The sequence below is a fragment of the Thioflexithrix psekupsensis genome, from assembly GCF_002149925.1.
Lineage (GTDB): Bacteria > Pseudomonadota > Gammaproteobacteria > Beggiatoales > Beggiatoaceae > Thioflexithrix > Thioflexithrix psekupsensis.
The window spans coordinates 1-57,671 of sequence record NZ_MSLT01000018.1 but is presented as its reverse complement, the minus strand read 5'-3'; the positions used below and the strand labels follow the sequence as shown (position 1 = coordinate 57,671).

At 42.9% G+C, this 57,671-nt stretch carries 45 protein-coding genes, 1 pseudogene and 1 CRISPR repeat array (1 of these 47 running past the window's edge); of the genes and pseudogenes, 19 read left to right on the top strand and 27 right to left on the bottom strand.

Going from position 1 to position 57,671, the window contains the following annotated elements:
• On the top strand, positions 1-2,704 hold the 3' portion of the coding sequence (locus TPSD3_RS10650) for an efflux RND transporter permease subunit (protein ID WP_086488530.1). It extends 1,358 nt beyond the left edge of the window; 2,704 of the gene's 4,062 nt are visible here — the last part of the coding sequence; its start codon lies off the left edge, out of view; it ends in the stop codon at positions 2,702-2,704.
• 65 nt (positions 2,705-2,769) lie between these two features.
• Here the strand turns inward: TPSD3_RS10650 and TPSD3_RS10645 are convergent, their stop codons facing one another.
• The 14 genes and pseudogenes from TPSD3_RS10645 to TPSD3_RS10580 all read right to left on the bottom strand — a co-directional run bounded on the left by TPSD3_RS10645 (position 2,770) and on the right by TPSD3_RS10580 (position 16,071).
• Complete coding sequence (locus tag TPSD3_RS10645) at positions 2,770-3,540, bottom strand: glutaminyl-peptide cyclotransferase (protein WP_176329840.1); 771 nt, start codon at positions 3,538-3,540, stop codon at positions 2,770-2,772.
• Positions 3,541-3,559: 19 nt separating this feature from the next.
• A complete protein-coding gene (rsfS, locus tag TPSD3_RS10640; RefSeq protein ID WP_086488528.1) occupies positions 3,560-3,910 on the bottom strand; it encodes a ribosome silencing factor in 351 nt (116 codons plus the stop codon).
• A 117-nt stretch (positions 3,911-4,027) separates the two neighbouring features.
• Positions 4,028-4,582, bottom strand: coding sequence for a protein-tyrosine phosphatase family protein (locus TPSD3_RS10635; RefSeq protein WP_086488527.1), 555 nt, complete (start codon positions 4,580-4,582; stop codon positions 4,028-4,030).
• Between the two features lie 10 nt (positions 4,583-4,592).
• The gene (locus TPSD3_RS10630) at positions 4,593-5,150 is read right to left on the bottom strand and encodes a hypothetical protein (RefSeq protein WP_086488526.1); all 558 of its coding nucleotides are present in this window, start codon (positions 5,148-5,150) and stop codon (positions 4,593-4,595) included.
• A 327-nt stretch (positions 5,151-5,477) separates the two neighbouring features.
• A pseudogene (locus tag TPSD3_RS18360) lies at positions 5,478-5,576 on the bottom strand (IS1 family transposase); the annotation flags it as partial.
• Positions 5,577-5,627: 51 nt separating this feature from the next.
• A CRISPR array of direct repeats spans positions 5,628-6,227; the repeat unit is 28 nt; unit sequence CTTTCTACCCCAAACGGGAAATTGAAAC.
• Positions 6,228-6,452: 225 nt separating this feature from the next.
• Entirely contained in the window at positions 6,453-6,731 is a 279-nt protein-coding gene (gene cas2, locus TPSD3_RS10620; protein ID WP_086488525.1) for a CRISPR-associated endonuclease Cas2, read from the bottom strand.
• A gap of 5 nt (positions 6,732-6,736) precedes the next feature.
• Entirely contained in the window at positions 6,737-7,717 is a 981-nt protein-coding gene (gene cas1b / locus TPSD3_RS10615; protein ID WP_086488524.1) for a type I-B CRISPR-associated endonuclease Cas1b, read from the bottom strand.
• 15 nt (positions 7,718-7,732) lie between these two features.
• A complete protein-coding gene (locus tag TPSD3_RS10610; RefSeq protein WP_086488523.1) occupies positions 7,733-8,293 on the bottom strand; it encodes a Dna2/Cas4 domain-containing protein in 561 nt (186 codons plus the stop codon).
• 17 nt (positions 8,294-8,310) lie between these two features.
• Entirely contained in the window at positions 8,311-10,221 is a 1,911-nt protein-coding gene (locus tag TPSD3_RS10605; protein WP_086488522.1) for a DEAD/DEAH box helicase, read from the bottom strand.
• 66 nt (positions 10,222-10,287) lie between these two features.
• The gene (locus TPSD3_RS10600; protein WP_086488521.1) at positions 10,288-10,950 is read right to left on the bottom strand and encodes a hypothetical protein; all 663 of its coding nucleotides are present in this window, start codon (positions 10,948-10,950) and stop codon (positions 10,288-10,290) included.
• A 9-nt stretch (positions 10,951-10,959) separates the two neighbouring features.
• Positions 10,960-12,000: a hypothetical protein gene (locus TPSD3_RS10595; protein WP_086488520.1), complete on the bottom strand. Its 1,041-nt coding sequence runs from the start codon at positions 11,998-12,000 to the stop codon at positions 10,960-10,962.
• Positions 12,001-12,039: 39 nt separating this feature from the next.
• Positions 12,040-14,859 carry a hypothetical protein gene (locus TPSD3_RS10590; protein WP_086488519.1) on the bottom strand — a complete coding sequence of 940 codons (2,820 nt, stop codon included), beginning with the start codon at positions 14,857-14,859 and terminating at the stop codon, positions 12,040-12,042.
• Complete coding sequence (locus TPSD3_RS10585; RefSeq protein ID WP_086488518.1) at positions 14,856-15,578, bottom strand: CRISPR-associated endoribonuclease Cas6; 723 nt, start codon at positions 15,576-15,578, stop codon at positions 14,856-14,858. Before TPSD3_RS10585 ends, TPSD3_RS10590 begins: the two co-directional genes overlap by 4 nt.
• Positions 15,579-15,741: 163 nt before the next feature.
• Entirely contained in the window at positions 15,742-16,071 is a 330-nt protein-coding gene (locus tag TPSD3_RS10580) for a hypothetical protein (RefSeq protein ID WP_086488517.1), read from the bottom strand.
• 626 nt (positions 16,072-16,697) lie between these two features.
• Here TPSD3_RS10580 and TPSD3_RS17280 point away from each other — a divergent pair.
• The 6 genes from TPSD3_RS17280 (at position 16,698) to TPSD3_RS10555 (ending at position 23,476) form a co-directional block, all read left to right on the top strand.
• A complete protein-coding gene (locus TPSD3_RS17280) occupies positions 16,698-16,910 on the top strand; it encodes a class I SAM-dependent methyltransferase (RefSeq protein WP_140048537.1) in 213 nt (70 codons plus the stop codon).
• 173 nt (positions 16,911-17,083) lie between these two features.
• A complete protein-coding gene (gene dnaJ / locus TPSD3_RS10575; RefSeq protein WP_086488516.1) occupies positions 17,084-18,214 on the top strand; it encodes a molecular chaperone DnaJ in 1,131 nt (376 codons plus the stop codon).
• Positions 18,215-18,366: 152 nt separating this feature from the next.
• Positions 18,367-20,667, top strand: a complete 2,301-nt coding sequence (gene dsbD, locus TPSD3_RS10570; protein ID WP_086488515.1) for a protein-disulfide reductase DsbD — start codon at positions 18,367-18,369, stop codon at positions 20,665-20,667.
• Complete coding sequence (locus tag TPSD3_RS10565) at positions 20,664-21,236, top strand: TlpA family protein disulfide reductase (protein ID WP_086488514.1); 573 nt, start codon at positions 20,664-20,666, stop codon at positions 21,234-21,236. Before dsbD ends, TPSD3_RS10565 begins: the two co-directional genes overlap by 4 nt.
• A 449-nt stretch (positions 21,237-21,685) precedes the next feature.
• On the top strand, positions 21,686-22,564 hold the full coding sequence (locus TPSD3_RS10560; RefSeq protein ID WP_086488513.1) for a queuosine precursor transporter: 879 nt from the start codon (positions 21,686-21,688) through the stop codon (positions 22,562-22,564).
• A gap of 153 nt (positions 22,565-22,717) precedes the next feature.
• Positions 22,718-23,476 carry a queuosine precursor transporter gene (locus TPSD3_RS10555; protein ID WP_086488512.1) on the top strand — a complete coding sequence of 253 codons (759 nt, stop codon included), beginning with the start codon at positions 22,718-22,720 and terminating at the stop codon, positions 23,474-23,476.
• A 92-nt stretch (positions 23,477-23,568) separates the two neighbouring features.
• Here TPSD3_RS10555 and TPSD3_RS10550 read toward each other — a convergent pair whose 3' ends face one another.
• Together TPSD3_RS10550 and zipA are read right to left on the bottom strand one after the other, a co-directional pair.
• Positions 23,569-24,393 carry an ABC transporter substrate-binding protein gene (locus TPSD3_RS10550; protein WP_086488511.1) on the bottom strand — a complete coding sequence of 275 codons (825 nt, stop codon included), beginning with the start codon at positions 24,391-24,393 and terminating at the stop codon, positions 23,569-23,571.
• A 28-nt stretch (positions 24,394-24,421) separates the two neighbouring features.
• The gene (zipA, locus tag TPSD3_RS10545; RefSeq protein WP_086488510.1) at positions 24,422-25,150 is read right to left on the bottom strand and encodes a cell division protein ZipA; all 729 of its coding nucleotides are present in this window, start codon (positions 25,148-25,150) and stop codon (positions 24,422-24,424) included.
• A gap of 34 nt (positions 25,151-25,184) precedes the next feature.
• Here zipA and TPSD3_RS10540 point away from each other — a divergent pair, with 34 nt between their 5' ends.
• The 3 genes from TPSD3_RS10540 (at position 25,185) to TPSD3_RS10530 (ending at position 27,113) form a co-directional block, all read left to right on the top strand.
• Positions 25,185-25,550, top strand: coding sequence for a sirohydrochlorin chelatase (locus TPSD3_RS10540; RefSeq protein WP_086488509.1), 366 nt, complete (start codon positions 25,185-25,187; stop codon positions 25,548-25,550).
• Positions 25,551-25,733: 183 nt separating this feature from the next.
• Positions 25,734-26,450 (top strand): bifunctional 2-polyprenyl-6-hydroxyphenol methylase/3-demethylubiquinol 3-O-methyltransferase UbiG, encoded by a 717-nt coding sequence (ubiG, locus tag TPSD3_RS10535; RefSeq protein ID WP_086488508.1) that lies wholly within the window; start codon positions 25,734-25,736, stop codon positions 26,448-26,450.
• A 3-nt stretch (positions 26,451-26,453) separates the two neighbouring features.
• Entirely contained in the window at positions 26,454-27,113 is a 660-nt protein-coding gene (locus tag TPSD3_RS10530) for an HAD-IA family hydrolase (RefSeq protein WP_086488507.1), read from the top strand.
• Between the two features lie 29 nt (positions 27,114-27,142).
• Here TPSD3_RS10530 and TPSD3_RS17565 read toward each other — a convergent pair whose 3' ends face one another.
• On the bottom strand, positions 27,143-27,298 hold the full coding sequence (locus tag TPSD3_RS17565) for a hypothetical protein (RefSeq protein ID WP_176329839.1): 156 nt from the start codon (positions 27,296-27,298) through the stop codon (positions 27,143-27,145).
• Between the two features lie 60 nt (positions 27,299-27,358).
• Between TPSD3_RS17565 and TPSD3_RS10525 the strand changes: the two genes are divergently transcribed.
• The 5 genes from TPSD3_RS10525 (at position 27,359) to ribD (ending at position 35,707) form a co-directional block, all read left to right on the top strand.
• Entirely contained in the window at positions 27,359-29,530 is a 2,172-nt protein-coding gene (locus TPSD3_RS10525) for a P-loop NTPase family protein (RefSeq protein WP_086488506.1), read from the top strand.
• A 78-nt stretch (positions 29,531-29,608) separates the two neighbouring features.
• On the top strand, positions 29,609-31,687 hold the full coding sequence (locus tag TPSD3_RS10520; RefSeq protein ID WP_086488505.1) for a tetratricopeptide repeat protein: 2,079 nt from the start codon (positions 29,609-29,611) through the stop codon (positions 31,685-31,687).
• A gap of 106 nt (positions 31,688-31,793) precedes the next feature.
• On the top strand, positions 31,794-33,242 hold the full coding sequence (locus TPSD3_RS10515; RefSeq protein ID WP_086488504.1) for a nucleotidyltransferase family protein: 1,449 nt from the start codon (positions 31,794-31,796) through the stop codon (positions 33,240-33,242).
• Positions 33,243-33,308: 66 nt separating this feature from the next.
• Positions 33,309-34,562, top strand: coding sequence for a serine hydroxymethyltransferase (glyA, locus tag TPSD3_RS10510; RefSeq protein ID WP_086488503.1), 1,254 nt, complete (start codon positions 33,309-33,311; stop codon positions 34,560-34,562).
• A gap of 11 nt (positions 34,563-34,573) precedes the next feature.
• Positions 34,574-35,707, top strand: a complete 1,134-nt coding sequence (ribD, locus tag TPSD3_RS10505) for a bifunctional diaminohydroxyphosphoribosylaminopyrimidine deaminase/5-amino-6-(5-phosphoribosylamino)uracil reductase RibD (RefSeq protein ID WP_086488502.1) — start codon at positions 34,574-34,576, stop codon at positions 35,705-35,707.
• Between the two features lie 19 nt (positions 35,708-35,726).
• Here ribD and TPSD3_RS10500 read toward each other — a convergent pair whose 3' ends face one another.
• Entirely contained in the window at positions 35,727-36,143 is a 417-nt protein-coding gene (locus tag TPSD3_RS10500) for a hypothetical protein (protein ID WP_086488501.1), read from the bottom strand.
• Positions 36,144-36,306: 163 nt separating this feature from the next.
• Between TPSD3_RS10500 and TPSD3_RS10495 the strand changes: the two genes are divergently transcribed.
• From TPSD3_RS10495 to TPSD3_RS10485, 3 genes are read left to right on the top strand one after another with little or no spacing between them, the layout of a single operon-like run.
• On the top strand, positions 36,307-37,437 hold the full coding sequence (locus TPSD3_RS10495) for an adenylate/guanylate cyclase domain-containing protein (RefSeq protein ID WP_140048536.1): 1,131 nt from the start codon (positions 36,307-36,309) through the stop codon (positions 37,435-37,437).
• A gap of 31 nt (positions 37,438-37,468) precedes the next feature.
• Positions 37,469-40,321 carry an MFS transporter gene (locus TPSD3_RS10490; protein WP_086488499.1) on the top strand — a complete coding sequence of 951 codons (2,853 nt, stop codon included), beginning with the start codon at positions 37,469-37,471 and terminating at the stop codon, positions 40,319-40,321.
• Positions 40,322-40,343: 22 nt separating this feature from the next.
• Entirely contained in the window at positions 40,344-41,258 is a 915-nt protein-coding gene (locus TPSD3_RS10485) for a DUF368 domain-containing protein (RefSeq protein ID WP_086488498.1), read from the top strand.
• Between the two features lie 65 nt (positions 41,259-41,323).
• Here the strand turns inward: TPSD3_RS10485 and TPSD3_RS10480 are convergent, their stop codons facing one another.
• The 7 genes from TPSD3_RS10480 to TPSD3_RS10450 form a co-directional block, all read right to left on the bottom strand.
• Positions 41,324-41,890: a peptidoglycan-binding domain-containing protein gene (locus tag TPSD3_RS10480; RefSeq protein WP_086488497.1), complete on the bottom strand. Its 567-nt coding sequence runs from the start codon at positions 41,888-41,890 to the stop codon at positions 41,324-41,326.
• 306 nt (positions 41,891-42,196) lie between these two features.
• Complete coding sequence (locus TPSD3_RS10475) at positions 42,197-45,007, bottom strand: COR domain-containing protein (RefSeq protein WP_086488496.1); 2,811 nt, start codon at positions 45,005-45,007, stop codon at positions 42,197-42,199.
• A 32-nt stretch (positions 45,008-45,039) separates the two neighbouring features.
• The gene (locus TPSD3_RS10470; RefSeq protein ID WP_280938420.1) at positions 45,040-45,435 is read right to left on the bottom strand and encodes a type II toxin-antitoxin system VapC family toxin; all 396 of its coding nucleotides are present in this window, start codon (positions 45,433-45,435) and stop codon (positions 45,040-45,042) included.
• The gene (locus tag TPSD3_RS10465) at positions 45,435-45,659 is read right to left on the bottom strand and encodes a hypothetical protein (protein WP_086488494.1); all 225 of its coding nucleotides are present in this window, start codon (positions 45,657-45,659) and stop codon (positions 45,435-45,437) included. The genes TPSD3_RS10470 and TPSD3_RS10465 overlap by 1 nt, the downstream gene beginning before the upstream one ends.
• A gap of 41 nt (positions 45,660-45,700) precedes the next feature.
• The gene (locus TPSD3_RS10460) at positions 45,701-48,073 is read right to left on the bottom strand and encodes a hypothetical protein (protein ID WP_086488493.1); all 2,373 of its coding nucleotides are present in this window, start codon (positions 48,071-48,073) and stop codon (positions 45,701-45,703) included.
• Between the two features lie 55 nt (positions 48,074-48,128).
• The gene (gene tsaD, locus TPSD3_RS10455) at positions 48,129-49,142 is read right to left on the bottom strand and encodes a tRNA (adenosine(37)-N6)-threonylcarbamoyltransferase complex transferase subunit TsaD (RefSeq protein ID WP_086488795.1); all 1,014 of its coding nucleotides are present in this window, start codon (positions 49,140-49,142) and stop codon (positions 48,129-48,131) included.
• 4 nt (positions 49,143-49,146) lie between these two features.
• Positions 49,147-50,859, bottom strand: coding sequence for a proline--tRNA ligase (locus tag TPSD3_RS10450; RefSeq protein WP_086488492.1), 1,713 nt, complete (start codon positions 50,857-50,859; stop codon positions 49,147-49,149).
• A 607-nt stretch (positions 50,860-51,466) separates the two neighbouring features.
• Between TPSD3_RS10450 and TPSD3_RS17560 the strand changes: the two genes are divergently transcribed.
• Positions 51,467-54,460, top strand: coding sequence for a hypothetical protein (locus TPSD3_RS17560; RefSeq protein ID WP_086488491.1), 2,994 nt, complete (start codon positions 51,467-51,469; stop codon positions 54,458-54,460).
• A 117-nt stretch (positions 54,461-54,577) separates the two neighbouring features.
• Here the strand turns inward: TPSD3_RS17560 and fusA are convergent, their stop codons facing one another.
• Positions 54,578-56,626, bottom strand: a complete 2,049-nt coding sequence (gene fusA / locus TPSD3_RS10440; RefSeq protein WP_086488490.1) for an elongation factor G — start codon at positions 56,624-56,626, stop codon at positions 54,578-54,580.
• Between the two features lie 246 nt (positions 56,627-56,872).
• Positions 56,873-57,671 (bottom strand): undecaprenyldiphospho-muramoylpentapeptide beta-N-acetylglucosaminyltransferase (gene murG / locus TPSD3_RS10435; RefSeq protein ID WP_140048535.1); only part of this gene is annotated, 799 nt, incomplete at its 5' end.

The window sequence follows — 57,671 nt, the reverse complement described above, 5'->3', positions numbered from 1 at the left end:
CGGCAAAATTGACACTGACACCGCAGTGGATGCCGTGCGAGAAGTGGGTAATCCTACGATTTTAGCTACGTTTACTGTGGTGGCGGCGTTGTTACCGATGGGATTTGTTTCGGGCATGATGGGTCCTTATATGGCACCGATTCCGGCATTAGGATCGGTGGCGATGATTTTTTCTTTATTGGCGGCGTTTATGTTTACGCCTTGGTTGGCAATGCGTATTCGTCCTTCTATCGCCGGACTCCATGCGGCCGAACAACGCGAACACAACACCAATGAAAAATTAGAGCGTTTTTATCGTTGGCTTTTGCCCCCGTTGTTTAGTAATCGTTTGATTGGTTGGGGATTTTTACTGGGGCTGGTGTTGTTATTTTTTGCGGCTTGTGCAATGTTTTACACCACAGCCGTGCAAGTGAAAATGTTACCGTTGGATAATAAGCCTGAGTATTCTGTTTTCCTCAATATGCCCGAAGGCACGTCTTTACCGGCAACGGCTAATTTGACTTATCAAATGGTGGAAAAAATCCGCAGTATTCCTGAAGTGGTGTCTTTGGTCACGTATATTGGTACATCGCAACCGTTTGATTTTAATGGTATGGTACGCCACTATTATCTGCGTGATAGTTCTTGGCAAGCCGATATTCATATTCAATTGATGGATAAAAAAGATCGCAAGCGAAGCAGTCATCAAATTGCCACTGAAACCCGCCGTATGTTAGCGGAATTAACTCGTGGTACTGGAGCGCGTTTTACCGTAGTAGAAATGCCGCCGGGGCCGCCAGTTTTACAAGCGGTTGTGGCTGAAGTTTACGGGCCAGATAATCAAACTCGTCGTACTGTCGCACAGCATTTAACCCATGTGTTTGAACAATCAGAAATTGTTAGCGATGTCGATAATTATATGGATCAACCTTATGACACGTGGCATTTTGTGGTGGATACGGAAAAAGCAGTCAGACGCGGTATTTCTGTGGATACCATTAATCAAAATTTAGCGATGGCATTGGGTGGGTTTAAGTTAGGCGATATTAAGCGGGGAACGGTGTTAGAACCGACGTATATTGTGATTCAAGTGCCTTTGTCGGTGCGCTCTCAACTCACTCGTTTGTATGATCTGCCGATGCCCAGTCAGCAAGGTAGCAGTATTTCTTTGGCTGAATTGGGGCGTTTTGTCAAAGTTCCCCAAGACCCAATTATTTATCAGAAAGATTTACGCCCAGTAGAATATGTGGTGGGTGATTCGGTGGGAACGTATTTGGGAGACAATCGTTACCGTTTGGGCGCGCCTATTTATGGTATGTTTGAGGTGGAGCGGTTGTTACAAGGCTATGTTACGCCAGATGGCGTGGATTTGGGTGCGACGGGGGGGTATTATCTTGGGCCGCCGCCAGCAGATGGTCGCTCTGGTTTTGAGTGGACAGGCGAATGGACAATTACCTATGAAACCTTCCGTGATATGGGTTTAGCCTTTGGTGTGGCGATGGTGTTGATTTATATTCTGGTGGTGTGGTTATTTGGTAATTTCCTCGTGCCTGCGGTGATTATGGCACCTATTCCGTTGACTTTATTGGGTATTATTCCCGGCCATTGGTTGCTCAATGCCGAATTTACGGCCACATCGATGATTGGTTGGATTGCTTTAGCGGGGATTATCGTGCGTAATTCGATTTTGTTGGTCGATTATTCGATTCACGAAGTGAAGAAAGGCACGCCGATTGAAGATGCGGTGATTTTGGCTTGTAAAACAAGAACACGTCCGATTATGATTACTGCTTTTGCTTTGGTGGCGGGGTCATTTGTGATTTTGTTTGATCCGATTTTTCAGGGGATGGCGATTTCCTTGTTATTCGGCGTGTTGGTTTCGACCTTATTAACTTTGGTGGTGATTCCGCTGGGTTGTATTAGTGTGGGGCCAGAGGCTTTGTGTAGCAGTGGTTTGGGCGGCGACGAGAGCAACTGCGGCGGCAATAACACACCACACGACGGCGGTTCGGGCGGTCAGAGTAAAACCACTGACAGTGATAATCCCGGCTTTTTTGCGCAAGTGGGCGAAAAAGTGGTGTTGTTTGCCACCTTAGGTTTTTACATGGTGCGGGCTGTGTTTATCATGTTGTGGATGATGATTGTGGGGTTGTGGACTCGGTTGACGCAAAAACCAGAACCTCCCCCACCTCCCCGCACAGTACAACAACCGCCAACTCCAGTGACTCCTACGCCTCCTCCAGCGGCACCGGTGACAACTGCGCCTTCGCCTGCTGTGCCGCCGGTGGTTTCTTCCGTTTCGGTGGTTCCGGCGCATGCAATGAGCGGTCAATCCGTGGTGCAAGTGGTGTTGCCGGCGGATAAAGTCAGCCCAGAAACCGTCATTATTCCCGTAACGCTGCCAGAGGGAATCAGCGTGGAATCAACGGCAACTCCCATCATTCGAGATGAAACGCCGTCTGCTTCTCCCGCGCCTGAGTTAGAAAAAACGCCCACGCCAGAGGCAACGGCTGAAATCGCAGAAGTGTCCCTTTCTCGCGTTGATCCCGTAGAATCTGAAACAACGCCCGCGCCATCCTCTGCCCCCACCGCACAAGATGCAGTGGCACGCAGCGGCAAAAAAAGCACAAATCCCCGCAAACAAGGCGGACGGCGTGGTATTCAGTTAAAAACGGATTTGACAGACAACGAGGATGCCGATAAATCGGATAAGTCAGAGAAATAGGGAAGTAGGGAAGTAGGGAAAATTTGACGGTAATACGTAGAGACGTAAATAATACGTCTCTACGATCAGCAGGGATCCATTTTAATTTCAAACACGGTCGGCCACCATTTTCCCGTCACAAATAAACGATCTTGCTGGACATCATAGGCAATCCCATTCAATACCGCTTGAGAATGGCGCAGTGTTGTTTCAGGACGTAAGGCGGTTAAATCTAACCAACGGTTGACTTGTCCCGTTTCAGGATTAATCATGGCAATTAAATCAGTGTGCCAAATATTGGCAAAAATTTCTTGCTTCACATATTCCAGTTCATTTAAATGAATGATTGGTTTTTCTTGATCAAACACAGCTAATGTTTTTTGCACGCTAAAATCGTCGGGATTTAAAAAGCGCAATTGATTCGTGCCATCGCTCATAATTAAATGGACATTATCATGCGTTAATCCCCAACCTTCACCGGCATAATGAAACGTTTTTATTCGCTCAAAACGAGTCATATCATAAACAAATGCCTTACCTGCTTTCCACGTTAATTGAATTAACTGATTATCCCAACGGGTTAATCCCTCACCGAAAAATTGTTTATCTAACGCCACTTGTTGCATCACTTGACCTGTGGTCAAATCGACTTGACGTAAGTTAGATTGTCCCCACAATCCCGTGCTTTCGTAAAAAACATGATTTTCGACAATTAAACCTTGCGTAAAGGCCTGCGTATCATGTGGATAGCTCGCCACCACGCGGTAATCACAGTGCGGTGCCGCGAATAACCATAAAGGACACAATACACCAGTGATTAAGCCAGCTATTTGCGCATATTGTTGATACCTATCCACATTGTTGACCCTCTGTAAATTAATGCGTATTGGCGGCGGGCATTTTACCCATTTCCCCCCACAGTTTTTCTAACTGATAAAAATCCCGAATATCCGGCTGCATCACATGCACAATCACATCGCCCAAATCCACTAACACCCATTCTCCCGTTTCAAACCCTTCCTGTCCCAATGGCCGTAATCCGTGCTTTTTCGACTCTTCCACCACATTACTGGCAATCGCTTCAACTTGACGATTCGACTGCCCGCTGGCGATCACCATATAATCAGTAATATTACTGATTTTCTGCACGTTTAACACCTTAATTTCTTGCGCTTTGCGATCTTCTAAGGCGTTAATCACCATTTTCAATAATTGTTCACTCTGCATTTAAGCTCCTGAATCACACGATAAATTTAACACACATTCAACATTTTCAACATCAGCGGTCATTGTAGCAGCATTAAATGAAAGCACAAGCCACCGGCTTGGGTGAGTTGTAATGCTTTAATTTTGCGCTATCAAATGAGTTCTATACCATAAACTGGCAGCGATACTCATTTCGGTCAAACGGGCGTGCGGGTGCAGCGTTTTAACCAAAGTCAATGCGGTTTCTGTGGGTAAATCGAAAGCAGACATGAGCGTGGCCAGTGCGACTGCGGGGGATCGTCCGTAGCCTTGTTGACAGCATAAATAAACCCCTTCGCGTTGCTGTATTAGACAAATACGTGCGTGTGCGACTGCTGCGGCAAAAGCCTGCTGTTCTGCGATAAGCACATGTTTTTGATAAAGAATAGGGGAAATTTTAGACGGTAACAGAGAATGTCTGGCAGGAACGGAAAAAACATCACTGAACGAAAAACGGGATACTTCAAATAATCGCGTCAAATCCCGCGGCCAAAATGCCCAAGTTCCTAAACCCGACACATCAATAATATGTTGATAACCTAGACATTTTAACTCATAAAAAAACGATGCCGACACCGTCGCCGTACCAATGCGCAACATCCCGCGACAAGCCATTAATAACGCTGGCGACACGCCAGATGATGCGCATACCATGATGGTTTTTTTAGGCGGCTTGTCCTGTTAAGAGGGGGTAGTCTTGTAAAATGGTTTTGAATTGCTGCATTCGATCCACCGCATCTGGCGAATTACGATTAGGATGTCGGTATAAGTGAAAACCGCGCCAAGTGTGTTGAGTGATCACTTGTTGGTCGGCTAAGGTTTGCGCCATCGCCACCAGTGCGGGCGAAGGCGGGTCTAAGACATCCCACAACACGCTAAATTCATTCACCTGCGCATAACAGCCTGCAAATAAAGGCGCGTCTTCTACATGAATTAATAAGGTTGCCGTTTCGTAAGGAGCTGGCGTACTGGCCAACAATCCCACGGCTGAATTTAGCATTGCCGCGGGCATTGCAGGACGCGGAGCCAACACCAAAGGCGACGGCACATTCTTAAATGTCTGCACCAGCGAATCCAAACGTCCAGATAAACGCAATAAACCCGCAATACCAAATCGAGGTTTACCTTGTTCACCGAACACAGCGGCCAAATGAGAATTTTCCGCCAATTCTATCAACACCTGCTGCTGATCAAACGCGCCTAAACCCGCTTGCTTCAACATGTGTACCACCCAAACATGCGAGTAAAAAAGACAGCGAACGGGACGTGATGTCTGTGTCATTGTGAATCCAACCCATGAATGAATATAAAGTAAAGCAAAACAATATGGCCAACAACCCGTAAAAAAAACATCAATACATAACTTATTGTTTTCAAAATAATACTAATTGGCAAAAGTATGTGAAAAAAAACTTTTTATGTCAATCATTTTCCGTGTTTGCTCGTTCCCACATGCCGAGGCAGCAAAAGAACCGCCTTGACCATGAGTTTGGTAGTCCTAGCCAAGTAGTGATATGAATAAAATTATCCCAAATCTAACGATTCGTTATCATGGTGAATTATGATTTTCTAATTTTTTAGAGAAGGATAGCGTTTCTCTGACTAAGCGAGAAATACGCTGTCTGAGAGTGCAATTAAGACGTTCAACAAGGGAAATTGAAACAAAAGATAAGCGGGTCTAAATCGAAAGTACGGGCATCTTTCTACCCCAAATGGGAAATTGAAACTAAGCCCAAAGAAATGGTTAAAACCGCTTGGAATCTTTCTACCCCAAACGGGAAATTGAAACTTATGTCCTTTCGCAAAATGATTTCTGATTACATTACTTTCTACCCCAAACGGGAAATTGAAACGATATTATTGTTTCTTTTCATACCGCACCAAGCGCACTTTCTACCCCAAACGGGAAATTGAAACGAGATTCAGGGGATTTTGTCGTGTAATCAGGAACAACTTTCTACCCCAAACGGGAAATTGAAACTACCAGTTTGGCGAAGAAATTACACTGATAGGCAAGCTTTCTACCCCAAACGGGAAATTGAAACATTCCTTTTTTGCCGCTTTACTTGGTATCGATGCCTCTTTCTACCCCAAACGGGAAATTGAAACAAAATATCAATAAAATTGAAAAAGCTGATGCGGTCTTTCTACCCCAAACGGGAAATTGAAACTAATAGAGGCATTAAATAAGGATGATGATGCTTCATCTTTCTACCCCAAACGGGAAATTGAAACGCCTCTTATACCTTCAGTGATGCACTACAATTTTTACTTTCTACCCCAAACGGGAAATTGAAACCCTCTGAGTTATGCGGTTTGGCGGCGTTACGACTAAGTGGCGTATCACTGATATACAACGTAAGTTGTTGATTCTTCATAGACCGTATAACTCCTTTCAACTTCGACCCCCTAGGGTTTTGGCGTAAACGGAGGTCGAAGTTGGGACTATCCTCCCATATTCCTCTCAAAAAGTCAACAAAACGAGTTTGCTTAAACCAAAAATAAAATGTTATGCCAAAAAATATTACAAAACCTCACTCCCCTGATGACCGTCATCGAGTCGGGATTTTTGATGTTCCACGAATTCCACCGTCACATTGTGTCGATTCTCTGTAGAGACAAAAGCCAATCGATCATCATCTTCAGATAATTCAGCCAGTTCACGACGTAAACGCTTATAAGTCGCTTCCGTCAAATCACCACAAAACACACTATTCTGTCGCCAGTGGAGATAGCGAGCCAGTAATTTATAGAACAAACGGGTTCGTTTGGCAGGAACATCATAAAAAACAACCACATACATACAATCTATACCTTATGTAAAAACGGCTGATAATCGGTCAAACCCAGAACATGAGATTGTAAACGAAAGGCTTCCCGTAAAATAAGCGTCCGATAACCACGGACATCATCAGCCAAAGACACCTTATCCATTTTCTCCCGAAATGCCTCAACAACAATGCGTCGTCCTGACTCGCTCAAATGGCAAAATCCTGGAGATTCCGTAAAATCCTCATCTTTCAACATCCGTTGATTCACCAACGTAAAAATCAAACGATCTGCCAAAACAGGCTTAAACACCTCAGCCAAATCCAAAGCCAACGAAGCACGAGCCTGAGTGGGCGCATGAACAAAACTCAACGTTGGGTCCAAATGTGTTTTCGACAACTCATGCTTACACGCACTATAAACAAGCCCATTACAAAATGAAATCAGTGCATTAATTCTATCGGTAGGCGGCCGTCGAGTTCGTCTCACAATAGTCAACTCAGGATTAATCAACTGCCATCCCGAATAATAAACTTGACGCGTCATCCCTTCACAACCCATCAACTGCTCTATCGAATTGGCTTGTAGCAAATTCTCTTGATGCCGTTGCATTTGTTCCAAAATAGGTTTCAAATCAGGTCGATCCCGATAACAGTAATAACGTAAATTCGCGGCCAAATTATGCAGCCCACCGTTCAAAATACACCGCGCCAACGCCAAACGAGTCGTTTCATCCAAAATAATCCGTGCCTGTCCCAAATGAACTGCGCCCGACTGATGCGGATTCGCCGCCTCAAGCGATCCCGAAAAATAACCATAAAAATCATGAAAAGACAACCGAACCCCATTTTTTCCCAAAAAACTCGCCAATTCCGTATTAAACTGCATACTTCCCAACACCACGACATGCTTCAGCGTTTCCACAGGAAAGCGACGGGGTTTACCTTCTTTGGGGGTCACCTGTAACGTATTATCACGCCGACTCAAGCGCGTATCAGAGAGCAAATAAAGCGTTTCCATTATATTTCCGTGAAATTAATAATCCCAATCTTCCGTACTTTTCTGCCAACATACGATGCGATAAGAACAGTTTTGACACAATGGCTGCTCGATTTTAGCGGGAGGAGAAAAACAAGCGATCACCTGCTTAATGCGTTCAAAATCCTGAATAAAAGCCGTTTGTGCATCGACATCAAACACGATCCGTTTAATGCGTCGGGACTTGGGATAACGCAAAACTCCAGACCATTCCTGTTGCGTCGTATGGACAAGCACAGCCAAATAAAAACGCAATTGAGCGATACTGGCAGACTCATGAGACTTACTTTTTTTCACCTCACTGACTTCACGCTTATCGTTATCGAGACAATCGGGATGAATACCAAACCCCCAAAATGGCTGACTGGCTTCTCCCTCATAAGCGGTTTCATGCAACAAAATACCGGCCTGAATATGTCGATTCAAATGAGCGCAATCAATGCGATAATAATGCAACCACGCCCGCGTCTCACACAATGCAATATGCTGAAACATCAAACCGTGTACATTCAACGCCTCCGCTTCGGCTAGTAATTCACTGACTTGAAGGAGAAGCATAATAACCTACTAAAAAATTAAATAATTCCACCTGATTTTTCCAAAGAATCCATTTGTTCATCGCGCACCACCAAGCCCGTTAATCGAATAAACAGAATGGCTGATTTAAAAACAGGATTTTTACCGTATTTGGCTTCCAATTTTTCCAATTTTGACAAATATGGATTTAACACATTTGAAAAATGTGTCTCACTGATTGTAAAAGATGAGCCAAAAGGATTTAGCACAGAAAAATTAATCTTCTCAGCCTTTTCCCGCAGATAATCAGATCGATTTCCTGTATAAATATGCCGACCATCTTCATCAACCAAATCAGCAGATTCCAAACGAGACAAAACCCAATCCGCATTATATTCAAATAATTTACCGTTAAAGCTGACTTTCAAAGTGGGTGTAAATCCCCTGACATCGCACAAAGCCTTATCCACCGCAGCAAGCCAAGCCTCAAAATAAGATCGTCCATTCCAATCATTTTTCTGCCCCAATTGGTGCAAATAATTCAAAAAATCGCAAGGAGCTGGAAGTTTTTCTTTTCCATCTGTCTTATGTGCAATCAACGAATCAAACGCAGGTAAAACCGCATCCTTCATCAAATAACGTCCCTCTCCCCGTGATAAAACCGACCAAAAAGCCCCACCCAAATACTTTGCTTTTTTCAAATCAAACACCTTGAGATGCCCTTTTTTATCCGCCATCTTCTGTCTTACTTGCTCAATAGTATAACTTTCTTGCGAATTTGCCAGAGGCTCTAATTTCTTTACATGTCGAAGTGTATCCCCAATTTTCGCCACACTTGAAAGACAAACATAAACCACTCCCTCCTTTTCTCCGCGAGCAACTCGCCCGATTCGCTGCAATAAACCTGCTGCATCAAAACCCGATTCAATAATGGCACAATTCACCTTAAAATTAACCCCCATTTCCACCGCCGAAGTTCCAATAATAACGCGATGCTTTGCCGCAGGAAATAACCCTGCTTCAAACCCAGTTCCACCAAAAGAATGTGAAGACTGTTTATCTTGTCCATTAATTAAAATAACTTCATCAGCTCTAATGCCCTGTGTTTTAAAAAAATGCGCTAAATTAGACTCATCACGAGCAAATTGTGCCATAGAATCATAAACCAATAACAAAGCCGTTTCAGGAGATAATTGACGGATTAATTCAGGAGCATAATCATGTATCGTTTCCAAAATAGGAGTTTTACAATAATGCACTATCACATCACCATGCAAAGCCCGATCAAATCCTTCTTCAATCACTTGTTCATCAAATTGAATAAAAGATTCTTGAGGTAAATCTTGACTGTCTAACAATTCGCTAAATAAATTACTATGCGTTGCTGACAATAAACTTAATTTAAGAAAATGACCTTGTAGATTTTCACGATGCAAATGTGTCACTAAAACCATCATCAAATAAATCAAACCAAAAGCCCGTTCATTTAAAGTATGAGCTTCATCAAAAACCAAATGATCACAAAACCACAATAACGTCTTAATATCCAAATGAGAATATTGAAATTTTGGGTCTTTACCGAGAATCAATTTAGCCAAAGACTCTAAAGTCGCCACAATCATGCCACCCTGTCGCTTTAGCGTTTTTAATTCTTCTTCTCGTAATAACCAAGGTTTTTCCCCTTGTTCTAAAGCAAATTTGGTTTGCTCATAATCCCAAATTTTCACTTGATTCTCATTACCCAATACAGAAATGGCCGTGTTTTTAATATCTCTGGCTAAGGCTTGAGTTGGCACAACAAAAAACACCAATTGCCCTTGTTTCACTGCCTCAAAAAAAGCATAAGTTTTACCCGATCCCGTCGGCGCACCACATACCCGAATTGGCATAGTAGAATTTAATAATTCTGTCTGCGCATAAGACAAAGATTTTTCCGAATGCTTAACACCATGCGCCTTAATTCTAAACATCTTTTTCTCCTCAAAAAAAGGGATAATTTCTTAAAAATTATCCCTGATATTAAAATAAAATTTAACTCAATGCCAATTCAATAAAATTGACTTAGCTTGATCCAGACTTAACGAATGACTCACTCGAATCGTATCTAACACACGATAATCTTCTGATAACTGTTTTTCATCAGAACCAAATAAGCGAGCCGTTGCCACATTTAAACGCACCTGTTTGAGTGTAGGATTAGGCGTTAATTCCAATAATCCTAAACGTCCAGCACCCACTCTAATAACTAATTTTTTTGCGCTTGAAAAAGGAATGGCTTTAAATGGATCAATACCCACTATAATACCTTCATATTCAGAGCCTGCGGCAATTTCATGCACTAAAAAAGTCGTTTTATAATTACCCGATCCAGTGCTACGTCGAAAACGCTCTGTGTATCCTCCTTCTCGTGTAATATCTGTGGTATGGCGCACAGGCGCGAGAGCTTGTGTATGCGTTCCCATCAGCAAAGAAGCCCGCCAAGGCAAACTGGCAATGTCTTGTCGATAGCGAGTATCTCCCTTAGTACGCAAAACGCGATAACGTGAACTAAAAGCCGCCGCCAACGCAAACATCAACGCCGTATCCGTAATAACCCCAGCATAAGTGGCACTGCCATCGCTCACATACAAACCATGATAATAAAACGGAGTAAGCACTCTTGCCGTTAAACCAATGACGCTACTCTCTGACAAGTTCATGGGTTAGCCTCACTTTTTCTTTGCTTTATCGGGTTTTGTAAACCATGCGTTAAATAACTCACGCATTTGCGCTTCCGCTTTCTGATAGGCAGCTTTTAACTCAGGCTGATCAGTTTCAAATTGATGTATCAATTCCTTGACATAATTCTGCAAATAAGCAGCAGAAGACAACTGTTCAGTAGCCGCACTAAACGGATAACCCTGCTCTGGATCGCGCATCAATTGTTCAATCTTTTCAACGGCTTCATGAGGTGTCGTGGGTTGACCAATGGCTTTCAAAATCTCCTCTGGTGCATTAACGGGGCGTTCCAATTTTCCCCAATAAATCCCGCACAAATGCGTTTTTAGATTCGTGCCTGTTGTCGCCGTTGCACCGCCATAAGCCCCTGAAAGACCAATCGACAGCAATAAGTGATTCAACGCCTCACAAGTCATTCGATTTCCCGTCATCACCAACGTTTGCACTAAAAGTGCAGGCGGTAAAACAGCATGGGTTTTAAAAATCTTAGGAGAAGTGGTTTTGTCCTCTGCGTCGAAAGTGACAAATTCTTCTGAAATCCCACCTTGTCGAAATACGTTATCGGTCAATTCACTAATCGCTTGAATCGACAAGGCATCACTGTACAAAACAGCAGAATGCACCGAACAAATCGTATCTTTCCCTCCTCCCAAATTGGCATTTGCCGAGTAGCCAAAGACATAAGTGCTTAAATCAAATACATCGCCCACTTGACGTTCTTTGCGGATATAACCCTTATTGGCGGCCATTTTTCCGCCTGTCCCCAAAATTCGCAGAATTTGATCGGCGCGTCGCCGCTCAACCCCTTTCGTTTTCGAGGCAATCATACGTACTCGCCGTTGTCCAGCGGCCAAAATATCAGTGATACTTTCTGTATCATTGTTACGAATTAAAATGGGCGCAATCACCTCTCTAACAACAGGAATCACAATACATTGTGCTTCGGGTAAACGAGGAATAGAAAAATCATCTTTACCATATTCGTATGTAAATACGATTTCTTTGGGTAATTGTTCAAGTAAAGTCTTCATTAAAAGCTCCTTTGAGAAAATAAAAAGCACTCATTAATCTCAATTTTCAGTTGAAATCAATTCTGCTTGAGAATTAGCATATTTTTCTTTATTGGCTTTGCTGTGTGCCAAACTGGTTTGCATAAACAAATGCGCATAAGCGGCTAACAAAAAACGTTGAAAACGTGGGTCTATCACTTTCTGCATAGAAAACTGGGTGACAAAATCATAAAAAATCTCGCCAAATGCCTGACAACGTGCAGGAAATTGGCTATTTCCGCCCGTGTGCATTTCCCGTCGTAATAAAGTATCAGCCAATACACCTGCAATGGCAGCGACAATCGTTTCTTTATCCAATTGATGATTAACACCAATTTCATATTGTTCTAACGCCAGCGTTAAACAAAAACGTTTATCGCTATTGGAAGCCTCCCAACCGGGATAACGTTGAATAGCCGCCGCGCTTTCGGCGAGTGTGGTGAGTGTGGAATTTGTCATAGGGTATTGCTCCTGTGCAATGTCTAACATAAATTTTAACGACTTCTTTTTGAGACTACTGTCAGGTTCTCGCTGCGCCAACCACGCCACTGGCCACCAACCATATTCGGTCATCGCGGAAAGTGCCTGAAAACCCTCATGAAATCCCAACAAATCAACAAATAATTTTAACCGCTCAACCACAGCAATTAACCGATTTCGTCGCCACGTATTTTGCTCATAAGGCAATTGTCGTGTTAATTTATCCAGTAATTGGCGTTGTTGTAATTTTGCTTTTACCTCAGCAGGTAAAGCAGCAATATCTTCTGTTTTTACCACCAAATCTAACAACAATGTATTAATCAACGGTGGCATTTGTTCAAACAACAAAGTGGCTTTACAATCTCGCTGTGCTGCAATAAATAAATGCGTGGCATTTCCAGTAATTAATGCGAATTTTGCCCAGCGATATAAGGCTTTTACCTGCTCTTGAAATTCGCTTTGTTCTTCTTCTAAACTAAGCGGGTAACGATGATTTAAATCCATATTCCAAGGTAGAAAATATTGCCAATTCTTATGAACATCATAAGAACTTAATACACTTTCTACTCCCACTTCTTCTAAATTGGCACTAATTAAGCCACGAAAGGGGGTAGCAACCAACAAAGGTTTTCCGCTTAATTTAGGATAACGTTGTTGCGTTAATTCCTGCTGTTTAATGCAAGCAGGACACAAATAATTAATTCCCGCTTGTGACCAAATACTTTTGCGGTGTCCAATACCATTATAAAAAGCAGAAGTTTTAATATTGGTTTTCAGTTTTTGACTAATTTCCGTGTCAGCGGGTGCGCTGCAAATCACACAAGTTCCTGCTTTGGGAGCAGTCGCATAAAGCCATTCATTATCAGCAGGTTGAGCTAAACCACATTGTGCAGTTAATTGGGTAATAATGGTATTTATCCCCTCATCTGTGGCTTCATCAACGGGAAAATCGCCTTGACAAACGGCAATCATGGCTTCTAAATCGTCTTGATCATCAATCAGTTCCGAAGCCAACATAGCCAAGACCGCTTGTTGCGTGTCTTTTTGCAAATCCGACAGTTCAATGCCTCCCAATTCTTCCTGCAATTTCACTGCAATTTCAGGATAATTTTGCAATAATTGTTGCGTTCTTTGGTTCAGCAGTTTTTCTGAAAAACTGGTTTTAGGATCAATGCCGCGCAAAGCAGCCGAAATAACTAACGCATAAAGTTCAATTTCATGCTCTTGTTGACTGGGCAAAATAGTTTGAATAAAAGCCCCTTCAGATTCTTGGGCGGCTACCAAATCATATTCATTAATCCAGCGATTAATCAATGTTTTTACAGTCGCTTTATCTACAGATTTTATAGATAAAAGACCCGTATAGCTTTTAGCTTTTGCTTGTTTAAAATCCCCCACCGCTTTTATTAAATGGGCAGGTGTTTTAACATAACTCAAAACAACTTCGCCCGTATTTTGAATGCGATCCATAGTGGGAAACTGAAAAGATAAGCGATCTCTTAATTCATCAAAAACATCCAATAATGGATAATTTTCAGGCAAACTAACCTTTAAAATTCTCCCTTCCAAAATGCAAACTAAGGGAAAATAGTTGTGATCATAAAAATGCTTGATAAATACATCTTGCAATTCAGCCAAAATAACAGGGTCATATTGAAATGAAACCAGTTTTAACGACGTAATGGGAATGCCATAATTTTTACTAAACGCAGCTAAATGTTTATTGTAACTTTCAACAATAGCGGCGTACCCTAATTCACTGCCTGCGGATACAATCCCATCACTCCACCCCACCAATTCTCCCAAAAAATATTGGTTTAAAGTGGGACGAACTCCCGTCATTATCGCTGTGCCTTTACCACGAGTGGTTTCGACCATCGACACCAGCGTTAAGCTGAGGGGTAAACTCAAATTTGCCCATTGTTCTATGGCTAAATCCGCATGTAATTGCTGCAATTGTCTTTCATTTGGACTACTGGACAATTCTGCACCAACATATTTATCTGCATCGTGCATAAATGCGATGGCGAAAAGAGTCCGCACCAATTGTTCAGCCGTTGCTTCGTCATCAGGCGCAACAAATTGATTAGATTGTTCGGGATGAGGTGCTTTGTTGTTTTGCCATGCGTGAACAAACAACATAAACGCCACCGTAGCCACATCCATGCAGTGACGATAAAGTGAAATATCATGGTAATAAAGGTAAGGAACATCTCCACCTTTACCCGATTTAATCAACCAATTTAAGTTTTCAATACCCAGTTCATTGGCTTGTCGATTTAACTGTTCACGTAAAGGTTTAAATGCTTTTATAAATAAACCATCCTTGCCAAGATAAGACTTCCAATTTAAAGTGTTCATTGCGCCAACTCCACACACCCAAAGCCTCTGGCACTGCTGCGTCCCAATCCCGAAAACCATACATCACGTAAATCTTCAGCAGGCCCCGTTAAAAGAAAAGGCACAATAATACCTTGTAAAATAACGGGTTGTCCTTTTTTCATTTTGATGGCCATGTGTCCAGTAATGTCGCCATCGTGTAGTCGAGTGTATAAATTATCGGGCGTAAATTTCAAATGAAACGGCCGTTGAAAACGAGTTTGCATTGTCCGATTTAATAACAGATTAAACCGATCATCCGTTTGTAAATAAGTGTCAATTTTATGTTCAGGATCAGAAACGCGAATCGGTGAAACGCAATAAAAATTAACCGCTTCTGTTTCCACCCAATCGGGCGCAGAATAAATCTCCGCCACACTAAAATCTAAACCCGCACCGGGAGCTTGTGTATCTTCCATTAAATCATCGGCATTAATTTGCGCCAAAGCGGCGGCAATTTCAGGATCACTACTGCCCACAATAACCCGTTGCAATTTATATAAACGTTGTTTGGGATTATCGGTTTTATTAACGGGTTTAGTAATGACCCCGAATCCCCAGCGAGCGGGTTGATTTTTAGTCGGTTGCCAGCCATGTCGCCGTAGAGCGCGAGTTAATACATTCGCCACACTGTCCCGATGTTGAATGACAGCATGACGGTAATCATGGGGAATATCGATATACAAACGAATGCCAGTCACAGTATTTTCCTCAAATGGATTAAATTGAACTACTCAAAGTGAGTACGAAGTATTATATGCCTTACCAAAAAAAAAGCAATGCAAAGACGGAAAAAAGAGTATATTAATTTACCCATTTTTATTAAAGCAAATTTATAGTGGATAAGTTGTGATGGAGAGTGTATTAGTCGTAACTCTCAAAGTGCGATATGATGGTCTCTGGATCACAGCCTTGCTTCAGAAGAAACTCGATTTCCTCCTGTTTGGACTCAGACAAGTGTTTCCCAGATAACCGAAGGCTAATTTCTTCCAGTATTCTTTCATATCTATCTTCTCTGAAATCAGCATCACAATCTGGATAATCGCCTACTTGCATGTGTAAATGATGTGTAACAAGTCTCATAGTAACCTTCACAGCGTTGTTTAATTGAAAAACGTAATATTCAGTGAAATCACCATCACAATCTGGATAATCGTCTACTTCGATGTGTAAATGATGTGTAACAAATCTCATACAGTAACCTCCACAGCGTTGTTTAATCGAAAGATGTAATAGGTAGTAGTTTAGTCCGCCTCCCCCACCTAGTCAAGTTATGTTAGTTATTATTTATTAGTAAAGGTTCAGGCTTGCGAAAAAAACTCAACGCAACTATAATCAGCCAGTCAGATGTCCGCTGTTGGTTTTTCTGTTTTACAGAGGATCGACGAAGGAGTAGAAAGATGTTAGTTATCATTTACTACACGTTTCAATTTCCCGTTTGGGCTTGTTTTGCACCCTCTCAATCAATTGAGAGGGTGTCCCCCCACCGAAGTTCTCTTTTTTTATCCCTTCGCAATCTCAGTCAGTCTTAATTCCAAGAAATTCCAATCCCGTCAATCCCAATTCAGAAAAATAAACATAAAAAACACCCCATAACGATGCCAAAATACTTAGTGCAGTCTGTAAAAAATACGTTTTTTGTGTTCATTAAAACGCACATTAATGGGCAGCATTCCACTGATTTTATGCTTGAAGTACTCTGTAAGGGTTTAAATTAAGCATTACTGGTTATAGAATAAAAACAATTGGCTGTAGGGGCTGTGGCGTGTTAAAGTGGAGGACGTTATAAAATTTGGCAATTCCCAAAATTATCGCAGAACATGGAAAAATACGAAAAACAAGGACATCTTACAGGAATGTTTACCACAGCGGCTGTCGCTAAATCTCTAGGTAGAAAAAGTATTAGTATAGAAACACAAGATGAATATTTAAAAATTGGTTTACGCCGTGCGCTTGAAATAAAAGAACATTTGGAAGAAGAATTGCTGGCTGTGAAAAAGAAGATGGAAATAAAAAATGATCGATTGTTATAAACAAATGAATCCACAAGTGATTTACTGCAAAAAATAACACATCAATGTGATTGAAGAAATTGTTTTGCAAAGCCGTGTTGAATTTAATATAGAGACCGAATATTAAATAATTTTAAAAAATTCCCATTTAGAATAACCCAATTAACCCATCCAAACCTTATAAGTTAATGACTATGTCGAAACGAGATTATTACGAAGTATTGGGCGTTGCGAGAAATGCCAGTGAAGATGAATTAAAAAAAGCCTATCGTAAAATGGCTATGAAATATCATCCTGACCGCAATCCTAACAGTAAAGAAGCTGAAGAACGTTTTAAAGAAATCAACGAAGCCAACGAAGTATTGAGCGATCCGCAAAAACGGGCAGCTTACGACCAATTCGGCCACGAAGGCATTAATCCCAGTATGGGCGGCGGCGGCTTCGGTGGCGGACAAGGATTTGATTTTAGCGAGGTTTTTGAAACACTTTTCGGCGGCGGAGCCGCTCGCACTAACGGTGGACGACGCGCTTATCGCGGAGCAGATTTGCGCTACGATTTGAGTTTGAGCTTGGAAGAAGCAGTGGCAGGAACAGAAGTTAAAATTCGTATTCCTACACAAGTCACTTGCTCTGTATGCGATGGCACGGGCGCAAAACCCGGCACCAGTGTCAAAACCTGTCCCCGTTGTGGAGGAGCTGGACAAATTCGCATGACACAAGGCTTTTTTTCTGTACAACAAACCTGCCCTTCCTGCCACGGTCAGGGGAAAATTACCCCCTCGCCTTGCTCCAATTGTCACGGTACAGGACGAGTACAAGAACACAAAACCTTATCTGTTAAAGTTCCGCCCGGCGTTGACACAGGCGACCGTATTCGTTTATCCAACGAAGGCGAAGCCGGAGTCCAAGGTGGGCCACCCGGTGATTTGTATGTGCAGATTAATGTTAAACCTCATCCTATTTTTGTCCGCGAAGAGAATAATTTAGCCTGTGAAGTGCCTATTAGTATCACGACAGCCGCGCTCGGCGGCGATTTGGAAGTACCGACCTTAGAAGGCAGCGTGATGTTGAAAATTCCTCCTGAAACACAAACAGGGAAAATTTTCCGCGTGCGCGCTAAGGGTGTTAAACCCGTGCGCGGTGGCCCACCGGGTGATTTGTTGTGTCAGGTGGTGGTGGAAACACCCGTGAATCTCACCACACGACAAAAGGAATTACTCCAAGCCTTTGAAGCCAGCCTAAATGAAGGCAATAACCAAAATCGACCCCGTGAAAGTTCTTGGTTAGATGATGTGAAAAAGTTTTTTGAAAATCTAGCCAAATAAGCAGAAATGATTGCAGATCGTCTGAATCAGAATTCAATTTATCATTACAGAATTATTAAATTACCATGTTTCCGCATTCAGACGAAAATTTGCTATAATTCTGGAAAATTTTAAGATTAAAGAATTCTGATTGAGATGAGGGTAAGTCTGCAATGAATATTAGGTTTTCGCATGGGTTTATTTTGTTTTTAGGCTTGTTATTGAGCGGAGTCAGTTCGCACAGTGTAGCCCGTCTTTTGTCACACACTGAAGCCTTTGAATTGCAGGCACAAGCCGTAGATGCACAAACGCTGCAATTGACGTGGAAAATAGCCGATGGTTATTGGCTCATTCGGGATAAAATCACGGTGAGCGCAAAAACCGATGGGGTCGATTTGGGCGCATGGTCATTGCCTCCAGCCACCGGTACGTGGACTGCGGGAGGATTGGGAGACATTGAAATCTATCGTGATCTTGTGCAGTTGACTGTTCCGGTTCGCTTGCAGCCGTCCACAGAAAATGCCATCACGCTGCTTGTCACTGCACAAGGATGTCCCCCTGAACCCGATCCCTGTTATCCCAGTTTTCAACGCACAGTCACTGCGGTTTTGCCCGCGGTGGCTGACATTTCCTCTGATCCTTCTTCTGTTGCACCGGCTAAAAGTGATGATTTCAGTTCGCTTAAAGTCGCATTAAGACAGCAAACTGAAACCGCACCGTTACTTCATCAAGCGGATGATGATTTTTTGCCCCCTGAGCAAGCTTTTGCTTTTTCCACACTCGCTCCGTATCGGGATCGCATCATTGTACAGTGGCAAATTGCACCCGGTTATTATTTGTATCAGGATAAATTTAAATTTACGGTGACTCCCGGTCAATTGGGTGCGGTTCAATATCCGCCGGCAAAAACGAAGGATGATCCTTTATTTGGACGGGTTGCGGTTTATGATGAGGCGATTTTAGAAATAGAATTGCCGCTGCAACCCTCTGATGAAACACAACAAGTTCATTTAACGGTGCAGTATCAAGGTTGTGCTGAGGCGGGTTTGTGTTATCCGCCGATTGATCTTGAAGAGACATTGACTTTACCCGCGGTTTTTAGTTCTACACCTTCTCCTGTTGTTTCTCCTGTAGAAACTTCCCCCGTCGTCTCCCCCTCAGAAAAACGCACTGAACAAGATCAGATTGCTGATTTATTGAAAGACGGTAGTATGTGGTACGTTTTGTTGATGTTTTTTGGTTTTGGCTTATTGCTGGCTTTTACTCCTTGCGTATTTCCTATGATTCCAATTTTGTCTAGCATTATTGCGGGGCAAGACAATCTTACGACTCGCTCGGCATTTACGATGTCATTGGTTTATGTGTTGGCGATGGCGTTGACTTACGCATTGGCGGGGGTGTTTGCGGGAATATTGGGAGAAAGTTTACAGACGGCATTGCAAACTCCTGTTGTTACTGTGGCGTTTGCTTTGGTTTTTGTGGCGTTGGCTTTGTCTATGTTTGGTTTTTACGATCTGCAATTGCCCAACAGTTGGCAAACTCGTTTGAGTCAGTGGAGTAACAGTCAGCAAGGAGGCACGTTGGCGGGTGTGGCGATTATGGGGATTTTGTCGGCGTTGATTGTTGGCCCTTGTGTGGCAGCACCGTTGGCGGGGGCATTGATTTACATTGGGCAAACGCAAGATGCGGTATTGGGTGGCTTTGCTTTGTTTAGTATGGGCTTGGGGATGGGTGCGCCTTTGTTGCTCATTGGCACTTCGGCTGGGCGTTTGTTGCCTAAAGCGGGTTTGTGGATGAATCAGGTGAAAGCGGTGTTTGGGGTGTTGTTGTTAGCGGTGGCGATTTGGTTGAGCAGTTGGTTGCTTTCTCCTACGGTGGAGTCGTTGTTATGGGCTGTTTTGCTGATTGTTTCGGCGGTGTTTATGGGGGCTTTAGAACCTGTAGACGCTGGTGCTACATGGCGTAAGATGTGGAAAGGTTTGGGAATTATTTTGTTGCTGTATGGTGCCATGTTATTGATAGGGGTTGCGGCGGGCAGTCGTTCTGTGTGGCAGCCGTTGAGTGTATTCACGGCTTCTGTGTCTAGCAATTCGTCGGTTGGTACGGGGAATGCGCTCACTTTTCAAATGATTAAGGGAAATGATGGGTTAGACTCCGCTTTAGCCAATGCGCAAGGACGGCCAGTCATGTTAGACTTCTATGCAGATTGGTGTGTCTCTTGTAAGGAAATGGAACATTTCACGTTTACTGATTCACGAGTACAAGCCGCACTGGCAGATTTTGTCCGTTTACAAACCGATGTCACTGCCAATGATGCGGCGGATAAGGCTTTATATCAACGTTTTGGTTTGTTTGGCCCTCCGGCGATTTTGTTTTTTGATGCCCGTGGCGAAGAACAACGGGGTTATCGGGTGGTGGGTTTTATGACGGCAGATAAGTTTTATCAACATATTACGGAATTAAAACAACCATGATACAGATGTTTTGGAAAGCGGGTTTGGTGTTGTTGGGCGTGGTGCTGGGTTATTTTTGGTTGACTTATGTCTCTGACAGAGCTGCTCCCCGTCCAGATTCCAAGCCCTCTTCTGACCGTTTATCAACGGAGATTGTGAAGACCATTACGCCTGCGGTGCCGTTTACATTGCCTGATTTGACTCAGAATATGCGCGAATTAAGTGAGTGGGAAGGGCAGTTGTTGGTCTTGAATTTTTGGGCAACGTGGTGTTCGCCTTGCGTCAAGGAAATTCCCGCTTTTGTCGAATGGCAAGCGCAGTATGGGGAAAAAGGGTTGCAATTTGTGGGCATTGCCATTGATCAAGAAGCGAAGGTTTCGGATTTTGTGAAGCAGTTTGAAATTAATTATCCGGTTTTGGTGGCGGGTGAAGCGGGTCTTGGTTTGGCGCGGGAGTATGGGAATCGTCTTGATACTTTGCCTTTTACGGTGGTCATTAGTCACCAGGGTAATATTTTATTGCGGCATCCCGGTGAATTTACGGCGCAGGATTTTGATCATTATTTATTGCCTTTATTGTCTTCTTTGTGAAATTGTTAGATTAGATTTTGTGGTATCCGTTTGAATGGGCAGATAGAAAAGATAGGAATATGAATAGGTTATTTCTGTGCCATTGTGAGGGGTAACATCATTTGGATGGATGTTATCCCTTTTGTACACGTGGAAGGCGGTTTTTGATAAACTGGCAGAAAGTCCGTCAAATTGTGCCAGAATAGCTTACCATTGTACGTGAATTAAGCTAAGCTGTTGGCTCGCGCCCGGTGTCGGCAAACCCAAGGCTGCACGCAAACCGCCACAGGAGTTTCCAAAGGTCGTGATTAGGGAAAACCGCAGATTCACGATTCATTTCAAAACCAGCCAACACGGATATAAGTATCGCTCTGTTATGCAGATAATTCGCTTAGGTTCAATAATTGCATAGCAGGGTATTAAATACGTTCTTACCGTAAACAGACGATGGATTAGCACAGGATTAGCACATGATCCCAGAATCTCTGACACAATTCTTTTTGGCTTATCAAAATGCACTTTGGGTATTAACCGTTGCGTTCGATTTAGCCATAACCCTTTTGATGTACCGGCTGTTTGGTAAAATGGGGCTTTACGCGGTGGTGATTCTCAACATTATGTTGAGTAATTTACAAGGTCCTAAACTCACGGTTATTTTTGGTTTAGAAACCAGTTTGGGTTTAATTCTCTATTCTGGGATTTATTTTGCGACCGATATACTCAGTGAACGCTACGGCAAACGAGAAGGAACACGCGCTGTTTTATTGGGATTTGCTACCAGTGTCATTATGGTCATCATGATGTCATTAAGCCTGTTATTTCTCCCATCAAAGCCCTTTGCAGAAACTATCCATGAAGCCATTACTACCCTGTTTGATTTTACGCCTTTATTCGTATTTGGGTCGTTGTTTGTTTATTTGGTGAGTCAAAGTTTTGATGTGTGGCTTTTCCATTATATTAAACAAAAAACACGCGGCCGTCATTTGTGGTTACGCAATAATGTTTCTACCATTACTTCGCAGGCTGTAGATACTATTTTATATGCTTTGGTGGTATGGACACCTATTGTTGGATTAAAGATGGCGATTGAATTGTCTTTAGCAAAATATTTATTTAAAGTTATTGTTGCTCTATTAGATACTCCGTTTATTTACTGGGCGTGTAGTTGGGATGTGTCTAAACGAGATTGGCATGAAACTCGTCCGGTTTCCTACGAAGATTACCATTGGGAAAACGAATTGACCGCTAAATCAGCCGCTAAAACCGCAACCACCACGCCTTGCCCAGAATTAAATAAAAATGCAACCTCTTCTCCCTTAAATAAATCATCTGATCCGCCTCAGAATTAAAGTGTAATTTTAGCTTTTTTGTAGCGCGTTTATCCTCTGTGTGTGATGAAGACAGCGGATTTAATGTAGCCCAATGGTGTCACATCACCGAACAGCTCCCTGCTCATCACGGGGTCACTGACTTGCCTTAGCAACAACAAACTGATATTGACTATGTTTCTACCGTCTTGGTTTATGGAATTTGCAACAACACATCAGAATTTGCTGTGGTTTCTTACCATTACAGCAGATTTATCGGTGACGTTGTTGTTGTATCGTCTATTTGGCAAGACGGGTCTTTATACCTCTGTCATTTTGGGCATCATGTTGTCGAATCTGCAAGGGCCGAAGTTGACCATGATTTTTGGGATGCACACGAGTTTAGGGACAATTATTTATTCTGGGATTTATTTTGCGACTGATCTGCTCAGTGAGCGTTATGGTCGTCGAGAGGCGCAGCGAGCGGTTTTATTGGGTTTTGCGACCAGTGTGATATTGGTGGTGATGATGTCGGTGAGTTTATTGTTTGTGCCGGCACCGTCGTCGCGTTCGGTTCATGATGCGATGGTTTCAATTTTTGGTTTTACGCCGCGGTTTGTGTTTGGGTCATTGTTTGCGTACTTGATCAGTCAGAGTTTTGATGTTTGGGTGTTTCATTATTTAAAACGTAAGACTAAAGGTCGTCATTTGTGGTTACGTAATAATGTGTCTACGTTAGCGTCGCAAGCGGTGGATACGGTGCTTTATTCGTTGGTGGTGTGGTGGGGGGTGGTGCAGTTAAAAATGGCCATTCATCTGGGATTAGCAAAATATTTGTTTAAATTTGTTATTGCTTTATTCGATACGCCTTTTATTTACTGGGCGCGCAGTTGGAATGTCGCTGATAAAGATTGGTATGAACCGTTTAAGAAAGATTATTATAAAGATTTTTAACAGTAAATTAAAAATTTTTCTCTGAATCAGAACTAAAGAATTTATTTTGGTGAGTTTCCTCATTCTTACCATTCTGACTCAGAGGCAATAAGTTATGGGTTAAATCGAATCGCTGTTGGCGTAAATAAACGCTCTCCGTTAATTAAAAATTCGTGAATCGCCGTTTGTCCCGGTACCGAAGTCAACCACGCAATTAACTGCATGGCACCAAGATAATTAATGTCCCGATATTTGTCTGGATTAACCGCAATGACGCGATAAGGATTGAATAAACGTTCGTCGCCTTCAACCAATTCCACTAAATGGCTTTTTGCTTTGTAACTGAGCCATGTGCCGCGGTCAGTGAGGGTGTAAGCCTCTAATTCATCGGCCATTTGCAAAACTGCTCCCATGCCTTGACCGGCTTCTTTGTACCACATTCCTTTCGGTTCTACCCCAGAAACTTGCCACAATTCGCGTTCTTTGTTGTGTGTGCCAGAGTCGTCACCGCGAGAAATAAAAGTGGCACTTTGGGCAGCAATCTGTTGTAACGCTACGCTGGCATCGCGTCCGCCTGCAATTTTAGCGGGGTCTGCTTTGGGGCCGACCAATAAAAAATCGTTGTACATTATATCTCGTGCCGACACCCCGTGTCCTTCTGAAATAAATACATTTTCCAATTCAGGCGCATGTGTTAGTAACACATCAGCATCGCCATCTTGTCCCATACGCAAGGCTTTCCCTGTTCCCACCGCGATGACATGCACTTTTAACCCCGAATATTGCTCAAAAGCAGGCAGTAAATGTTGTAATAAACCCGAATTCTCGGTGCTGGTGGTGGTGGCTAAACGCAGCGTTTCTTGTGCGCTAAGAGACAGGCTAAAAAAACCAGAAAATAATATCATTAACGGTATTAAAAAATTTTTAATTTTACGCATTAAAACATCTCCTTTAAAGTGATAATAATTACACCAATTGTTGCTCAAATTGAGCCACTCGTTGTCTTAACTGCTCAATGGTTTTTGCAGTTAAGGGTTTACGGCGTTCATCTAACACCGTTCCTTCTAATAATTCGGCTAATTTTTGTGCATGGTTTAGCAATAATTCCAACGCCACTCGTCCTCCAAATGGCCCCGGTAAACGCATAAACAAAGCCACACCCGGCGTAGCTAATTCTTCACTATTTGTTGGATCAAAAGTTCCCGGTTCAACCATATTCGCCACACTAAAAATGGGTTCTTCCACTTTTAACTCACCCAATCCATAATGATGATAAATTTTCATTCGTCCATAACGCAAGCCCAATTCTTCAAATACCGCGAATAAATCGACCCCATTAAAATAATTCTGATGCGCCGCTGCGACAAACAAAGCAATAATTAATTCCGAAGCCGACTGTTCTGAGTTATCATGAGGCGATTCTGGAGGGGAAAGTGGTGGGTGGGATGTGGGTTTATGCGTGGGCGCGAGGGCATCTAATAGGGCTTGGGTTTCGTGTGCGGCTTCGTGGGCATCGAAAGATTGCCCATACTGATCTGCGGCATACCCTTCGTGTTCAGAATGTTGTAACATTTGCGTGCGACGACGACGATGTTGATAGGCCCAAACGATTAATACCACGATTAATAATGATGCACTGCTCACCATGATTATCCCTAAATGTTCAATCCATTCATTGTAATTTATATAATCCATAAGGTTTTCACCGGCCTAATTAGAGTTAAAAAATATGAAAAGTTTACTTTTAATTGCCCACGGCAGCCGTCGAGAATTATCCAACCAAGAAGTGAGACAATTAACCGACCAATTACGAATTCAAGCCGGTACGGAATTTAAACAGGTTTCTTGTGCTTTTTTAGAATTGGCTGAACCTTCTATTGAAGCGGAAATTGATCATTGTGTACAACAAGGCTGTAGCGAATTGTTCATTTTACCTTATTTTCTCTCGGCTGGCCGCCACGTCAGCGAGGATATTCCCCAAGCCATCGCCCGAAAACAAGCGGATTATCCCGATTTGCGCGTGGTGGTTTTGCCTTATTTGGGTGCATCTCCACAGTTAGTACAAGTGCTGCTTCATCAATTAAATGATTCGTAACAATTTTCGTCTGATAAAAACGACCTTTTTCAGCGCATCGTAGCTGATATAACAATCTAAAGGCAACCTATTGTACTTAATTTTTCCGCAGAATTGCTATGCGGAGATGGGTAGTGCATGGTTAAGAAACAGCACATAGGGACAGCCATTCTCAACATTTTCACTCCAAATAGGAAAAAAATAATGGATTTAAAAAGCAACGTGGATACCCACGAATTAGCAAAATTTTCTGCTTTAGCGGCGCGTTGGTGGGATCGGCACAGCGAATTTAAACCGCTACATGATATTAACCCTTTGCGTTTGCATTATATTGACAGCCGTTGTGGTGGTTTGGCGGGCAAACGCGTACTTGATGTGGGCTGTGGCGGGGGAATTTTGAGCGAAAGCATGGCCGCAAAAGGCGCATTTGTCACGGGAATTGACATGGCACAAGACTCATTAAATGTGGCTAAATTACACTTGTACGAATCAGGGCAACAGGTTGATTATCAAGAAATGACTGCCGAAGCCTTAGCCGAAAAAATGCCGCATCAATTTGATGTGGTGACGTGTTTAGAAATGTTAGAACACGTGCCAAGTCCTTCTTCTGTGGTGATGGCCTGTCAAAAATTGGTCAAACCCAATGGCCACGTGTTTTTTTCTACCATTAATCGCAATCCTAAAGCCTATTTATTCGCCATCATTGGCGCGGAATATTTGTTAAAATTACTGCCAAAAGGCACGCATGATTATGCAAAATTTATTCGTCCATCGGAATTAGTGCGTTGGTGTCGCATTGCGGGTTTACAGGTGCAGGATTTAATCGGTTTACATTATCAACCACTGAATCAACATTATTATTTAGCTAAAGGGCTTGATGTGAATTATTTAGTTCATACTCAATACAGTGATTTGTTGTAATTTATGATGAAATTAGTTTTATTTGATTTAGACGGAACATTAATTGACAGTGCCTTAGATTTAGGTTGGGCATTAAATACGTTATTAATGCAAGCCAATAAACCCCCTATTGCCATTGAAAAAATACGCCCGTGGGTCTCTGGAGGCGCAGGAATGTTGATTCGTGGTGGCTTTGGCATTGATGCCCAACATCCTAAATATGAACCGTTAAAACGGCAACTGGTTGGATTATATGCAGAAAATCCGTTGAAACATACTGTTTTATTCGATGGTATCGAAGAAGTGCTGTTTTCTTTAGAAAAACAAGGTTTACTCTGGGGGATCGTGACGAATAAAATGGGTTGGTTGACCGATCCGATTGTGCGGACGTTGGGCTGGGAAACGCGCAGTGTCTGCACAATCAGCGGCGACACTTTACCACAACAAAAGCCTGATCCTGCTCAATTATTACACGCTTGCACGTTGGCTCATATTGCGCCTGTGGACAGCCTCTATGTGGGCGATGCCGTGACGGACATACAAGCAGGACAGCGCGCAGGAATGCAAACGCTGGTCGCCACCTATGGTTATCTGTCCGCCACAGATCGCCCTGAACAGTGGGGCGCAACGGGTTTGTTGTCAAAACCAACTGATTTGTTAGATTGGTTGGAAAATAGGGCATAAATGAAGAGGGCAGATACGCCGATCTGCCCCTACTCCACCTGAAACACACGAAATCTCTGATTACCAAAACAATAAATCACAAATTGGCTAATATTTGCTTCTGGATATTCGCTTTTTAATCCCTCCACATAACCTGCAATTCGTTGGGTGTCTTCTGCTTGCAATTTAAAGTTTTCAATAGTCATTATATGAATCAAGTCCCTTTGCGTGATGATGACGATCAAACAAGGAAATAAGAGAATAAGATGCCTAATACTCCCGCTTTTTTAACCCGTGCTAATACAAAAGAAGTTCGCCAAGAAGTTCGTGATTTTGCTCAGAATGCAGCTTGGCTGGATACGGTTATTAACGATTATCCTGCGCCGATTGCTCATGAATATTATCGCTTAAAAACGGTATTAGAAGAAGGGCTTTTGGTGACTGCGGTTTTGCAGTTAAAAGATGTGGTGGAAGTGTTGATTAAATTTCCCGCAGTCGTTATGGCGCAATGGTTATTGACGCATCAAGATGATGAGACGTTAAAACAGAAAACATGGGCGATTTTGTTGGGGAAAAAATTGTCTTTGGGCGATTGGCAGCGGATCGCGGATGAGTTGGCTAAGGAATTAGTACGCTGTGAGGCATTGGAAATTGCCAGTTTGGCGCAATGGTTTCGTCAATTGCCTAATAACTCGCAGGTTAAAGCAGGAAGAGAAACCACTTTACAAAAGTTGTTAAAAGATTTAATTCAGTGGCGTAATGAAACTGTGGGACATGGTGCATTGCGTTTGCATGTTGAAGATTATTTTCCAGAGTTAAAAAACCATATTATCCATTTAAATGATGCCTTAAAAAACTTGCCCACTATATGGCAAACGGCACAACTTTATTCTTTTACAAGTGAAATATTGCATGGCGCGGCTTGTCTGCAAACACGGCACGCGGATCAAGATGATCACCCACATCAAGATGAAACGTTGGATTTATTCTGGCAATTGGCGACGGGAGAAAAACTGTTATTGTCGCCGTTGTTGGCGTTGCGGCGTTGTACGGTGTGTGGTAAACAGGATGTGTTCTTTTTTGACGGTCGGGACGGTAAGGAAAATAAGTATAAATTGGCTTTTTTGGATTATTTCGCAGGACATAAAATGATGCGGGCAGGACATTACGCGCCTGAATTAGCCCACGCATTGCGAGAAATTCCACCCGATTTATTGCCTCACGATACGGAAGAAATCGGTGGCGATTTTATTAAAACGGCCTTAGATAAGTTATTAAAAGAGAAATCCTTAGACGCAGAATATTTGTCGCCCACTTATTTGCGCCAACCTTTAGCCGAATTTATAACGCAACATTCACGCGGAATATTTTACTTGCACGCGCCTGCGCATGTGGGTAAAAGTTTGTTTGTACAAGGGTTAGCGGTGGAAGCGGGTTTAGATGAGCCGTTATTGGATAATTTGTTGGTGGTTACTTTTCATTTGCGGCGAGAATATCGTTATCATTTGAATTTTTTTATTGATTATTTAGGTCAGAATTTTAGAAATACTGTTAATGTACAAGCAGGCAGTCAACCTTTACCTGAATTTGATCGTTCAGCCAAAAATTTGCCGCAAGCCTTTGTGGAATGGATAGGAAAATGGTTAGCGGTGTATCGACAGGTTTATCAATTGCCACACGCGAAATTGTTGTTGTGTGTGGATGGGTTAGATGAGTTTACATTTGTGGAGTCGCCTCATATTTTTGATGTGTTGCCGTTGGCCGCGCTGTTGGGGGAAAATTGTTATGTGTTGTTGACTTCGCGTCCCACGAATGAATGCGCACCAAAAATTCGGCGTTATTTGTCGTTGTTGACGGCAAGATCGGAGAATGTGTCAGGATTTACGGTAAATATGCAGAAAACAACAGCTTATTTGCAGTTATTGCGCGCTTATTTCGATGAACGAGTGCCGTACACGCCAAATAATGCAGCCGTATTTGCGGAAGTGTTGGCGCGGGGGAAGCGGCGATTTTTATATGTGGCGTTATTGTGTGATTTGTTGCGCGATTATGGCGTGACGGCCGCGCAATTGCCGAGTTTGCCGCAAGGGGAGGCTTTGTATGATTTTTACCTTAAACAAATGAAGATGACTTTGGGCGCGGACTCTAAACAATGGGCGTTTTTTCAGCAGGTATTATTGACTTTGGCGGCGGCTGAGTTAGCGGCGATGGAAGAGGACAATTTGCTGGCTTCGGTGCGGGGCGTGCGTGAGGAAGTGTGGCAAGGTTTGCCGTTATCGGTGTTAGCGGAATGGTTAGGGGATTCGCCGCAATCGGCGCGGGTGGTGTTTGCTTTGTCGAGTCTAAAAGCGGTCTTGCGGGTGGAGCGGCGGTCAGTGTCGGCGGTGCATTATCGTTTAGGTTTGAAAGGCTTAACGACTTTTTTACAATCAGTTTGAGAGCAGGAATTAGTCGCTATACAAGGTCGATTGGCGGAACTGTTTCTTATAGATTGTAATGGTCGGCCGATAAACGATTTGAAACAAGAAACCAATCCCGTCGTGCTTTATCAACTGCGCTCCCTGCCCGCTCAAGCCCGATTAAGTGGAAATGAATCCCTGCAACAAGTTGTATTTGGGAATAATGTATTTGCATGGGCATTTGAGGGGCAAGGCACAGCCCACTACAAACGGGCGCATTATGCCACCGCCGCCATGTGGCATTCGGCAACAGCGGTGTTATATCAAGCCTTATTGACCCAAACTGGGGAAGGTCGGTGGCAAAATGATTTAGCAAGTACTTACATGGGGCGTGGCAACGTGTTCAAAGCCCAAGGCAAATTCAGAGAAGCCGTAGTCGATCATGACCAAGCGATTCAGTTACAAGAATCCCTAAAAGCACGATTAACCAGCCAACAGCAGGCACGGCTACCTGAATGGCAAAATAATTTGGCGAACGCTTACGGAAGTCGTGGCAATGCGTTGTCAGATCAAGGCAAACTTAGCGAAGCCGTGGCTGATTATCACCAAGCGATTCGATTACAAAAATCCTTAAAAGTGCATCTGGCTAACCAGCAACAGGCATGGACACCTGAATGGCAAAATAATTTAGCGAATGCTTACAGTAATCGAGGTCTTGTATTATCAAACCAAGGCAAACTCAGTGAAGCCCTAGCCGATTATAACCAAGCGATTCAATTACGAAAATCCATAAGAAAACAACTGGTCAGTCAACAACATGCATGGACACCTGAATGGCAAAATGATTGGGCAAAGGCTTACGTGAATCGTGGTAATTTGTTGTCAAACCAAGGCAAATTCAGAGAAGCTGTACTCGATTATGACCAAGCGATTCAATTACAAAAATCCCTAAAAGACCAATTGGTCAGCCAACAGCAGACATGGCCACCTGAATGGCAAAATGATTTGGCTAGGGTTTACATGAATCGTGGTGTGGGATTATTAACCCAAGGCAAATTCGTTGAAGCCTTAGCCGATTATCGCCAAGCGATTCAATTACAAAAATCCCTAAAAGACCAACTGGCCAACCAACAGCAGGTATGGCCACCTGCATGGCAAAATGATTTGGCGAGGGCTTACGTGAATCGTGGCAATGCGTGGTATGCCCAAGACAAACTCATCGAAGCCCTAGCTGATTATGACCAAGCGATTCAATTACAAAAATCCCTAAAAGACCAATTGGCCAGCCAACAACAGGCGTGGCCACCTGCATGGCAAAATGACTTGGCGAAGGCTTACGTGAATCGTGGCAATGCGTGGTTAGACCAAAGTGAACTCGGCAAAGCCCTAACCGATTATGGCCAAGCGATTCAATTACAAGAATCTCTAAGAAAACAACTAGCCAGCCAGCAACAGGTATGGCCACCTGATTGGCAAAATGATTTGGCGATGGCTTACATGAATCGTGGCACTGAGTGGTTAGATCAAGGCAAAATCAGCGAAGCCGTAGCTGATTATCATCAAGCAATCCAATTACTAACCCCGCTTTTATTTGAACAGAAATTTATCCCTGTGATTCCTGGTTTGACAAAGGCTTATCGCAATCTGGTTCTCGCAAGCCGTCACCCTGCTTTGCCTGATGATTTAAAAGCCATTAATTTATCTCAGCAAGCCCGCGATTTCTTAACGCAATTAGCGGCATTTGTGGATGTGTCGGCTTTGCCTGAAATGTGGTTAAAGGAAATTAAGAAGCTAGAGCGTGTTTTGGACAATAATCCTCAACCAAAACAAGTTATTAAAAAAATTAATTACCCTTGGTGGCAAAAACTTTTATTAGCTCCTATCTGGAATCCCGCATTGTTAAATTTTCAGAGAAAACTGGCACAACATGTTGAAATAGAAGACTTGCCCGAAGCCCTACGAACTAAACAAGCAATCGCCCAATTACAACATCTAAAAAGTACGCCACCTGAACCCGTCAATAACTGGTTATTTTATGGTTTAATGCCGCTTTGGTTGCCGTTGCTTATTTTCTTTTTTATCCCTATTGGCTTGGGTAAAGCCATCTGGATGTTCCGTAAAAATATTAATTGGCAAAAAGTAGGGCTGTTTGTTTTTATTATCGCTTTAATGATTTGGCTTATTGTCTTTGTTTGAATCTTGATTTTCAGGGTTATCTCGTTCCCACAAGCCATTGGGAACGAGATATTATTCTCGTTTAGCGACTTATCTCAAAAAACCTCAACAGGAGTGCAAAAAACCCATGAAAGCCATCGTCTTTGCCGACCGCTTAGGACAAGAATTAGCCCCACTCACCGAGCGTACCTCTCTGGCCTTATTGCCGCTCGCCTCCAAACCCCTGATAAACTACACCTTTGAAATGTTATTAGCCGCAGGCATTCGACAAGTCACCCTCGTCATCTCCGCCTTCGCGCCCCTCATCCGCCACCACATGGGCAATGGCGAACGCTGGGGAATCCAATTGAATTATATTGTCAGCCAAGGCCAAGAATTACCCGCACAATTATTACAACGACAAGGAACTTTATTAACGGATGATCGTTACTTAATTTTGCGCGGAGATATATTACTTAATGTTTCCCTGAATGATTTCTTAAAACAAATCACTTCCACCTCTCCTCCTCTCGTGGCAGCCACCATCGCCGACCAATTTGCAGGAATTGCCATCATTACGCGAGATCGACAACGCAATAATCATTGGGAAACCGCGAATATCCTTGCTTGGCCGCCCACCCCATGGTCTCAACAACCCACAACCACCGTAGAAACCATTGAAATAACAGGAAATTATGCCCTACTGCGCTCCCTTTCCGAATACCATAAAATCAACCTACACGCCAGCGCAGCCCAATTTCAACATCTCGTCTTACCAGGGACAAAAGTCGCTGACGGACTCATGGTCGGGCATCGTTCCAACATCGTACGACCGAATCGCGGTGTCATTGGCATGTTTTGCCGTATTCATCCCACCGCACGTTTCAGTGGAGGAGTCGTGGTGGGCAACGAATCCATTATTGACCGACACGTGCATTTGTATAATACCGTCGTCATGCCCAACACCTATATCGCGCCTCATGTTGAACTCAATAATTCACTCGTGTGGGGACAATTACGCCTCGATTTTGAACCCGATAAAGACAGTATCACCACTTATACCGTCACCGACTATTCAATAGCAGATTTGCATCGAGAAACCTTTGGCGTATTATTAGCCAATGGGTTGCATCGATTGTTGGGACTAATTTTATTAGTGCTGTCGTTACCGCTGTGGATTCCCGCGGCATGGAAAGCGGGGTGGCCGCATCAAAAAACTGCCTTCATGCGCGTGACCTTACTCCATTCCCAACGTCAATCTTTTATTGCGTGGGAATGGAATGTGAACGCGCCAATTTTGCGCCATTTACCCAAACTTATCGCCGTCATTCAAGGGCATTTGCGACTGGTGGGCGTTGCGCCGCGAACAGCCGAATCGCTGCAACACCGACAAGAAGCATGGGAATTTGTCCGCGATCACGCCCCAATTGGATTATTTGGCCCCGCCCAATTCGCCTATCTGTCTCAACCGCGTTCTGCCTGTGAAATTGCTGTAGAAGAAGCCTGTTATGCGGCACAGCGGAATTTTTATCGGGATTGGCGATGGTTGGGGCGCGGTTGGCGGGCGTTGTGGCATCGCGCCACGTGGCAATCATGACCTTAAACACCTGTTATGCTATGATGAGCAGTCCACTTTTACACCCAATAAGCAAGTAGGTGAGTTATGTTTACAAAAGAAATGACGGTGGCTGACTTCGATCCAGACCTCTGGCAAGCCATGCAACACGAACAACAACGACAAGAAGATCACATTGAACTGATTGCTTCAGAGAATTACACCAGCCCAAGAGTCTTACAAGCACAAGGCAGTGTCTTGACCAATAAATATGCTGAGGGTTATCCGGGCAAACGTTATTATGGCGGTTGTGAGTTTGTTGATGTGGCAGAATCGTTGGCCATTGAGCGGGCAAAAGCCTTATTTGGTGCGGCTTATGCCAACGTTCAGCCGCATTCAGGCTCACAAGCCAACTCTGCCGCGTTTATGGCTTTATTGCAACCGGGTGAGACCTTGTTGGGAATGAGTTTAGCGGAAGGCGGCCATTTAACACACGGTGCCAGCGTCAATTTTTCGGGCAAATTGTACAACGCCATACCCTACGGCCTCAATCCGAACACGGGCGAAATCGATTACGATCAAGTGCGCACTTTGGCACACACCCATCGTCCCAAGTTAATCGTCAGTGGATTTAGTGCTTATTCCAGAGTGGTGGATTGGCAATGTTTACGCGAAATTGCTGACGAAGTTGGGGCGTATTTACTCGCAGATATGGCGCATGTGGCGGGATTAGTGGCCGCGGGTTTATATCCCAGTCCGGTGAATATTGCCGATGTCACCACCACCACCACGCATAAAACCTTACGTGGCCCTCGCGGGGGGTTAATTCTCGCCAAAGCCAATCCTGATTTAGAGAAAAAATTAAATTCCCTAGTTTTTCCCGGCAATCAAGGTGGGCCGTTAATGCACGTGATTGCGGCCAAAGCGGTGGCCTTAAAAGAAGCCATGCAGAGTGAATTTAAAACCTATCAAGCCCAAGTTCTCACCAATGCGCGAGCGATGGCGCAAGTGATTCAACAACGGGGTTATGACATTGTTTCGGGGGGTACGGACAATCATTTGATGTTGATCAGTTTGATTCATAAGGGAATTACGGGTAAAGAAGCGGATGCGGCTTTGGGTTCGGCCCACATTACTGTCAATAAAAATGCCGTTCCCAACGATCCTCAATCGCCTTTTGTTACCAGTGGATTGCGTATTGGTACGCCGGCGATCACCACGCGAGGCTTTACCGAAGTCGAAGCGACACAAGTGGCCATCTGGATTTGTGATATTTTAGACGATCTGCACAATGAAACGGTGAAACAACAGGTGCGCGAAGCGGTGAAGACCTTGTGTGCGCGTTTTCCTGTTTACGCCTAGACGGATTAAGTATGACTGAAGTGTATAATGATCAATATTACATGTCACGCGCCTTGAAACTGGCTGCCCGCGGATTATGGACAACCGATCCCAATCCGCGTGTGGGTTGTGTGATTGTGCGCGATGGCGAGATTGTGGGAGAGGGTTGGCATGAGTTCGCGGGAGAACCGCACGCGGAAATTAACGCACTACAAATGGCCAAAGAAAAAGCGCAAGGTGCGACCTGTTATGTCACCTTAGAACCTTGTTGTCACTATGGTCGTACACCGCCGTGTACGGATGCGTTAATTCGCGCAGGAATTACGCGAGTGGTTGCGTCCACCACCGATCCCAATCCCATTGTGGCTAAAAAAGGCTTAGAACAATTGATGAAGGCCGGAATTACGGTCAGCAGCGGTATTCTAGGCGCGGAAACAGAGCAGTTAAACCCCGGCTTTTTTATGCGAATGCGGCATAATCGGCCCTATGTGCGCAGTAAATTGGCGATGAGTCTTGACGGTCGTACTGCAATGGCTTCTGGGGAAAGTCAATGGATTACTTCTCAAGAAGCGCGGCGCGATGTGCAGGCTCTACGGGCGCGTAGTTCGGCGGTGATGACGGGTGCGGGGACCATTTTGTCAGACGATCCGCGTCTCACCGTGCGCGAAACGGAATTGCCACCATTTATGTTCATGCCTAAACGTATTCGACAACCTTTGCGGGTGATTATGGATGCGCATTTAAGCACGCCCCCCGATGCTAAAGTGTTACAAGAACCCGGCAACACGGTGATTTACACGGTATCACTTAATGAGACCATTCGCCACATGTTAGAAAAAGCAGGGGCTACAGTGGTGGTGTTGTGTGCGGTGAATGGGGAATTGGATTTACATGCGGTGTGTGCGTCGTTGGCGAACGATTATCACGTGAATGAATTACTGTTAGAAACCGGATCAACGTTGAGTGGCGCGATGTTGCGGGCGCAATTGATCGATGAAATGGTGATCTATGTGGCACCGCTGTTGATGGGGAATAAGGCCAGAGGCTTGTTTAATTTGCCTCAATTAGAGCGTTTAAATCAACATATTCCCTTAAACATCACGGAGATACGTGCGATTGGCCGCGATTGGCGCATTACTGCACAGCCTGTGTACGGCTCTAACTGAGGTCAACTTAAACCCGAATCTACAACAACACGGCGATGAAAGCAGATAAGTATTCGTCGCCAATAAAAATGAAATAGAGCAGTGTTAAGGCGAAAGCCATCGCCACGATACCGGGAAGGGTGATAAATGGCTCTTTTTCTTCCGCAATTTCAACAATTCCGCTGCCTTCTGCGGATGAAAGTGTAGCCTGACTGATCTGCACATCGTATAACTGCCGTTGTTCCGGATCGGATAAGGTAAACAATGCGTTTTTGATGGCATCGGCATGAGATTGGACTTCTTTATGGCGATGCCGTTTTTCCTCATCACTCAAGGCATTGAAAGCCATATTAATTTCGCTGGCTTTGTTTTGGGCGGCAAGTCGAATGTCCTCGACGCTGGCCAAGGGACTGACCCCTAAGACTTCATAATGAGTTTTACCAAGAAACAGACTCACACGCTTAACTCCTAAAATCCAATCGTGTTGGAAGTGTTTATTATCGCTAATGCGTTGTAGGCAAGCAATTGCCGCTTAGGCGTAAACATGCAAAAATTGGGACATTTTGATAAGCTGTGTCCCGATTGACGCGAATTTTACCTTGTTTACTGACTTTTTTGCCATGACTGCCTCTGATTCTACTATGTTTCCACTGCCTCTGCCAAACGCGGCGCGTGCTGATCAGGTTTACGCGCTGCTTGATCGATTATTGGTTGAACAAAAAACGGTTTATTTGCTGGCGAATCGAGAATTATCGGTGATTGCGCAGGGGGGGACTTGTGTGTTATTTACGGGGATTGTTTTGCCTGCGGATTTATTGGATTTAATTCCAGAATTAGTGGGCTGCGAAGATATTATTGAAGAGATTTTTTTAGGTCAATTAGCGGATTTTCAACTGGAAAATTTAAACCGTTCCGATGATGATAATAACACGCATTATTTAAACGTCACTTTAGTGTGTCATCAAGAGGAAGAACATCGCTTTTTGTTAATTATTATTTCTGACAATACTCCTTATACTAAAACACAACAAATTTTAACGCAACAGCGTAATGAATTAAGTTTATTAAAACATCGTTTAGACGAAAGTCATCAGCAATTAGAATTTATTTTGCAACATTACGTGCCACATCAAGTGTCTCGTGCGTTAATTGAGCAACGGATTAATCCCACTTTAGGCGGAGAAGTGCGCGAAGTGACGTTATTATTTGCGGATTTACGTAATTATACCCGTATTAGTGAGCAATTAACGCCGACAGAAACGATTGAATTATTGCATTTATGTTTAGACATGGCGGTTTCTGCGATTGTGGATGCAGGCGGGGTGATTTTAAATTATATGGGGGATGCGGTGATGGCGATTTTTAATGCGCCTGATGATTTGCCGCACCATGCGGCTCATGCGATTCGAGCGGGTTTAAATTTGCAAGAAACGGCGAAAGTGTATCAAGAGCAGCGTTTATTTAAATTACCTTATGATTTACCCGTTCATTTTGGCGTGGGCATTAATACGGGAGAAGCAGTGGTGGGGAATGTCGGCGCAGGCGGCCATTATCAATATACGGCGATTGGAGACACGGTGAATGTGGCTTCTCGCTTGTGTAGCCATGCGCGTGGTGGGCAGGTGTTGGTGGGGGAAAAAACTTATTTTTCCGTAGCCCAGCAGCGCGTTCGTGCCACTGCATTGCCTTCTATTCAATTTAAAGGCAAAAGTCATTCTTTGACGGTGTATGAAATTGAGGAATTGAATTAGTGTGTTTTCTCTATGGATAGAATAACTGCTCATGTTGCTTTCTAAATCTTCGCCTGATTTGCCGTCTAATGCTTTATTAGCCAGTTTTTTTTTATTGCATTGGCTGTTATTTACGCCTTCTTATTGGCGTGCTTATTTTCAACAGCATTTACCGCATTGTCCGCCTGATTTTGCGTTAGCCGATTTACAGCGTCCGCAATGGCAACATCATGCAGTGCGGCGTGTGATTTTTTTATTACATGGGATTTTTCCTATTTTTGGCGCGGGATTAGCAGGATTAATATTAGGCTTAATGGGCGTGTCTTTTGAAAATGGATTGTTAGCGGTATTGTACGCGCTTATTTTTGGTTGTGTGGCGGGGATTTTGGGGAGTTTATTTATTTCTGTTATTTTTGGTGGAATAGTGAGCTTATTGGGGAGTTTTTTATTAAGCTTGCCTATTGGAATGGCGGGGGATGTGGTTTTTAGTATGGCTAAAAATATTGCGATTGCGGTTATTTTTAGTATCTCTGGTTTTAATGTTGAGACTAAATCTATTCATAGTGAAGCCTTATTGACTATTATATTTGCTTTATTTATTGCAGGGATTGCGGGCAGTATGATGAATGCCAGTACTCGCAGCCATATCCGCCCTTCGCAACATCGTCAAGTGGGCAGTGTGGTGATTGGGGTATTTATCAGTGTCATTACCACTTCTTTAATGGCAACATTAACCACTTTATTAGCCAGAACCGCAGCGACATTAACGGACAGTGGTTTATTATTTAGTTTGGTTTACGATGGATTAATTGCGGTGGTTTTTGCCTGTTCTCTAGCCTTAATTTGGGGATGGTATACGTGGCGATGGCGCGAAGGGATGGTGTTGGGATTATTCAGTGGGATATTATTATCTGGTTTTACTTTATTGGTGCATTTATTTGCAAAAAATTCGCCTTATTTAGAATTATTTTTAGTGGGATTTCATGGGGGCATAGAAAATGCGTTGTTGTATTTATTATTGTTTGCCTTTCCTTATGTTTTAGCCAAGCGTATCGCTAATCCTTGGGCGGGAATTATTGCGGGTGTTTTTGGGAGTGCGGGTATTTATATTGCGTTTATGGTGATTTTAGAACGCCATGAAATGAGCCATATTTTATTAATCAGTATCATTGCTTTTGGTTTGGGTTTAACTTTTAATTGGTGGCGGCCGATTTTATTTTATCCTTTATTGAGTGCGTGGAATTTATTAGTTTATCATAAAGAAGAACGGCGTAATGATACGCAAAAAAGTCGTTTATTTTGGCATTCTGTTTTTTGGGATGAATATCAGCCGTTGCATTTATTAGGTTTGGATCATTTTTTGGTATTGGTGGCGGAAAGAAATCCCGAATTAGGACACCAAGCGATTGAGTATTTAAGCAGTGGTGCGCAGAGTTGGGCGGCGCAAGCGGCGCAAATTGAAATTGATGCGCGTCGTTTGCAAAGGTGTGACACCGTCATTGCCATCAGTCAAGCGCATCGCCAATTGGCCGCAGGAGAACTCAGTGGTCCTGCCAGTGCGTTGTTGCGCAGTTTTAGCCGCGCCAGTTGCGACGTAGAAGCGGCTTTGGCACAAGAAAGCAGTTACAATCAGCGGTTGGCATTAAATGCAGTGGAGGAGCGTTTGGACGGCTTGTTACGTGAATTGACGCGCTCTTCAGAGCCGTATGCCTTGCGTTTTCGGCCGATTGCTGCCGATTGGCGACGTTTATTAAGCGATTATGCCCAGCGTATTAATAAAGCCATGGAAAGTCGCCAAGAATTAAATAATCCTTATGTCATTGGCATTCCATTAACAGAGCATCAAGAGATTTTTGTGGGGCGTAGTGATGTCAGTGAGCAAATTGAGCGATTGTTGTTAAATAACGGTTATCAATACCGTTGTCCACCGTTGTTATTATATGGGCAAAGACGCACGGGAAAAACGTCTTTATTAAATAATTTAGGTAAATTATTACCCAGTACAATTATTCCTTTATTTGTGGATTTTCAAGGGCCGACTTCGTTAGCGCGTAATTATGAAGGTTTTCTTTATAATATGGCCAGAGCGATGATCACTTCCGCTAAACGGCATCGCAATGTTATTTTACCGCCTTTAACACGAGAAAGTTTAAATACTGATCCTTTTACTCGTTTTGATGAATGGTTAGATGAAATTGAGGAGAGTTTAGAGGATTCGCAAATGCTGTTATTGGCTTCGGATGAATTTAGTGCATTAGAACATGTTTTAACGCAAGGTTATTTAGATGAGGCTTCGGTATTGGGAATGTTTCGGCATTTAATTCAACATCGGCCGCGTTTTAAAATTTTATTATCAGGTTCGCATACTTTGGATGAATTTGAGCGTTGGGCGAGTTATTTAATTAATGTGCAGACGGTGCATTTAAGTTATTTGCAAGCCAGTGAAGCGTTAAAATTAATTGAGCAACCAGTTAAAGATTTTCCTTTGCGTTATGAAGAAGCGGCGAGTCAGCGCATTATGGAAGTGACTCGTTGTCATCCTGCATTGGTGCAATTGGTGTGTGCGGAAATTGTTACGTTAAAAAATCGCCAACATGTGGCTGAACGACGCGAGGCGCGTTTGGAAGATGTGGAAGCGGCTTTACCGGGAGCTTTGCAGCATGGGCGTTTTTTCTTTGCTGATATTGCGAATAATCAAGTGTCTCCCGCAGGATTGCAGGTGTTAAAGAAAATGGCGGCCGCAGGGGAAAATCAGGTGGTGAGTTACGCGGAATTGCAGCGTTATTGTCCTGCGGATGCGGATGTAGAGAAAACGATAGAAAATTTATTGCGTCGTGAGTTAATTGAGCCTTTAGGAGACGGTTATCGTTTTCAAGTGGAGTTAATTCGTCGATGGTTTATTTAGCGATTTATTGAGGAGATAAAAATTGTTAGCCGATAAGTTTATTCTTGCGTTAAAAGGTTTTTGTATGGGTGCGGCGGATGTGGTGCCGGGGGTGAGTGGGGGGACGATGGCGTTTATTTTGGGAATTTATAAGTCGTTATTAGATGCGATTCGCTCTTTTGATCAGGTGTGGTTGCAGGCGATTATTCGCTTGGATATTAAAACGGTGTGGCAGCGGCCGCATTTTGGTTTTTTACTGCCGTTATTAATCGGTTTATTTGCCGCGGTGTTATTTTTTACTCGTGTGATTCCTTTACCGACTTTGCTCAATACGCATCCTGAGCCGATTTATGGTTTATTTTTCGGTTTGATTGTCGGTTCTATTTTTACTTTATTACCGACTGCGGTCAAGAAAGATTGGGCGACGGTTATTTTTCTTTTATTGGGGACAATAGTGGGTTGGTTGGTGGTTAATTTAATTCCTGTTGACACCCCTGATGCGATGTGGTTTATTGTATTCAGTGGTTTTGTTGCCATTTCGGCGATGTTATTACCGGGCATTTCGGGTTCATTTATTCTGTTGATTTTGAATAAGTATGAAACGATTTTAAATGGTATCAGTCATTTTAATTTTAGTATTATTATTCCTTTTGGAGTGGGGGTTTTATTGGGGTTGGTGTTATTTAGCCGTTTTTTTGATTGGTTATTAGAACATTTTTATCGCCCTACTTTGTTGTTTATTATTGGTATTTTAATTGGTTCTTTATGGCGTATTTGGCCATTTCAAGAGCGTCATTATGTGATGGTGAGAGAGAAAGCGCGGTTAATGGAATCAACGCCGTTATGGCCAGATTTTAATGCAACGACAGGATTGGCGTTATTGATGATGTTATTGGGCTTGGTAATTGTGCTGGGGATTCATGGGGTTGCACGGTGGAAGAAGGGGGAGCGGAGATAGGGGGATTTAGTGAATTATAGCCGCTTCAGGCAGGTACAAAACCACCATACCTGCCTATTAAATCATTAGGCTTTATCTTGAGAACAGAACCGCTGTTGTAACATTTTCCATGTTTTCTCGCCCACTTTGCCGTCCACTTTTAAACGGCTATCTTTCTGAAATTGGCGCACGATGCGTTCTGTTTCACCTGAAAACTGCCCTGTTTCTGCTAAATGTAGCCACTTCTGTATCTGTTTCACTTCCGCGCTGTGGGCAGAGGGATGTTTGGTGGATAAAAGCGGCAATTCTTCAGCGGATTTGTTGGAAAATAACTGACAGGAGTGCTTGACTTGCTTTTCACCCGGTGGGGTATCCTCTCCCGAAGAGTCGATCATATTCCCCATGATGATGGCGAGTATTGCAATCAAAACAATCAGAGATAAACCCCAAACCACTAAATTATCAAATAATTTTGAAAACGAAAACTCTATATGATCACTGGCAATACACCCAATATGGATATATTCCTTTGTAAAAAATCCTGAGTGATAGACAATGGTATGGTCTTCTTGTTCTTCAAAATCGCTAACGCAACCAGAAAATGTCTGACCATCTTTCAACTGAATCGTTCGTATATTGCATTTGCTAAACATGAGAAAAAGCTCCGCGGTGAAATGAAAAGACCGCTGAATCCGTCTCAGCGAGTGATTTTACACAACAAGATGCTTTACATAGACGGTCAAGATATATTCTCCTTAGCGTTACAAGGGATTTACGATTACTGAAAATATAGGACATATTCCAAAAATTTGCCAAATACTTTCATGAAAAATTCCGACTACAACCAAAAAAATCTCACTCCCGCAAAAACCCCAATTCAAAAACCAATGGTTGCAAGAATCAATTTTGAAAATTCTTGTGTCTGGAAATTCTGATTCTGACAAATAAGGGTTTATGAATTAAATCTTTTTGGTAAATTTCTTTCTCACCATCTTATCAATTTCAGCCGCAAGGTTCTTGTAATAACGCTCTCTAATTCCGTCGGGAATATCTTTATATTCGGCTATTTTATCAAACGGCATTACGGTGTGTTGAATCGCGGGATTAGTGTATTCATAATCTCCGTGATAAGGTTTAAAAAACTGTATTTTTGAGATTTTCTCAAAATGACCAAAATCAAACTCTCTCACCAACACAGGCATAATGCAGTAGCCCTCTTCTTTTTTTCGTTGGAAAAAAACGGGAAGTTCGTTTTCCTTAATAAAGCCCGAAGCCGCAAAACTGGCACTGACAAGAAGTAATGCGGCTTGTGTGTCTTTGAGGGAGTTGTCTATTTCCTCCTGCCAATCGTCGCCTAGGACGATGTCTTTATCTGTCCAAAAGTTATAGGTGAAATCGGCTCTGTGGCTTAAATGCCTGGTTAATCCATCAACCAATAATTGACGCAATTGACGATCTTGGCTGGCATAAGAAACAAATATTTTAATCTCTGACATAAATCTCTCCTTATCATTTTTTTGAAGAAACAATTTAAAACCTTCAATATCAACCCAAACGCCGTTAATAGCCTGAATTTGCCGATTCTGTTTTGATGCGCTTTCCACATCAATTCTACGCACGAAATCCTCTCCATTTAATGACCAGCACTCCTCCACTTGATCATCTTGTTGAATCTCGTCAAATTCATTACGCACTTTATCCAAAAGATTTTGTGGATTATTACCTGTCACCATGATTTGTAAATAAGGTTTTTCTGTGTTAAAAAAGCCTTCGATCAGGGCTGAATTTCCCTGATCATCATCTAATTCACAACCATTTTTCCACAAACTGGCTCGCTCTGCCCATTGATGCGTGCGCACGATAAAACTTTGCAAATTGCCGTAATGTAAAAACCGATATTGATAACGCACAAACCATTTTTGAGCATTTAACCATAGATTTGATGGCTTTGGTTTTTCCTCTGGCAATAAAGCAGGCGCAATAAAACGACGTTCGGAAAAAGGTTTTTCAGAATCATAATCTAATTCAAAACAAATCTCACAAGATTTCATGAAATTTAAAAATAAGGCTTGCTCAATTTCAGAGTAGTCATTCCATACCTGTTGTAAATCACCAGTATCAAATTCTCCTGTTCGTGCTAAACGTAGAAAAATACCACTACGATCAAACAAGGTATAAACCGCATCAATCGCCCATTTTTGGTCTAAAATAATTTGATTTTGAAATAGATTTTCTTGATAAAATACCACGCCTGAATGATGCAAATAAGATAACACACTTGACGCATGTTCATTATCCAATCCAAATTTTTGACACAGTTTATTAAATTCAGTTAAAGAAAGGGTTTTTTTAGAAGTTTGCCACTTTTGTAACTGAATCTGTACATCCCACCATGATTTAGGAAAAACGGTACAGGTTTTTTCAAGTAATTTTTCAACTTGTTCCATTAAATGTTGTTCAAAAAAAGTAAAGCCATTGTGTTTATCTTGCGAAGATTCCACAGCAATAGACGCAATAATATTGTAATTCTGACGCAATTCCGCTAAATTTTTTGGGATTTGTTCCCCATCGCGCTGTTTTTTAGTTTGCACGATTAAAATAGGGCTATTTTTGCCTAAATTTTTCGCATAATCTAACCAATAATTTAAGGGATAATTACGATAAGAATGATCAGCTTCTTTTTGCTCAGGTTCTTTTTCTGTTTGAGCATCCCACACTAAAACAAAAATTGCTTTGGTTTTCATAAACAAGCGATGGGTGGCGTGATAAATATCTTGTCCACCAAAATCCCAAATGTGAAACTGAATATCCCTAGATTCATTTTTTATATGAAAAAGATTTAAAATTTTGTTTAAAATGGATTTTAAAAATCCAGCATTTCCATTGTTTTTGCAAAGTTTTTCAGGGCAGTAATGCCGCAATTGAATCGCATGAGTAGAAGGTTCTTTTTCATCAAAAGTCTTATCCAGCCACCGCTTGAGCAAACAAGTTTTACCCACGCGCCCATTGCCAATTAAAATCACTTTAGCTTGATAGGTTTGGATTTGCTGCTTTTCGAGGTCTTCGAGATAGTGGCGGACTGGAGTTAAAACATCTTTATATTTACGATTAAAAATTTCTTCTGGTATATTTTTAATGGGATTTCCATAAAGTTTAAGCTCTATCAATTTTTGGAAATGATTTAGAAAATCTAAAGTGATTTCTTGAATTTGATTATTCTGTAAATCCAACCAAGTCAAAGCGGTCAAGCCTTGTAATGGGCTTGGGTCACTGATTTGATTATCTCGTAAGTACAACTCAGTCAAAGCGGTCAAGCCTTTTAACTGGCTTAGGTCTATGATTTGATTCCACCACAAGTTCAACCGAGTCAAAGCGGTCAAATCTTGTAACGGGCTTAGGTCGCTGATTTGATTCTCTGATAAACTCAACTGAGTCAAAGCGGTCAAGCCTTGTAACGGGCTTATCTCATTGATTTTATTAGAATTTAAATCCAAATTAATCAAATTAGTTAAATTCTCTAAAAAATTTAAGTCACTTATTTGGTTGCCTCTTAAATTTAAATCGGTTAAAGCATTTAAATTTTTTAACAGATTTAGATTTTTTATTTCACATCCAGTTAAGCGCAAACCAATCACTTGTCCTATCGAAGACAAAGAAAAACCAATAAGTTTTTCTCTCTCCCAAGTCCAAATTCTCCCCAACTCCACCTGCTCAAGCTCAAATCCCAAATCCTTCTCTAATTGCAAAATCACTTTAGGTTTATTTGGCATGGTTGAAAATGTTCCTTTTTAAGTTTGGGGACTTAATTTTTTATAAGCTGAACAAATGATGCGTAATAAGAAAAGTTTGCATCAGAAGAAATAATGGGTATATTTTCACTTAACGCGATAGCCAATAACAAGCGATCAAAAGGATCACGATGATTTTCTAATAACGGAATAGAATCGTATGCAGCAATATGATTTGTAGTGATAGGTAATAAATTAAAATTATCCCGTTCAATACATTCAGCTAATAACCCAATTGTTAATGGCAATTCTGGTAATTTACTTATTTTTTGTTTAATTGCAATTTCAAATAAGCTGACTTGGCTAACAAAGATTTCATTACTTTGCAGAATTTGACGAGTTTGTGCAGTAAGATTATCTGGGCTAATTAATGTCCAAATAAAAATTTGTGTATCAACTAAATAGCGTATTATATATATTCACTTAAATCAGTCAGCGGTTGATTAAAATCATCAGGAATTTGATAACCCTTTCCCGCTAAACTGCCGATTTTCACTCCTTTTGTAGATGAGTCTATTCTTGCCGTTTCATCTTTAACAAACATCACGATAACATCGGTTTTTTCAGCAGTGGGCGGCGGTTCTTGCAGAATAATTTGCCCGTTTTCGTAAATGGCTTTTATGGCAATATACATGGTTTTTTCCTTGTAAATATAAGAAAATAGTAAGCAATCTTTTAAGATTCCCGCAAAAAACCCAATTCAAAAACCAACGGTTGCAATTTCACCGTTAATTCTTTATAAACTTGTTCAAATTCGCTGAAATCAATAGGGAGATAATCGCCGCTTTCATTGCGTTTTTTTAAGGCGTTACGAATTTGATACCAACCGACATCAGGGCGATTTAATTTTAATTCTTCGCAGGTGCGATAAGTGTCTGTGGTGGAAAAATAAGCCTGCCATAATAATCGACCTGCATTTAAAACGGCTTTGGCTTCTTTAGACAGTTTCTTTTTCTTGAGATATTGCACCATAAAATCAGATTCAAAGCGATCTGGCGCGCCGATTTCTTCTTCAGAATAAGGAATAAAATGATTCACAATTGACCATTTTTTACCATTCCATTCTAAATCATTGGCACTGGCGGTTAAATTGCTGCCATTAAATAGCATCCAGATTAAACAATCGTGTTTAAATTCGTCGGTTAATTCGCCAGTGGGTTGTAAAAATTGATCGCGGTCGTTTAACCAAGTGGGTTTAATTAAACGACGCACGGAGAAAACAATTGCAGCTTGCCAAAGGTTTTCTGGATTAATGTATATTCCACCGCTTTCACCATAAGCTCTTGATGAAAGAATATAAGTGCTATTAGCATTTTGCATATCATTACCTTTAGCAGTAAGATAAGCTAGTGCATTATCAGACCAAGTTTTAAAATCTTTTTTAGTTGCTGGCGTTAAAGCATTTGTAAGTGGAATCACTTCTAATTCATTTGATTTAGGACGTGAAATCCATACATTAAGCATTTTTTCATTTGGAACACAATAAAAATATTTTTCACCAATGGGATTAGCATCTTTATTAATCACCTCCACAGAGATTTCATTAATTTTATTTTTTACTTTTGTATCCCATATCAAAAAACCAATAGGAAAATCCCCTTTTAACCCATCAAAGGCTTTGCTATGAACAATAAAACCACCTAAATATTTGGCTTTCCAAACATTTCTAAATTTTTCAAAAAAAGGCGCATTAACATATTTTAGCTTGCTAAAAATGGCCACTGTTGCTGTGGGTATTTCTTGATAAATACGCGCTAAAAATTGAGTAAATAGTTCGCGGGTTGCTGAACCATAACCATTCATCATTAATGAAGACACTTTATTTTTTGCAACATTTGTTTTGCTTTCTTCATTTACAGATGAAGCAGCCTCCGCATAAGGCGGATTCATTAACACTAAAATCTTTTTCCCTTCTCGAATCGCTTGGCGCAAACTTTCGGGGATTTTATTGGTCAGAGAATAATCAATTTTACCGTCATCAGTAATGTCATCATTTAAATAATCATATTGAAAACGATAAGCCGCAGCGCAAGTTTTTGTGGCGCGCATCACATCTATATCCGCTTGATCCAAAGTACTCATATAAACATTACGCGGATTAGAATGTTTCACTTCCAAATTTCCCACGCCACAACACATATCCCACACAATATAATTCTTTTGCCAATTTTTACCCAAAACTTCCGTTAATTTATTATAAGCCGCATCAACCACATTTAAAGGCGTATAAAACGCGCCTTTAAAGCTGCGTTCATCCAAAGGAATTAAACTATCACGGCGTTCTAATAAATAATTACGATATTCAGTATCAGGGGGTCTATGATAAATCGCCCAAAATTGACGATAACCTTCTTTATTATTTAATTTATAAACTTTTTGATACAATGAAAATGCGGGTTGATTATTAATATAAATTAATTCAGCGGGTAAATGTTCATGTGTGGATAACGTGCCATCGTTCATTACATCGGCAAAAAATAATAGGGCATAATCTTCTTCATTAACCCCAATAATTTCCCGCCCAATCATGATCATCCATTTATCAAAAACCTGTTTTAAATTATCAGGCGTAATTTGAGCGCGAATAATTTCGCCTGTTTGAATCGCTTGCTTAACGGCTTGAATAAATTCTTGCTCATGACTAGAAATTTTAAACGAAATAAAATAAGCCCCAATATAAGCCGATACTTCGTCTAAAGCTTGTTTAGGATATTGACTGGCTGATTTTCCCCATTTAATGCTTTTCTTTTTTAACAAAGGCAAAACATCAGCGGTTTTCATTAACGCGGCTTTTTCCGTATCAATTACCGCTAAAAAAGGCGGAATAATTTCCCCTTTATTTAACGCATCCTGCACATAATGCAATAATTGCGTGAACATCGCATAACTAGAAATTTTCCCGCCTTCTTTCGCTTCAAACCAAATCTCATCCGTGCGAATATCAATTAAACCTTTGGTATAGCTTTTTAAGCCCAAGGCTTTAATGTAAATATCTTTGACATCTTCTTCGCTGCGGGCGTGTTGTAATTTTTCGTAGAGGGTGGGCATAGAAGTGACTCAAGTTAATGGGTTATCTGATTCTGACAAAAAATTTTATGCCGATTCAAACCACTCCCTCCGCAATCGGCCAACGCGGACGCGCATAAAAAGCCAAATCTTGTCTATCCCCGGCCAGCAAACGCAAATAACCCGCATACGCAATCATGGCCCCATTATCCGTACAAAACAGCGGACGCGGATAAAAAACCTGTACGCCTAATGTCGTGCCTAATGTGGTTAAAACGGCACGTAAACGACGATTCGCACCGACTCCACCCGCGATCACCAATTGCGTTAAACCCGTTTGCTGCAAAGCCCGCTGACACTTGATCGCCATCGTGTCAATAATCGCCTCTTCAAAAGCCAACGCAATATCCGCACGAGTTTGTTCATCGGGATCAACTTGGGCTTGCCACGTATTCATGACAAAGGTTTTCAAACCGCTAAAACTAAAATCCAAACCCGGCCGTTGCGTCATCGGCCGCGGAAAATGAAAACGGCCAGCCTGTCCCTGTTCAGCCAAACGCGCCAACACAGGACCACCGGGATAACCTAAACCCAATAATTTAGCCGTTTTATCAAAGGCTTCTCCGGCCGCGTCATCAATCGAATCGCCCAAAATTTCATACTGTCCCAAGCCATCGACGCGCACCAATTGCGAATGTCCGCCAGAAACCAATAAGGCGAGAAAAGGAAATGAAGGCGCATGCGTTTCCAACATCACCGCCAACAAATGCCCTTCCATGTGGTGTACAGAAACGGCAGGCTTTTGCCACGCCCAAGCCAAACTTCTGCCCACCGCCGCACCCACCAACAAAGCCCCAATCAATCCGGGGCCTGCCGTATAAGCAACCGCATCAATGTCTTGTTTACGCAATTGGGCATCGGCCAACACTTGACTGATCAACGGCAACAAACGTCGCACATGATCCCGTGAAGCCAACTCCGGAACGACTCCGCCATAAGGTGCGTGCAGTTCCACTTGACTAAACAAAGCATGAGCTAATAAACCCCGTTCGCCATCGTAAACAGCCACTCCCGTTTCATCACAAGAGGTTTCAATGCCCAATACACGCATCATTTTACTCACTTTGTAATCTTTGTTTAAGAAAAGCGACCACTTCAGACAAAGGAATTTCCTGCGTTTCTGAATCACGACGGTGTTTATATTCCACCACGCCCTTATCTAAACTGCGATCTCCCAAAACAATGCGATGCGGAATGCCAATTAATTCCATATCAGCAAACATAACGCCCGGCCGCTCTTTGCGATCATCAAATAACACATCAATTCCCGCGGCTAATAAAGATTCATACAATTGTGTGGTGACTTCGGGTAAACGATCCGATTTGTGCATATTCATCGGCAATAAAACCACACTAAATGGCGCAATATTTTGCGGCCATAAAATACCTTTATCATCGTGATTTTGTTCAATGGCGGCCGCGACAATTCGAGACACACCAATACCGTAACAACCCATTTGTAAAATCACACTTTGGCTGTTTTCGTCTAATACTGTAGCCTGCATGGCTTGGCTATACTTCTGTCCCAATTGGAAAATATGCCCGACTTCAATTCCGCGGGCGATCTGAATCATCCCTTTGCCGTCGGGACTGGGATCGCCCACTTCAATATTGCGCAAATCGGCCGTTTTAGGTTCAGGCAAATCTACCCCCCAATTGACACCGACCAAATGTTGTCCATTCTTATTGGCACCGCACACGAAATCAACCACATGCGCCGCCGCATAATCCACCACCATAGGAATTCTTAATCCCAAAGGCCCCAAAGACCCAATGTCACAACCTATTTCAGCCTTAATTTTTTCAGGGCTGGCCATTTGTAATGGAGCTTGAATATCGGGTAATTTAGCGGCTTTAATTGCGTTTAAAGTATGATCGCCGCGCACGATTAAAGCGACTAAACCATTTGTGCCTTCTACCACCAATGTTTTTAAACATTGAGTAGGTTTCACATTTAAAAACTGACTGACTTCCTCAATTGTATGCTGGTTGGGCGTATTGACAATGGCGAGACTGGGCGATTGTGCTTTAGCGCGTGGGGAAGGATTGGGCAGCGTCGGAGCTAATTCCACATTGGCCGCGTAGTCGCTACTGTCGCTATACGCAATCGCATCTTCTCCCGAATCGGCTAATACGTGAAATTCGTGAGAACTGTTGCCACCAATACTGCCCGTATCGGCTAAGACCGCTCTGAATTTTAACCCTAAACGGCGAAAAATACGGCTATACGTCTCGTACATTTCATCATAAGTCTCTTGTAAAGAAGCCGCATTAATATGAAATGAATAAGCATCTTTCATCAAAAATTCCCGCGCCCGCATAATGCCAAAACGCGGACGAATTTCATCACGGAATTTAGTTTGAATTTGATAAAAATTAGCGGGCAATTGGCGATAACTTCTAATTTCTCGACGAATTAAATCAGTAATAATTTCTTCATGCGTCGGGCCAAAACAAAATTCACGTTGATGACGGTCACTTAACCGTAGCAATTCAGGGCCATAATGTTCCCAACGTCCTGATTCTTGCCATAATTCGGCGGGTTGTACCGCGGGCATCAGAACTTCTTGTGCGCCGGCGCGGTTCATTTCCTCGCGCACAATGTGTTCTACTTTACGCAACACCCGCAAACCCAACGGCAACCACGTATATAAACCTGCAGCCAATTTGCGAATCATGCCTGCCCGTAACATGAGTTGATGACTAATAATTTCCGCATCGGTGGGCGTTTCTTTTACCGTAGCGAGAAGTAAACGAGAAGTACGCATTCAAAGTGCCTTTTGTGAAATGGAATAAAGAAAGAAAAAAGGCCGGCCAATATAACAAAACCGCGCCTTCTATGAAATATCTGGCTTTCATTTACAACGAATTACGAAAAAAAAATAGGATCATAAAGTCACAATACATCTTCTGCAATGCACTGAATTTGTGCCAAATTGAAGCGTTAAATCTTACAAAAGCAAGTTGACAGCTTATCGGTGGAATTCAACGGACAAAAGGCTGCATTGTTAAGATAAAAGCGTAGGATTTTAATGTATAATTAGTTCAGTGACTGTAGAAAGCCAAAAAAAGCAGACGAACAGAATGGCAACCTCAATAAAAATAAAAAGCCGCATCATGATTTTATTACCCGTTTAGCACATAGATCATTAGAATTTTAATTTAAAGTGCGTTGGATTGTTACTGGAATTTTGGAATTAATTTTGCATGATTTTTAGAATTAGGCAAATCATTATTCCCCATAAAAATAACAGATACAATCACAGTCCAACAATTTTCCGAATCATCTCAGCGATGTGCGACGACACACACCGCAATCTACCGCGACCAATTGGGCGGTATCGCTTGAGAGAACTTTTTAGGAGTCTCATTAAAATGAGTGAATATAAATATTACTCTCTGGCTATCGTGATGGCAGCGGGGATGTTGAGCGCGGGAAGCCTCTCTGTCGCACAAGAGACAGAAGATGCCGCGCCCGCTCCTGTGGTCAGTGAATCGCCTTACGTGGAAGTTCCGCCGCCTGTGGTCAGTGAATCCCCTTACGTCGAGGTCACACCAGAGCCTGAACCTGCGCCTGAACCAGAACCTGAACCCGCGCCAGAGCCTGAACCAGAGCCAGAACCTGAATCTGAACCTGAACCCGCGCCAGAACCTGAACCCGCGCCAGAGATTCCGGCCGCTGATTCTGACACGGAAGTAACGACTGATATTGATGAAGAATCCCCTTCTGATTCTGAGAATGATCAGGAAGACGCGGCAGCAGAGGAGTCCTCCGAAGATTCCGCTATTGAACCTGTGGTGAGTGAAGAGGCTTTTGTAGAAGAAGATATTGCCATCGTCAGTGAAGAAGCCTTTGCCGAAGTTGATCCTTCTGTGGAAGAAGAGGAACTTGACGAGTCTGAAGAAGAATCTGAAGAAGAAAACGCAGAAGACGAAGAACTCACCGAAGAAGAAATAGACCCCACAATTCCAGTGTGGGCGACTCATTGGCAAGGTGGTTTTTTCTCTGTTACGGGCGAAAAAAGTCAAGCACCCAATGCCCCGATTTGTGACTTGTACGAAAACAAAGTGATCGACAACTGGGCTGCACCTCAATGGATCACCTTACGCGCTTGGCTACAACTCTCCGCCGAAGAAAGTGGCAATGTTCCTCGTCCTTTACAAGCCAAATTAACCGCTGGTTGGTATGTCGCACAACCTGACGCGCCTTTATCCATTTGTCCCACAGAACAGCCTTGTGTGGGCAGTGATAATGTTACGCTGGATGAGGCAGCCAGCCAAATTATTACCACAGACGACAGTGGTTATTTGGAATTGGCTTTAGTCGCTTGGTGGCCGGGGATTGACGAAGCACAATTAAACGAGCCAACTCCCGAATTTTTCGTGGAAAATCATTACGGATTAAGCGTTTACAATGAACACGGTGAAGCCTTGCCTCGTTTTGACGACGGACAGCCTGCCGCTTATGCCATTAACAAATCTCTCTACTGGACGGCAGAACAACTCAGCGAACAATGTAATTATACGCCACCGCCGCCGGCGAATTGCTTAATTTATGGGGTTCACGATCAAGGTTTGAATGACAGCCATTTATTCACCATCGATCCCAATCAGAATTGGGCAATTTCTCCACTCGGTCCTGTGTATGAAATTCATGATATTGAAGGTTTAGCCATTGATCGAGAAGGACAACGTTTGTTTGGTAGTTCTGGCAATGATGCGTTTGGTTTTCCGAACGGTTATTTATACCAAATTAATAAAAATAATGGCAAATTAACGCCTGTGGGTCATATTTGCTTTATGGCAGATAATAAACCTATATGCGGTGTTGAAGTGTCTGCGATCAGTTTTGACACAGAAGGCACATTGTGGGGTTGGGCGGAAAATTATGGTTTGATCACCATTAGTACAGACAATGGTGTAGCGCAATTGGTGGCTGCCAGTAGTATTCCTGTAGAAGACATCGCATGGAATGAACGCGGTGATACTGTTTATGCCATCGCACAAAAAAGTTTGTGGGCTTATGACGGAGAGAATTTAAGCCAACGTTGCTTGTTGGATGGACAAATTGAGGCTTTAGAAGCCTTACCTGACAGTGTGCGGGTGGCTTATGGCTTACCAGAGGATCGTGATGTTTTACTGTTTACTTATCACAAGCGCACCGATTTATCCATTCACACTCTGGATGCGAAAACCTGCCAAATTTTAGAAGATATTCGCATTACGACTCCAAAATATTACGATATTGAAGGGGTTGCGTGGGTTTGTCATGCGGGTTTGGACAATCCTCCTCCTTACGCGCCCGAAGAAGAAACGCCTACTGAATCCGATGAACCCACTGATTTAGCTGGCGAAGAAGTGATTGTTGATGAAGAAGAGTTGATCGTCGTTGGCGACGATCCCAACACCGAAGCCGAAAAAGATGAAGAAGCCAAACCCATTTCTACCGATGTGATCAATGTGGTCAACGGAGTGTGGGACAAAGATTTTAATGCACAAGATGTGGCTTGGGTTGGTGGAGATCGCGGCGATGCGTTGGCGATGCGTTTTTATGACATCGAAGTGCCTAAAGGGCATTATGTGGAGTCGGCTTATATTATTCTGACCAATGAATTGGATACGGAATGGACTAAGTTATCCCTGAAAATTCAAGCAGAACGTTCAACCCGTCCCGCCACTTACAGCGAAGCGGCTTTACCCACCGCACGGGATTTAACCGTCAGTTACCATTTGTATCAACAAGATGAACAGTGGAAGCCCGGTGACAGCTTACAATTGGAAGTCACTGGCCCATTGCGCGAATTAGCCAATGAAGCCCTGTTAGGTAAAACAGTTTCTTTTGTCATCAGTGGCCAAGGCGTTGGTAATGGACGTAAACACTTTTATGCCAGCCATGCGCGTTTGGTGTTAAACGTGGAAAAAATAGAACCTGTGCCTTTCTTGACGGAAGAACAAAAGGCCGCCGATGACAAAGGGGGAACATTGGCGATTATTCCAGAAGTGTCTGCGCCAATGCCAGAAGCTCCTGTCGTGGTGGTAAGTCCACCGAACACAGGACAATTGCCTATCGTTCCGGTGCCTGCGCCGGTTGAGCCGCCACCCGTTGTTGATGAACCCCCACCGGTTGTTGAGCCGCCACCTGCTGTTGAGCCGCCGCCCGTTGTTGATGAACCCCCACCGGTTGTTGAGCCGCCGCCTGCGCCTGTCGTGCCTACACCACCGCCGGTTGTGGATACTGGCATGGAAACGGGCGATGACAGCAGTGGATATGATGATGACCCTGAGCGTCCCTACGTCCCGCCGCATTCTAATACGTCTGACGACGGCGATGACCGAAGTGAGAGCGGTGATTATCCGTCTGACATGTAATTAGGTTTGGCGGGTGAGGAAAAAGAAAAGAGAGAGAAGTCTTATTTTTGACTTCTCTCTCTTTGTTTTTAACCGCTTTGCCCTCACCAACGGCGGCGAGAGCGGGCAGGACGGGGCTTATTCTTCATGATCGACTGGTTTATAAGCGGACATCAGTTGTTGTTGTACATTATGGGGAACAGGTTCGTAGTGGCTTAATTCCATACTGTAGTGGCCGTGGCCGCCGGTGACTGATTTTAATTCGGTGGAATAATGGCTTAATTCGCTTAATGGCACTTCGGCACGGACAATCATCGTGTCTTCGCCTTGCATTTCGCTGCCCAAAATTCGCCCGCGTTTGGTGGCTAAATCGCCTGTAATCGACCCCATCGCACTTTGTGGCACATTCACCTCTAAAGTCACAATCGGCTCTAAAATCAAAGGTTTTGCTTGCAAAATAGCTGCTAAAAATGCTTTTTTACCCGCAGAAACAAAGGCAATTTCTTTAGAATCCACAGGATGATATTTTCCATCATACACTGTGACGCGAATATCCTGCATGGCGTAACCTGCAATTGCACCTGAGTCCATCACTTGTTGAACGCCTTTTTCTACCGCTGGGACAAATTGCCCGGGAATTGCACCGCCAGTAATGGCATCAACAAATTCAAAGCCTTGCCCACGTTCCAAAGGCTCTATACGCAAAAAAACCTCACCAAATTGTCCTGCGCCGCCGGTTTGTTTTTTATGGCGATGGTGTCCTTCAGCGGCTTGGCTGATGGTTTCTCGATAGGGAATTTTTGGAATACTTGTATTAACTTCAATGTTGTACTGTTGTTGCATCCGCTCTAATAGTAAACGCAAATGTAAGTCACCCATACCAAATAATACAGTTTCATTCAGAGCCACATGGTGTTCTAAACGTAAACAAGGGTCTTCTTCTACCAAACGCTGTAAAGTTTGACTGACTTTCTGTTCATCGCCTTGACGTTTTGGTGTCACCGCTAAACCGTACATCGGCCGCGGTAAAGTTTGTGGCATTAAGTGTAAATAGTCTTCTTCGTGCGAATCGTGCAGAACCGCATCAAAAAATAAATTATCCACCTTCGCTACCGCACAAATATCACCGGGAATTCCCCGCGCCATCTCGATCTGTTGTTTGCCTTGCAATTTAAACAAATGATTGACTTTAAAAGGTTTTCTGGCATCACCAATGAATAATTGGCTGTCTTTGGTGATAGTGCCTTGATGAATGCGGAAAAGGCCAATTTTCCCCATATAAGGATCGGCACTGACTTTAAAGACATGTGCCACCACATGTTTATCAGGGTCAGAGACAACCGCAAACGGCTCTGCACTTGCCCCTTCGCCCCGTAAAAAGGGTCTGGGATTGCCCTCTAAAGGGTTAGGCATTAACTTCACCAATAAGTCTAACAATTCAGGAATTCCAGCCCCCGTCTTTGCAGACACAAAACAGACAGGAATTAAATGCCCTTCACGCAAGGCTTTTTCAAAAGGTGCGTGTAATTGTTCGGGGGTTAATTCTTGGCCTTGTTCTAAATATAAAGCCATTAATTCTTCATCCACTTCAACGACTTGATCAATGATTGCCGTATGGGCTTGAGCCACGCTGCTAAAGTCAGATTCTCCCGCAGGATTAAAGAAACAATCCACCACTTGATTGGCTTGATTGGCGGGTAAATTAATGGGCAAACATTCTGCGCCAAAAGTATCGCGTAATTGCGCCACCAATTCTTCTAAATGCACATTTTCTGCATCAATGCGATTCACAATAATTAAGCGGCATAATTTCTGTTCAGCGGTGCGTTTTAAAAACCGACGAGTGAGCATTTCCACGCCTGTGGCAGCATTAATCACGACGGCCACCGTTTCTACCGCAGGAAAAACACCAAAAGCGTGACCGATCAAATCAGGCGTTCCGGGGGTATCGATGAGATTAATGTGGCGATCATGGTAATCAAAACTCACAATGCTGGCATTGAGGGAGTGTTGATAGGTTTTTTCCAGAGGGTCAAAATCGCAAACGGTATTGCCAGCGGCAATATTTCCTGCATTATTAATCACTTGTGCTTGTTGTAATATTTTTTCAACTAAAGTGGTTTTACCTGCCCCTGTTTGTCCGACTAAGGCAAGGTTACAAATCGCTTCGGTGGTGTAATGTGGCATGACTAATTCCTAATTATTGTTGATTCGTTTACGGTAAAAAAGCGTTCAGTTTAACGCAGTTTGAAAGAAAAAAGGGAGATTTTTGTCTGCTTCTGAATCAGAATGGACAGAATTTTAGGATTTTCAGAATAATTACGATTCGAGAAAAAGGGCGGGTCTAAATAAATTAAATCGACTGATTCTGATTCTAAATCTTTCAAAATTTGCAGTATCGCCTAATAAAAGTTTATTCATCTTCTCAAAATCTTATTTAAGGTCATTTCCCGATGCCACCAAAAAAGACTCCACGATCCCCACCACTTGCGCCAACGCATCAGGCTTTGCACGACTACGTGCAGTCGTACTCATCTTCTGTAACAGCAGTGGATTTTGCAGCAATGCTTCCAAAAGTTGGGCTAAAAGTTCTACACTTAACTGCGTTTGCGACATTGATATAGCCGCTTCATGCTGACTTAAATAGCGCGCATTATGCGTTTGATGATCATCGACCGCATGAGGGAACGGAATCAAAAGAGCAGGCAAACCCGCTTGCGCTAACTCACTGATCGTTAAAGCACCTGCGCGACAAATCGCCAAATCTGCCCATACGTAGGCTTGCGCCATATCTTCGATAAACGCGCTCACTTTGGCCGAAAAAGGCGCATTGGCGTAAGCCATTTGCATTGTCTCAATATGTGCCGCGCCCGTTTGATGCCACACTTCAAAAGATAAGCCTGTTTTTTCATGCAGTTGCAACAAAGCTGCTGGCACCGTTTCATTTAACACCAACGCGCCCAAACTCCCACCGACAACAAGAATACGAAAAGGCGAGCGTGGCCGCGTCACCTCTGGCAACGTCGCAAATTCAGCCCGCAAAGGATTTCCCGTGACAACTGGATTGTATTTTTCAGCAAAAGTCTCTGGAAAAGCCGACATCACCCGCGTCGCCACCCGCGCCAACCAACGATTGGTCAAACCTGCCAACGCATTTTGTTCATGAATAAATAACGGAATACCTGCCAACCAAGCCGCAATTCCCCCAGGCCCCGTGACAAATCCCCCAAAT

Bases quoted from the DNA above. Each gene is read 5' to 3' on its own strand.
- TPSD3_RS10580 (WP_086488517.1), bottom strand. From the start codon at position 16,071: ATGAGATTTGTTACACATCATTTACACATCGAAGTAGACGATTATCCA.
- zipA (WP_086488510.1), bottom strand. From the start codon at position 25,150: ATGGATTATATAAATTACAATGAATGGATTGAACATTTAGGGATAATC.
- TPSD3_RS10515 (WP_086488504.1), top strand. From the start codon at position 31,794: ATGAAAGCCATCGTCTTTGCCGACCGCTTAGGACAAGAATTAGCCCCA.
- TPSD3_RS17560 (WP_086488491.1), top strand. From the start codon at position 51,467: ATGAGTGAATATAAATATTACTCTCTGGCTATCGTGATGGCAGCGGGG.
- TPSD3_RS10605 (WP_086488522.1), bottom strand. From the start codon at position 10,221: ATGTTTAGAATTAAGGCGCATGGTGTTAAGCATTCGGAAAAATCTTTG.
- TPSD3_RS10460 (WP_086488493.1), bottom strand. From the start codon at position 48,073: ATGCCCACCCTCTACGAAAAATTACAACACGCCCGCAGCGAAGAAGAT.
- TPSD3_RS10540 (WP_086488509.1), top strand. From the start codon at position 25,185: ATGAAAAGTTTACTTTTAATTGCCCACGGCAGCCGTCGAGAATTATCC.
- glyA (WP_086488503.1), top strand. From the start codon at position 33,309: ATGTTTACAAAAGAAATGACGGTGGCTGACTTCGATCCAGACCTCTGG.
- ubiG (WP_086488508.1), top strand. From the start codon at position 25,734: ATGGATTTAAAAAGCAACGTGGATACCCACGAATTAGCAAAATTTTCT.
- TPSD3_RS10475 (WP_086488496.1), bottom strand. From the start codon at position 45,007: ATGCCAAATAAACCTAAAGTGATTTTGCAATTAGAGAAGGATTTGGGA.
- dnaJ (WP_086488516.1), top strand. From the start codon at position 17,084: ATGTCGAAACGAGATTATTACGAAGTATTGGGCGTTGCGAGAAATGCC.
- TPSD3_RS10555 (WP_086488512.1), top strand. From the start codon at position 22,718: ATGTTTCTACCGTCTTGGTTTATGGAATTTGCAACAACACATCAGAAT.
- rsfS (WP_086488528.1), bottom strand. From the start codon at position 3,910: ATGCAGAGTGAACAATTATTGAAAATGGTGATTAACGCCTTAGAAGAT.
- TPSD3_RS10450 (WP_086488492.1), bottom strand. From the start codon at position 50,859: ATGCGTACTTCTCGTTTACTTCTCGCTACGGTAAAAGAAACGCCCACC.
- TPSD3_RS10635 (WP_086488527.1), bottom strand. From the start codon at position 4,582: ATGGTATGCGCATCATCTGGCGTGTCGCCAGCGTTATTAATGGCTTGT.
- TPSD3_RS10565 (WP_086488514.1), top strand. From the start codon at position 20,664: ATGATACAGATGTTTTGGAAAGCGGGTTTGGTGTTGTTGGGCGTGGTG.
- TPSD3_RS10560 (WP_086488513.1), top strand. From the start codon at position 21,686: ATGATCCCAGAATCTCTGACACAATTCTTTTTGGCTTATCAAAATGCA.
- TPSD3_RS10525 (WP_086488506.1), top strand. From the start codon at position 27,359: ATGCCTAATACTCCCGCTTTTTTAACCCGTGCTAATACAAAAGAAGTT.
- TPSD3_RS10530 (WP_086488507.1), top strand. From the start codon at position 26,454: ATGATGAAATTAGTTTTATTTGATTTAGACGGAACATTAATTGACAGT.
- TPSD3_RS10610 (WP_086488523.1), bottom strand. From the start codon at position 8,293: ATGCTTCTCCTTCAAGTCAGTGAATTACTAGCCGAAGCGGAGGCGTTG.
- TPSD3_RS10600 (WP_086488521.1), bottom strand. From the start codon at position 10,950: ATGAACTTGTCAGAGAGTAGCGTCATTGGTTTAACGGCAAGAGTGCTT.
- dsbD (WP_086488515.1), top strand. From the start codon at position 18,367: ATGAATATTAGGTTTTCGCATGGGTTTATTTTGTTTTTAGGCTTGTTA.
- TPSD3_RS10590 (WP_086488519.1), bottom strand. From the start codon at position 14,859: ATGAACACTTTAAATTGGAAGTCTTATCTTGGCAAGGATGGTTTATTT.
- TPSD3_RS17280 (WP_140048537.1), top strand. From the start codon at position 16,698: ATGGAAAAATACGAAAAACAAGGACATCTTACAGGAATGTTTACCACA.
- cas1b (WP_086488524.1), bottom strand. From the start codon at position 7,717: ATGGAAACGCTTTATTTGCTCTCTGATACGCGCTTGAGTCGGCGTGAT.
- TPSD3_RS10465 (WP_086488494.1), bottom strand. From the start codon at position 45,659: ATGTATATTGCCATAAAAGCCATTTACGAAAACGGGCAAATTATTCTG.
- tsaD (WP_086488795.1), bottom strand. From the start codon at position 49,142: ATGCGTGTATTGGGCATTGAAACCTCTTGTGATGAAACGGGAGTGGCT.
- TPSD3_RS10490 (WP_086488499.1), top strand. From the start codon at position 37,469: ATGTTGCTTTCTAAATCTTCGCCTGATTTGCCGTCTAATGCTTTATTA.
- TPSD3_RS10495 (WP_140048536.1), top strand. From the start codon at position 36,307: ATGACTGCCTCTGATTCTACTATGTTTCCACTGCCTCTGCCAAACGCG.
- ribD (WP_086488502.1), top strand. From the start codon at position 34,574: ATGACTGAAGTGTATAATGATCAATATTACATGTCACGCGCCTTGAAA.
- TPSD3_RS10550 (WP_086488511.1), bottom strand. From the start codon at position 24,393: ATGCGTAAAATTAAAAATTTTTTAATACCGTTAATGATATTATTTTCT.
- TPSD3_RS10630 (WP_086488526.1), bottom strand. From the start codon at position 5,150: ATGTTGAAGCAAGCGGGTTTAGGCGCGTTTGATCAGCAGCAGGTGTTG.
- cas2 (WP_086488525.1), bottom strand. From the start codon at position 6,731: ATGTATGTGGTTGTTTTTTATGATGTTCCTGCCAAACGAACCCGTTTG.
- TPSD3_RS10480 (WP_086488497.1), bottom strand. From the start codon at position 41,890: ATGTTTAGCAAATGCAATATACGAACGATTCAGTTGAAAGATGGTCAG.
- TPSD3_RS17565 (WP_176329839.1), bottom strand. From the start codon at position 27,298: ATGACTATTGAAAACTTTAAATTGCAAGCAGAAGACACCCAACGAATT.
- TPSD3_RS10595 (WP_086488520.1), bottom strand. From the start codon at position 12,000: ATGAAGACTTTACTTGAACAATTACCCAAAGAAATCGTATTTACATAC.
- fusA (WP_086488490.1), bottom strand. From the start codon at position 56,626: ATGCCACATTACACCACCGAAGCGATTTGTAACCTTGCCTTAGTCGGA.